Here is a 54,954-nt window from a genome sequence, read left to right as displayed (position 1 = left end):
GCTCGTCCCCCGGTCGTGGTACGACAGGTGGTGTTCCTCGACGAGGGGGCGGGCGGGTTCGTGGGCCATCCGCACCTCTTCGAGGCCACAGCGACGGCAGGCCCGGTCGGACGCGGTCGAGCGGTAGTGGGGGCAGTCGCGCCACTGCGTCTCCCCGTCGGCCGCGACGCAGGCGTAGTCGGCCGCGCGGCGCTCGTCGGCGAACGCGGGATCGTGACCCGCGTGGTCGAGGGCGAAGCGGCACCGACCGTCGCCCGTCAGGTGGTCGCACGGGCTAGCGAACTCGTAGGGGTCGTCGACGCCGACGGACGTTCCCTCGGGCGTGCGCTCCATACTCGGTGGAGGCCGGGAGCGTAGTTGAAACTGTGGGGCTGGCGGGTCGGAACTCGGCCGGGGGAGACCGTTCGGCCGGTCACTGCTCGCTCGGGACGCTGATATCCCGCAGGTCGCCGCCGCAGTCGGCGCACGTCACCGGTTGGTGCTCGGCGTCGACGCGACGGCCGCAGTCGAGGCACTCGAACGTGCGGGTTTTCGGTGGGGAGTACGGGTCGTGGGCCATCACAGGATCGTGTTCGCTCGCTCACCACAAAAACCGTCGGCCGGGTTCCAGCGGCGTGGGAAGCGATCACAGGGGGTGACGGTCCGGACGCGAGGGCTTTTCTCCCCGCGCGTCGAGGCCCGGGGTGTGCGACTCGTACACGAACAGGACGGCGACACGGCCACGCTCGCCTCGGAGGTCGACCTGGCGGAGTCGACGGTGGCACAGGCGCGCGGACTGATGTTCCGCCGGTCGATCCCCGAGGAGTACGGGCTCGTCTTCCCGTTCGACGGCGTGGGCGTTCGGAGCCTCCACATGCTGTTCGTTCCGTTCTCGATCGACGCCGTCTGGCTCCGCGACGACGAGGTGACGAAGACGAAGCGTCTGCGGGCGTGGACGGGACTCGGCTGGGGCCGGGGGGACTGCGTGCTCGAACTCCCCGCGGGCGCGGCCGACGGGGTCAGCGTCGGCGACCGGGTCCGGCTCGTCGGGCCGTGAGTCGGCCATCGAGCCGTCTCACGACCGCCGGAACCGGCCGATTTATATGGAGGGGGACGCATCGTCCGGGTACAATGTCGGAACACCCCCCGACGGAGGATAGAGGAAGTCGCCGCGAGGCGGCTGGCCGCGAAATTCGCCGACGAGACTGACCGACAGGACCCCATTTTGACAGACATCAACCTCTTCGAGGGTAGCGACGGCTCCCTCGTCTCCGACACGACGGTACAGCTACTCGACACCACCCTGCGCGACGGCGAACAGGCACCCGGAATCTCCTTGACGCCCGCGGAGAAGGCCGACATCGCCCGCGCGCTCGACCGCGCACAGGTCCAGTACGTCGAAGCCGGCAGCGCCTGCACCGGCACCGGCGAGCGCGAGACCATCAGTCGAGTCACGTCGCTCGGCCTCGACGCGACGGTGACCTCCTTCTGTCGCGGGATCCAGACGGACATCGACCTGGCGCTCGACTGCGACGTCGACGGGATCAATCTCGTCGTCCCCGCGAGCGACCGCCACATCGAGGACAAGGTTGGCACCACGTACGAGGACAACGTCGCCTCGACGGAGGAACTGGTCGCGTACGCGAAGGACCACGGCCTCTGGGTCGAGGTCATCGGCGAGGACGGCTCGCGTGCGGACCTCGACTACCTCGAGGAACTGCTCGGGAGCGCCCTCGACGCGGGCGCGGACCGCATCTGCTTCGCGGACACGGTCGGGCACGCGGGCCCCGAACGCGCCTACGAGGCGGTCTCTCGGCTCTCGGAGCTGGGCCCGACGAGCACCCACACCCACGACGACCTCGGGCTGGGAATGACGAACGTCTACGCCTCGCTGAAGGCGGGTGCGGACCTCGTCCACTGCACCGTCAACGGCATCGGCGAGCGCGCGGGCAACGTCGCCCTCGAGGAGGTCGCGATCGCCCTGCACCACGTCTACGGCGTCGATACGGTGAAGCTGGACGAACTGTACGACCTCGCGGGGGTCGTCTCTCGGAAGACGGGCGTCGAACTCCCACCGAACAAGGCCGTCGTCGGGCAGAACGCGTTCACCCACGAGAGCGGCATCCACACCGACGGCACCCTGAAGGACGACGCGATGTACGAGCCCTACGCGCCCGAGACTGTCGGGAGGGAACGGCGGCTCGTGCTCGGCAAGCACGCGGGGCGCGCCGGCGTCCGCGCCGCCCTCGACGAACACGGCGTCGACGTCTCCCGCGAAGAACTCAAGAAGGTCGTCCAGCGCGTGAAGGAGCTCGGCGACCGCGGCAAGCGCGTCACCGACGCCGACCTCCTGACCATCGCCGAGGACGTCCAGGGCCGCGAGCGCGACCGCCGGGTCGAACTGGTCGACCTCACGGCGGCGTCCGGGGGACGGACGCCGACCGCGAGCGTCCGGCTGCTCGTCGACGGCGAAGAACGGGTCGCGTCCGGCACCGGCTCCGGCCCGGTCGACGCCGCGGTCGAAGCCGTGCGCGCCGCGCTCACGGCCCGGGCCGACGCCGAACTCGAGTCGTACCACGTCGACGCCATCACCGGCGGGACGGACGCGATGGTGACCGTCGAGGTCGAGATGTCCCGGGGCGACCGCACCGTCACCGTCGCGGCGTCGGACGCCGACATCACCCGCGCGAGCGTCGAAGCGATGGTCGACGCGCTCGACCGACTGCTCGCGACCGACAGCGACCGCGTGCTCGCGGACGACTGATCCTCGGACGGGCTTCGCGCTTCGAAGCGTCGGGGCCGTCGCCGGTCATCACCCGGACGAACCAGCCACCGCCGAAGCGACGTGTAAAAGTCGGCCGCGTCCATAGCCCGAGGCGTGTCGGAGTACCTCGTCGAGGTGAAGCGGTCGGCCCGGCGGTCGAACGCCGCCGTCGGGACCGTCGTCTGCCAGCGCGGCGTCCGCCATCGGTTCGACTCCCGCGACGAGGCGGAGTCGTGGGCCGACGAACTCGCCGCCGACGACGGCCAGGTCTGGATACGCGCCGCGAACCCCGACGACCGGTCCGACGTCGACGGTTACCTCATCGGGTGGCTCCACCGGGTAAAAGCGCCGACGCTCGACACACGACCCGGCGAGCAGGCGTGGATCGCCGACTACGAGGCTCCCACCGACGAGCAGTCGGCCGACCACGAGGCCACGACGCGCCGCGGGGGCGAGCAGATCACGGACTGGCTCGCGTCCGAGTGAGACGCCGGCGACCGGGCACGCGTGGGTCGGTCGTCGGGGTGCCCGGCCAGCAAAATTATCTATATCGATAAATTGGACACAGGGTTTATTACACCTACTCCGAGAACGCCCTGATACCCCTGCCCAACCATCACGATGTCACCCACCCATGCGCTGTGTCAAATGTAGGTCCGAAACGAAGTACAACCGGGCCGTCGTCGGCCTGAGAGACGGGGAGATCCATGGGGGGTTCTGCTCGACGTGTGAACGGGAGGCGTTCGGGCGGTCGCTGATCGATCGCCCGTTCGGTCACCTCGACGGCTGTGTCGAGTGTACGAACGCGGGCGTGTTTGCCTTCCCGGAGCACAAACTCGACGTCTCGATCGAGACGGGCAATGAGTACGCGACCGAGGGGTACGCCGTCGTCGACGAGACGCCCGTCTTCTGTGCGGACCACCTGCCCGTACAGCTCGCTCACCTCACCGGCTCCGGCGAGGCGGGGTCTGTCGCCCTCACCGACCGCTCCTGACTGCGGCCCACCGTCTGGGCTGAGTGGTCGAGACCAGGTGACGAACGATGCTTTCTGGGCGACGATGGACACGAACGTGGAACCACGGCGCTCGACACGCCGGGCCGAGTCGCCTCAGAGCGAGGCGTCACAGCGTGGACAGGCGTCCGGGTACCGTCGGCCGTCGACGACGGCGACCCCGTACTCGGCGTTCGACGGTCGTTCCCGGTAGATTCGGCCCCCACAGGACTCACAGGTCTTCATGTCGATCAGTGTCGACCGCTCCGATGACGGCGCCAGTTATGACCTTTTCGACGAGCCTCTCACGGGTGAGGACGTACGCGCCCCCGGAGAGGCGAACTCGTGTGCGAGCGACGGCTCACATGCTGGTCCCGTCGACAGCCGTCGGGAGAAGCGCCGAGGGTGAGATTTGAACTCACGTGTCCGAATGGACAGTAGATTTCGAATCTACCGCCTTGGCCAGGCTAGGCTACCTCGGCTCAGTTCTTACTCCACCGCGGGGTAAGTAATGGGTTTCGATTTCCCGAGGCGACGGGCCGGCCACGGTGGGGTCAGGATTCGACGACGAGGAACGTGCGCGCACCGCGGCGTTCGAGGGAGAGTTCGACGGCGTCGGTGGCCTGTGCGCGGACGTAGTCGTCGACCGTCTCGGCCGGGAGATCGGTGATGTCGATCCGCCTGCGCGTTCGTGGCTCACGGCTGGCTTTCGGTGCGAGCATAGCTAGAGAACGGGCGCAGAGCGGCTTGTAGGTCAGCCTAGCGCGGTGAAAGTGAAAGTGTACGACCGCGTGGGACCGCGCGCCCCGGCGTCGACCGCGCAGTTCGGGGTCGGAATTGGGTCACAATCGCGTGGCAGTTCGGACACAATCGCGTCCGACTCCGGGAAGAATCGCGTGGCAGTTCGGAGTATCTTCATCCGTGTTTTGTCCCCAGTCACGGTCGACGCCAATGACCTCGAACGAGACCGCGTCCGACCGCGACGACCCGACCACGACCGCACCCGACCGCGCCTCGCGCCGCGCCTTCCTCGGCTCGACGGCCGCGCTGAGCACTATCGCGCTCGCCGGCTGCATGGGCGGGGACGGCTCCGGCAGCGGTGGAACCGACACCGCGACGGCGACCGACACGCCAACCGCGACCCCGGCGGAGACGGCGACCCCGACCGAGGAGCCGACCGAGACGGAGGAGATGGAGTCCGTCACCCCCGACGTTCCCGTGCTCAACTACGCGCTCACGCTGGAGCACCTCGAGAACGCCTTCTACCGCGACGGCCTCGCGGAGTTCTCCGACGAGGAACTGATGAACGCGAGCGTGCTCTCGGGCTTCGGCGAACAGGTCCGGATGGAGGTGCCGGCGTCCCTCGCCACCGTCGGCGAGCACGAGGCGGCCCACGTCGAAGCGATCTCGGCGACCGTCGAACGGCTGGGCGGGACCCCGGCCGAGGAAGCCGAGTACGACTTCGGCTACGAGACCCCCTCGGAGTTTTTGGCCGTGGCCCAGGCGCTCGAAAACACCGGCGTCGCCGCCTACGCCGGTGCCGCCCCGTCGGTCCACAGCAACGACGTGCTCGCGGCCGCCGCCGGCATCCACAGCGTCGAGGCCCGCCACGCCGGCTTCCTGAACCTCGTCAACGGCGACAGTCCCTACCCCAACGCCGTCGACGAGTCGATGTCGATGGCCGAGGTGCTCGAGATCGCCGGCCAGTTCGTCACCTCGGACACGAGTGGGATGGCCGGGACGCCCGAGACCGAGTCGATGCCCGTCGCGCGGAAGGCGGAGAACGACACGAGCGACGTCGACGTGCTCAACTACGCGCTCACGCTGGAGCACCTCGAGAACGCCTTCTACCGCGACGGCCTCGCGGAGTTCTCCGACGAGGAACTGATGACGGCGGACGTCCTGTCGCCGTTCGACGAGGCGGTCCGGATGGAGGTGCCGGCGTCCCTCGCGACCGCCGGAGAACACGAGGCCGCCCACGTGACGGCGCTGACCGACGTCGTCGAACGGCTGGGTGGGACGCCCGTCGAGGAGGCCGAGTACGACTTCGGCTACGAGACCCCCTCGGAGTTTTTGGCCGTGGCCCAGGCGCTCGAAAATACCGGCGTCGCCGCCTACGCCGGCGCGGCACCCACCGTGACGAACGACGACGTCTTCGCCGCGGCGATCGGCATCCACAGCGTCGAGGCCCGCCACGCCGGCTTCCTCAACGAGCTCAACGTCGAGTCGCCGTTCCCCGCTGGCGTCGACGAGGCGATGTCGATGGCGGAGGTGCGCGAGATCGCCGGCCAGTTCATCGTCGGCTGAGATGCACCACGCCCCTGCTCGCGTCGGTTCGCGTCGGAGATCGTCTCCCCCGCAGACGGGACCGGCCACGCCGTCGCCGGTGTCAGGACGTCGCTCCGGTCGCGGGCAGACCGCGCGGCAGGTCCCGTCGCGCCCGCCGTCATGAGCGTCTGGCTCGACGCCGCGCGCGTCGCCGCGGCCGTGAACCTCCTACTGCTCGCGGGGCTGGCGAGCGTCTGGGCGCGCAACTACCTGGCGCTCCGGTCGATGCACGCCGCGGGACTGCTGGTGTTCGCCCTGTTGCTGTTCGCCGAGAACGCGGTCGCGCTGTACGTCTACCAGGCGGATCCGAGACTGTCCGCCTGGTTCACCACGGCGGTGCCCGTCGTCGCGTGGCGCGCGATGCTGGCGCTGCACGTCCTCGAACTGGTCGCGCTCGTCGCGCTCGCTCGGGTGACGTTCGACTGAGCCGGGACCGTCGACCCTACGTCTGGACGACGCCTGTGACGTTCGCTCACTGGTTCAGGCGACGGCTCAGCCCACCGACCACGAGTGCGATCCCGAGAAGCACGAGGATCCCGACTGCGGTCAGCCCCGGCCTGTCGGTGGCGACGGCGACGACGGCCGCGCCGAGCGACTGTCGGCGGCCGTAGTAGACGAGCCCACCGGTCGCCGCGTAGAATCCGGCCGTTCCGACCGCCGTGAAGACGCCGAACCGCGTCGGATCCATCCGTGCGAGGCCGGCCGGGATGGAGATGGCGGACCGGAACACGGGGAGGAACCGGCCCCAGAGCACCGACGGCTCCCCCCATCTCCGGAACCACCGCTGGCCGCGTTCGATCTGCTCCTCGGAGACGGCGATGCGGTCTTCGAGCCAGCCGGTCGCACCGATCCGGGGGTCGGAGAACACGACGAACGGGACGAACGCGCCCGCGGTGCCGCCGACGACGCCCGCCAGGACGAACACGAGAAACGACGGGAAGTCCGTGACGAGCACCGCGGCGGCCGCCGGGACGACGACCTCGCTCGGGAGGAGTGGGAAGAGCATCGACGTCTCGAGGAAGACGAAGAGACACACCGCGAGCGGACCGTACAGTCGCACGAGTCCGAGCGCGACCCTGCTCAGTTCCATCGGCGGGCGTGACGTGGCGACGCCGTCGTACGTCCCGGTCGACGGGGCCAGCGACGAGGCCGACAGGGCCAGCGACGAGGCCGACGACGGCCAGCCGCCGGTGAGCCGACTGCCCGCCCCGAGCCGACCCCGCGTGGCCGCTCACACGGGGGACGCGCTGGCGGTCCGGGACGTTCGAACGGACCCGTGAGCCCGGTGGTGGCGTGCGTGGACCCAGGCATCACTCGTCTTCGCCGGCAGTGTCGTCGTCCGACAGGTGCGACGTGTCCGCGAGGAGATCGACGTCCCAGCCCCACGGGTAGGCGGTGAGTCTGGTGATCCCACACGGTGGGGTGTCGACGTCGGTCCGGCCGGTGAAGCCCGAAACCACGCTCGCCACCGTGAGGCCGTGACCGACGAAGAGGACCGAGTCGGGAGCCGACGCGGCGAGTCGACGGACCGCTCGCACCGTCCGGTCGGCGGCTTCGTCGTCAGACTCGGGGTAGTTCGGGCGGAGCACCGACGCGTGACTCGTGTCGACGGTGTCGAACCGTTCGGCGAGCGTCCGCGGCGCCATGATTGAGGGAGCGACGTCGAACCAGTCGGCGTTGAGGTGTTCGGAGAGGCCGTGGTCGACGAAGAGCGGGCAGTCGAGGCGCTGTGCGACGATGTGTGCGGTCTCCGCCGCCCGGAGGAACGGCGACGAGTAGACGGCTCCGATCTCACGGCCACCGAGACGGTCCGCCACGCGCTCGGCCTGCCAGCGGCCGTGGTCCGTGAGCGGCGGGTCGTGTGGGCGGTCTGCCTGATCGACCCACCCAGGGTCGGCCTCGTCTCGGCGTTCGCCGTGCCGAACGAGCCAGAGGACGCGCGTCATGGCCTACATACGCGTGAGCCGGATATGTATGTGTTCCGTCGACTGCGTCGGCGTCGGAAGCGAGAGGTGGTCAGCTCAGATCCCGCCGACCGTCTCGGGAGCGGTCTCGCCTCTCGCGTCCGGTTCGCGACGGGCCACTCTCCCCGCTCTCGACCGGGGCGTCCGTGACACCGTGACGGTGGCCGACCGTACACTTAACATCGCTGCTCCCAAGGTCGAACCGTTCCCTGACGGGACACGGCAGTCGTCGAGAACTGTCGACGGGGCCGTCGAGACGGCGACTACCGAACGGCGAGCGACGCCGACCGCGACGAGAGGTCGGGTCGGGCCCGCCGACACTGCACGACCATCCCACGGAGCACACGAATCCATGAAGATATACACCCGCCGCGGCGACGAAGGACAGACCGATCTCAAGGACATGTCCCGGGTCTCGAAAGCGAGCCCGCGAATCGAGGCGTACGGGAACGTCGACGAGGTGAACGCCCTGATCGGGCGGGTTCGCCCGACCGGCTACGACGACGTCGACGAGTGGCTCGCGGCGATCCAGAACCACCTCCACATCGTCCAGGCCGATTTCGCGAACCCCGACCCCGACCCCGACGACCCGGTCCTCCGAGAGGAGCACACGGCGCAGGTGGAGACGTGGATCGACACCGCCGACGAACAGCTCGAACCCCTCACGTCGTTCATCCTCCCCGGCGGTGGCGACGCCGGTTCCCGCCTCCACCACGCCCGGGCGGTCTGCCGCCGCGCCGAACGGCGGGCGGTGGTGCTCATGCAGGACGAACCCGTCAACCACGAGGCGGTGGCGTACCTCAACCGGCTCTCCGACCTCCTCTTCGTGCTCGCGCGACTCGTGAACGCGCGCGACGACGTCCCCGAGGAGCACCCGACCTACTGACCGTCGTCCTGCCGCGACGTCCACGCGCCCGACCGCCCGAGACGGAACCGCACGGGTTACAGCGACTCGAACGCCTCGACGGCGGCCGACGCGACCGCGACGTCCTCCTCGACGCTCCCGCCCGAGACGCCGACACCGCCGATGACCTGGCCGTCGGCCTCCAGCGGGATCCCGCCGCCGAACGTGACGATTCGGCCGTCGTTCGTCCCGCCGATGCCGTACAGCGGCTCGCCGGGCTGTGCGAGCTCCCACACGGTCTCGGAGTCCAGCTCCAGCGTCACCGCGGTGTACGCCTTGTTCTGTGCGATGTCGACGCTGGCGAGGAGCGCGCCGTCCATCCGGTGGAAGGCAACGAGGTCCGCCCCGTCGTCCATCACGGCGATACACATCGGGACACCGACCGCGTCGGCTTTCGATTCGGCCGCCGAGACGAGCGCTCTCGCGTCGTCGAGTGTGATCGTGGTCATATCTCTGGGCCAACCCGTACCTCGCTCCCCAGCGAGTTAACTGTGCGTCCGCGAGCGGACGACGCCGGAGTCAATAGCCATCGAGACCGTCGCCGACGGCTCCCCACTAATATATACCGGAATTATAAACGTACTCCCCCCGCTCCCGCCAGAGCGAACGTGACGTGGTCGTGTTCGTCGGCGTCGAGACCGACGCGACGGCACGACGACCGACGTCGCACACATGTCGAAACCAGACCACCGACCCGCGGGCGAGGAGCGCGAATCGATCCACGAACAGTACGTCTTGGGCGTCCGAATCGTCGAGCACTCCCCCGCCGCCGACGAGCCCCGCTACCGGTTCGAGGCTCCGAAACACCAGGGGCTGGAGTTCGAGGACCCCGAGATGGCTGAGCTGTACGCCGACGTCTACTTCTGTGCCAACGGGTTCGAGGAGGCGGGCACCGGCGAGCGCGGCGTCCCACCGGTCATCATCCAGGCGGGCCGGGCCGTGATGGCCGCGTACCTCCTGACACAGCCGCACCACGACCGCCTCTGGGTCGCGTCGTTTTTCGGCAAGAAGCCGGAACGGATCGAACGGTACGTCTCGTGGGTCCGGGGACGCGCCGAAGAGATCCGGGACGGTGCCGAAGCGCGGGGCATGGAGTAGCTTCGTTCGGACGACCGCGACGGGCATCGACCGGGACCCACGGCCGAACGGACGCGTCGACCTCCGCGGACCGAGACAGTGGGCGGACGGGACCCACGTGCGCGGTGGTCCGACTACTGAACGTTTCCCGTGCGGTTTTCGAACACACTCGATCTTTGAAACGAATCGCGACGGGGTTTCCATCTCCCGTCGCGCGCACGCTCGGTTCCGACTGATGGGATCGCTCCCCCATCGTTTCGTACTTCTGAAACGATTGAGAGCTGGCTTCGGTCCGGGCCACGAGCCGGCTGTAACTCCCTCCCGTGGCGAGCGTGAGTCCGATTTCGTCACCTGATAGCGCTCGCGAGACAGCGATAGGGAGCGCGGCACGCCACGGTTTTCGTGACTTTCGACCCAGGCAGTGTTTCGCTTAGAGATACTCGATTTGATAATACATATCACTTGATAGTTCACACAGCACTGGGTACGGCTTCGGGGTTTCTCGGCGGAACAATTGTAATTTAGAGAGATATTATAAAACGCCTTTAACGAAGGCTCGTCCTCTCCACCTGCATGGTCGATCTAAATCGACGGAGTCTGATGGCCACATCGGTGGCAGCCGCCCTCGGAGCCAGCGTGGCGGGCAGCGGGGTAGCAAGCGCCAGTGCGAGCGAGATCGAGGAGGACGACACGCCCGGCGCGCCGAGCGTGAAGGGGAGCCTGAAGCGGTTTTCGAACACCGCGTTCGGTGCGGAGGTCACCGGTCCGTTCGTCTTCGCGGACGGTTCGCTCCTGTACAGCAACCAGCACCCGGAGGAGAACAACCAGGGGGAGTTCAGCAGCCCCGGCGTGGGCTATTTCAGCGGCTTCCAGTTCGAGCTGAACGGGAGCAACGACGACTTCTCGGAGCTGTCGATCCCGAAGACCGAAGAACAGCGTCGGCAGATCCGTTCCAGCGCGGGGACGTACACGTACCTCGGGAAGGGACGCGACTCGATCAACGGTGGCACGGAGCGCCTCGGCGTGACCCAGACGCCCGACGGCACCGACATCACGATGGACAACTTCGCGGGCACCCAGTACGGTGCGGCCGCGACCAACCCCGACTGCAACGAGTTCGTCGCCACCAACGAGGAGGAAACCGAGGGATACCTCTTCACGAACTGGGAGAACAGCCCGGGGAACGTCAGCCGGATCCCGATCAGCCAGACCGAAGACGGCGAGTGGGAGTCCGACCTCGACGAAGCGATGAACGTCGTCAACACCGACGCGTTCCGCGCCGTCGGTGGGACGCGCATCAACTGCTACGGTGACCTCTCTCCGTGGAACACGATGGTCAGCTCCGAGGAGAACTACGCGCACCCGCGCGTGAGCCTGACGAACACCGTCGGTGACATCGTCGAGAACGGCGGCGAGGGGCTCGTCGGGGCGTGTCAGTTCTGGAACCGTCCGAACCCGACCGAAGTGCAGGGTGCAGTCAACGACTACGCCGCCGATGGCGACCTCGGCAGCAGCTGGTACGTCCAGGGCTACTGGGCGCTGTCCGGTGTCGAGTTCCTCGCGTACTACCTCGGCGCGAGCCAGGTCGATCAGTCGGGCGACGACAACACCATCAGCCCGATCGACGACGTCTACCCGAACCCCTACCGGTACGGCTACCATGTGGACATCCGCGACCCCGCGGCCGACGAACCCACGCCCATCAAATATTACGTGATGGGCCGCGCCTCTTGGGAGGCACCGGACTTCCAGAACGACCTCAAGACGGTGTACGGCTGCTCCGACGGCGACTCCAAGGGCATCTACAAGTTCGTCGCCGACGAGGAGATCCCCTCCTACGCCGACCCGATGGACGTCGAGGGGACGCTGTACGCGCCGAAGATCACCAACGACGAGGCCAACGTCGCCGAGTCCGGAACCCGCGCCTCCCCGGCCGAGATCAACCTCGAGATCGAGTGGATCCCGCTGGGCCACGCCTCCAACGCGGAGTGCGAAGAGTGGATCGCGGAGTACGACGGCGTCACCCAACTGGACTACCTCGAAGCCCACACCGCCGACGGCACCGACGTCGTCGGCAACCTCAGCGCGGCACTCAAGGAGGCCGACCTCGAGGTCATCGAGAACGGTAACCAGAACTACATCACCAACGAGGAGGTCCTCGAGTGGGCCGCCCAGTACGAGGAGAACGGTCACGACGGCGTCGACGACGACCTCCGCAAGGTGCCGTTCCTCGAGACCCGCGCCGCGGCCAAGGAGATCGGTGCCTCGATCGAGTTCAACAAGGCCGAGGGCGTCGACAGCCGCGACGACGCCGGTCCCGGCGACTACGTCTACTTCGGCATCTCCGAGTTCAACGACGACCTCGCCGACGAGACGGGCGACGTCCGGATGGACCGCGTCGACGGCGGCGTCATCTACCGCGGCGAACTCGACACGAACTACACCGTCTCCGAACTCGAACCGGTCATCGTCGGTCCGGACTTCACCGACGGCCCCGAGGCCGCCAACGACGCCGTCCGCAACATCGACAACGTCTACGTGATGGACGACGGCCGCGTCCTCTGCTGTGAGGACGGCTTCGACGAGTCCCGGCGGTCGTACCCCAACGACTGCCTGTACGTCTACCAGCCCAACGTCCAGATCGACGTGAGTTCGGTCGCGGTCGGTCAGGGCGACTCCGTCGAGGCACAGATCGTGGCGAAGCACGTCCCCGACGGCCTCGCCGGTGGCGAGTTCTCCGTCACCGTCGCCGACACGAACGTCGTCGAGATCCAGGGCGCGGACTACCCCGACGCCGTCGGCCTCGCCGAGGAGCCGGTCGTCTCCGACGACGCCTCGACCGCAACGTTCCGCTTCGCCGACACCAACGCCGCGATGCAGGCCGAGGGCACCGAGTTCGTCGTCGGGACCGTCACTCTCGCCGGCATGGGTGCGGGCGTGACCGACATCGACACCGCGGCCTCACTCGACGACGACGCCGGCCAGGCGATCGACGTCGAGAACCGCTCGGGGCTGGCGCTCACCGGTCCCTCCAGCGTCGGCAGCAGCCCCAACACGCCGCGGGACCTCGACGGCGACGGCCGCTTCGAGGACGTCAACGGCAACGGCCGCGTCGACTACGACGACGTCGTGTTGCTGTTCAACAACCTCGAGAGCCAGAGCGTCACGTCGAACGCCCGCGCGTTCGACTTCAACGAGAACGACCGCCTCGACTACGCCGACATCGTCGCCCTCTACGAGGACGCCGGCGTCGCCAGCAACCGCGGCAACTGAGCCGAGCGGGCGAACGCGAGCGAGACGCCGCCCACTCCTCCGTTCTTTCGATACACGACACACGAACCCCATACCCGAACACAATGACACCAAACGACACAGACTTCGTTCGACTCGCCGCCGTCGGTGCGGTCGTCCTCGCACTTTGTGCGTCGGCGCTGACCGGCGCGGCGGCCGCCCAGTCCGACAGCCCCACGATCACCGTCTCCAGCACGACCGTCCAGCCCGGCGAGCGCGCCACGGTCGACGTCGTCCTCACGTCGGCACCCGAGGGACTCGCCGGCTACGCGGTCGACCTCTCCGTCGAGGGTGACGGGACGGCCATCGAGGGCGCGAGCTATCCGGACGCGTTCGGACTGACGTCCGAGCCGGCGATCGGCGACGACGGCAAGACGGTCACCCTCGAGGCCGCCGATCTGAGCGAGAACGTCCAGCCCGGGGCCTCTGCGGTCGTCCTCGCCACGGTCGAACTGAGCGGGGAGCGGGTCGGCGAGACGACGCTCAGTCTCACACCCGTCCAGTTCGACACCGACGGCGGGGGCTCGATGAGCCCGGCGAGCGACGCTGGCACCGTCACCGTCGCCGCCGCCGGCACCACCGCCACGAACGACGGCACGACCGTCGCCGCAGACGCGGACGCCGGCGCGGGATCGACCGCGTCGACCGCCGACGCAGAGACGACGTCGACCACGTTCGCCCTCCCGGCTGGCGGGATCGCGCTGACCGCACTCGCGCTCACGCTCGTCGCCGCGTTCGTCGCCCGCCGACGGCGGTAACGTCGGCCGCGGCGAAGCGGAGCCGAAACCGTTTCACCGCCGGCCGTCGAGATGACGGTACCGGATGAAGGAGTTTCTGCCCTGTCCGTCCGCGGCCGAGGCCCCGTCGGCCCTGTTCGAGCGGGGCCACCTCTGGCTCCACGAACTGGTCGACGGCGCACCGGTCCGGTTCCAGGCCCGGGCGGACGGCCGGCTGCAGTTCGGCGACGCGGTCAGGACGTTCGGCGAGGACGTCCCGCCGGCGTACGCCCACGTCGCCCGTCACGTCCGCGAGCGGTTCGACCGCGGAGCGCTCCGCGAGGCGGTCGACGACGTCGAATCGGTCGTTTTCTTCGGCTACGCGATGCACAGACGCGGCGTCGACTACGACTGGGAGACGACCCCCTCGTTCCTCGGGAGCGACGTCTGGTCGGACTCCTCGGAGTATCTCCTGCCCGATCGTGTCGAGAAGATCTACCGCCGGCTCGGGCTCGATCCGCTCCCCACGCTCGCAGCCGAGGTCCGCGCGGCAGACTTCGATCCAGACTCGTACGCCTTCCCGGAGTCGGCTTGGTACGACGGGCCGGTCGCTGGCGTTCTCCTCCGGAACAAGACGGGACTCCGCGCCAGCCTCGACAACCCGGCCGTCGGGGACACCGACTCGGAACGGACAGCGCTCGCCGACTCCGACGGGGAGGCCCCGGCGGCCGAGTCGCCCGCGGAGGCGTTCGCCCGCCGGTACGCCACGCCCGCCCGCTTCGAGGCGGTGGCCGAGCGCGTCCGCGCCGAGGGCCGGCCGGTGACGTTCGACACGCTGTACGAGCGAACCGTCGCGGCGATCACCCGCGCACACCACGACCACCTCTTCGGGGGGCGTGGGGAGGTCGACCTGCGGGCGTTCCGGTCGGCGGTCGCCGAACGGACGCAGTCGTACCTCGCCGATCGGGACTGACCGAGCCCTCAGATCTGGGTGTCGGCGAGCGTGATGTACCCCTGGTCGAGCGCGGCGAGCAGCCGCTCGTCGAGCGGCCGGTCGTCCCAGTCGTCGGGTCGTTCGCCCTCGGGGACGGCGTCGAGGAGCGACACCAGCGACTCGTGGACCAGTCGACCGTGCTCCCCGCAGTCGGGGCAGGTCACCACGATGAACCGCACGCCGTACGAACGCTCCGTGGTCCCGCGGCAGGCCGAACAGACGTACGTGTCGGACACAGACGCTCTCGGGGGCCGAACTACTCAACGGTTGTGCCCGACGTGCTCCCCGCTCGGTCGCCGACCGAGGTTCGACCGACCGTTCTGTGGGCCGGCTTCGTCGTGGTCGCGGGCCGACCGGCGCTCAGGGCGACCCGAGCGGCACGCGCTCCCCGCGCCGGTCGCCGCGGAGCCAGGCGTACTCCGTCGCGTCGAGGTCGAACGTCGCGCGCCCGCCGTCGACCTCGTAGTCGCCGGGGCCGACGACTCTCGTGGTCGCGTCGGCGGGGGCGTCGAAGTCGACGGTCACTGTTCGCGGCTCGGCCGCGAGGTTGTGCGCGGTCAGAAGCGTCGTCCGACCGTGGTCGACGCGGTGGACCCACACCTCCTTCGGCTCGACGTCGGCGATCGAGAAGTCGCCGTTGGAGAGCTCCGTACAGAGCGTGCGGGCGTCGACGAGCCGACGGATCCGGTTCAACAACGAGTCCTGGTCTCTGAGCTGGTCGGCGACGTTGATCGACTGGTAGCCGTACCGACCCTCGTCGATGACTGGGTGGTAGAGCTCGTCCGCGTCGGCGGTCGAGAAGCCGCCGTTGCGGTTGTCGGACCACTGCATCGGGGTCCGAACCGACTCGCGCTCGGGCAGGTCGAGATCCGCACCCATCCCGATCTCGTCGCCCGACAGGACTACCGGCGTCCCGGGTAGCGAGAACATGAGCGAGTGCGCACAGGCGATGCGGTCGTGGTCTCCGACGTACAGATCGGCCAGTCGGAGTCGGTGCCCGCGGCCGAAGATCCACGAGTCGCCCTCGTCGTCGCCGAAGAAGTCGCGAGCGTGTTCGAACGCGTCCCACGGGAGCTTCAGGAGGTTCCACTCGTCGTGGTTCCGGAGGAAGTTGGCCCACTGGCCGACGTCGGAGACGTCGGGGAGCACCTCGAACGTGCGGTACAGCGGCCAGGTGTCCTTGACGCCGACGGCGTAGGTGAGGTGCGCGTTGAGGACGAAGTTGAACATGAGGTCGAAGCCGTCGCCGTCGCCGAAGTACTGGTCGAGGTGCTCCGGCTCCTCGTCGGCTTCGGCGATCAGGATAGCGTCCGACTTGGCCTCCTCGACCCACGAGCGCATCCGCCTGAAGAAGTCGGTTCCCTCTTCGAGTGTCGTCGCGTTGTGCCCCTTCGGCATGGTCATCGGGTGGGCCGCGTCGATTCGGAAGCCGTCGACGCCGCGGTCGAGCCAGAACTCTAAGACGCGTCTGATCTCCGCCTGTACCTGTGGGTTCGCGACGTTCAGGTCGGGCTGGAAGCCGTAGAACTGGTGGAAGTAGTGTTTGCCTGCGGCCTCGTCGTACGACCAGACGCCGTCTTCGTACTCGGGGAAGATGTTCCCTCGCTTGTGGGCCGACTCGAGGTGGCTCGTCCAGAGGTAGTAGTCGTGGTACTTCGAGCCCGGATCGTCGCGTGCGCGCTGGAACCAGCGGTGCTGGTCCGAGGTGTGGTTGAACACCATGTCGCAGAGCACCCGGATGCCGCGGTCGTCGGCGGCCTCGACGAAGTCCGCGAAGTCGCCGAGCGTGCCGACCCGCGAGTCGACGCCGTAGTAGTCGGCGACGTCGTAGCCGTTGTCCGCGAGCGGACTCGGGAAGAACGGACGGAGCCAGAGGCAGTCGACGCCGAGGGTCTCGAGGTAGCCGAGCCGCTCCGTGAGGCCCTGGAAGTCGCCCCACCCGTCGCCGTCGGCGTCGTTGAACGTCTTCACGTCGAGCGAGTAGATCACGGCGTTCCGGTACCACCCCAGATCGCCGTGTCGAGCGCGTGCCATGCCCTCTTCACCGACGGCGTTTGTATAAACCGACGGGGTTCGGCGGGATCGCATCCGCTTCCGGGCCGTCGGGTGGGGGAACCGGCCCGATCGCCCGGGCGGCGGCTACTCCTCGGTCGAGGGCGGTCGCCGGGCGAGGCGATCGAACCGCGTCCGTGCGTCCGCGGCGCGCCGTGCGGTCTCGTCGGTTCGGTACGAGAGCTCGAACCGCTGGTCCTCGACGACGACGTCGAAGACGGCGTCGACCTGACGGCCCGCCGCGGGGATCGTTTCGACCGGGAGGTCGAGCTGTGTCAGCGGGTCGTCGTCGCGTTCGACGACCAGTACCGCGAGTTCGCCGGCGGGTGTCTCCTCGAAGCGATCGAGCGTCGCCGTGTACGCGCCGGGGTCGAGCATCAGTACGAGACCTCCGTCACGACTCCCCCGTCGGCGCGGAGCAAAGTAACGGTGTCGCCGTCGTTGTTCCAGACCGGCCGACCGGCGTCCCAGTAGCGGTCGGTCTCGGTGTCGGTGCCGCTCCCGGTCCGGACCGTGATCGAGTCGCCAGGTGCGAGCACGACGCCGTCCGGGAACCGGTAGCGCGCCCCGCTCTCGTCGGTCAACACCCACCCCGAGAGCTCGACGGGGGAGTCGCCGCGGTTGGTCAACACGACGTACTCGTCGGCGAGGTTCGTCCGGTCGTCGCCGGCCGCGTCGGCGTGTATCTCGGTGAGTTCCACCGCCGTCTCCCCCGTGTCCACTTGCCCGTCCGTGTCCGCTCGCCCGTCATCGGCCGCCGCGTAGGCGTCGCGGACGACGACGGGACCCCGTGTGTCAGGAGCGACGGGTGCGTCTGCACGGAGGTCCAGCGGCCGGGTGCTCGCGGCCGCCTGCGTCGCGACCGTGACCGTCCGGCCGTCGCTCGTCGCGACGATCGTTCCGTGCGTGCCCGTCCAGTACGTCGGGATCGAGCGCGCGGAGAGTCGACCGAGCACCTCCTCGTGGGGGTGACCGTACCGCGAGTCGTACGCCGAGGAGACGACGACAGCGCTCGGCGTGGTCGCGTCGAGGACCTCCGCGCTCGTGCTCGAACTGCTGCCGTGGTGGCCGGCTTTCAACAGCGTGACGTCGAGCGCGCGGCCGTGCGTGTCGACGAGATACGGCTCCTCCACCGCCCCGGCGTCGCCGGGAAGGAGCACGCTCGTCTCGCCGAACGAGAGCCTGAGGACGACGCTGTTGTCGTTGCGGTCCCCGTCGGCCAGCGGCGGCCGCGGCGGGGCGAGCACGGAGACCGTAGCGCCCGCCAGCGGGATCTCGTCGCCGGTCTCCGTGCGGTACAGCGGCACGTCGTACTGCTCGACGGCGTCGAGGTAGCGGTCGTACGTCGCGGTCGAGGCGGTCACGCCGGGATCGTACACGGCCCCGACGCCTTCGCCCTCGGTCTCGAAGCGCTCGATGACGGCCGCGTTCCCGCCGATGTGGTCGGCGTCGGCGTGCGTCGAGACCAGGTAGTCGATCCGGTCGATCCCCCGTGAGTCGAGGTAGTCGACGACGTACTCGCCGTCGTCGCGGAAGTCGCCGGTGTCGACGAGCATCGTCTCGCCCGTCGGCCCGACGACGAGCGTGCTGTCGCCCTGGCCCACGTTGATGAAGTGGACCGTGAGGGTTCCGTTCGTCGCACTCGTCGCGCCTCCGGCGTCGGACGCTCCGTCGGTGGCTGTCCCGGCGCGTCCGTCCTCGCCGACCGCCGTGGGCTCGGACGGCGCGTCGGTGGTGCCGCCGGTCGTGGGCCCCACCCCGGCGGTGCAGCCCGAGAGCACGAGCAGGCCGACGACGAACAGGACGGGCAGCGACCGGGATCGGTGTCTCATCGACGGCACAGACGGACCAGACGCTCTTGAACGCGGTGTCTCCCGTGGCGACGGCACACGGGCGTGTTCGCGGCTGTCCGCGACCGCGCGTCAGCGACGAGGGAACCGTTTAAGTCTGTCACACTCCACCCCCGAGTATGAGCGTCAGGGGACACGTCAGCGAGGGGTCGCGCCCGTGAGCGTCGGACACCGCGTGACGTCCGACCACCAGCTGGCACGGCTCCTCCAGATCGGCATCGTCTTAGAGGAGGTCGTCGAGGCACGGGCCCAGCACCACGCGGGAACGCTCGACGAGACCGACTCGGAGATCGAGCGACTGCTCGCCGACGCCGCCGCGGAGTCCGCCGAACACCGCACCCGGCTCGAGGCCGTCATCGACGAACTCGACGTCGAGAGCGTCCCGTTCGAGGAGGTCGAAGCGCTCGTCGAAGCGCAGTACGGCAAGACCAAGCCCGAGGACTTCGACGGCGTGCTGTACGACCAACTCTGCAACGAAGAGACCGCCTACAAGTTCTACGACGACCTCATCGGTGCCATCCGGGCCAGCGACGTCCGGTTCGGCATCGACCGCGACCGGCTCCTCGACACGCTCGCCGGCATCCGCGAGGAGGAAGCCGAGGGGGTCGAGGCGGTGACGAGAGTGATGGAGCGCCGCGAATGACCCCGTCGTCCCGGCCGGCACGGACCGACGGACCAGTCAGCACAACCACGGGCACGAGCGCACGCGAGCGATCGCGCGTGCGAACCGAGCGACGCGCGCGGGAGGAAATCAGATGAACACCGCAGACCAGTACGTCAAGGCGATCTACCTGCTCCAGCAGATGGAGAACGGACCCGCATCGACCGGCGCGCTCGCTGACATGCTCGACGTGAGCCCCGCGAGCGCCAACGAGATGATCGGCAAGCTCGAAGGCCGCGGCCTCGCCGAGCACGAGAAGTACAAGGGTGTCACCCTCACCGACGAGGGGATCGTCAACGCGCGCGACGCGCTGCAGACGTACTGCATCATCGAGCGCTTCCTCGCCAACGTCCTCGACGTCGAGGAGTTCCGTGCCGAGGCCCGGGAGCTCGAACCCGTCATCGACGAGACGGTCGCCGAACGACTCGACACGATCATCGAGCGCAAACCCGACTGCCCGGACTGTTTCGACCCCGAGACCGACGCCTGTCGCTTCCTCGAACTCGCCTTCGAAGAACCCGCGGACTGATCGGGGCACGGCGACTCGGACCGCTACAAACTTAAGTTTCAGATTGGTAGCTACGTCTGCAGTCCCGTGGTGGTGAGGAGACGCGATGCACCTCCGAAACTCACGGGACGAGCGAAGCGCAGTCCCGTGGTGTAGTGGCCAATCATAATGGCCTTTGGAGCCATTGACGGCGGTTCGAATCCGCCCGGGACTACTTCTTCTGCGGTTCGAACCCAGCTCCCGGTCCGGTCGTCCGCGTTCGTCTGCCTCGGACCTCCTCGTGAGTTCGCCCGACACGACAGCGCGCGGTCCCGAGTGTCAGTCGTCTGCCGGCGTCACCTCGGACGGCTGGCCGGCGGACTTCGGGTCGATCCCGCGGCGTTTGGCGTCGAACTCGGAGAGCCCGTAGACGAGTCCGACCAGGGCGAGCGCGCCGACCGGGAGCAGGACGAACGGCGAGACGCGGGTGTACCCCCACACGACCATCAGCACGGCAACCACGACGATGACGGTGGCCGCGTAGTAGAACTGCGTCCGGACGTGGTCGATCAGGTCGGCCCCGGTGAACGTCGACGACAGCACCGTCGTGTCGGAGATCGGTGAGGCGTGGTCGCCGAAGATGGCACCCGAGAACACCATGCCGACCATGACCGCGACCATGGTGTGGTTGCCGGTGAGGTCCCACGCGACCGGGACGGCGATGGGGGTCACGATGGCCATCGTCCCCCAGGAACTCCCGGTCGAGAAGGCGATAAAGGCCGCCGTGAACAGCACGACGACCGGCAGAATCTCCGGCGAGAGGAACTGTTCGACCAGGGCGGCGATGTACGCCCCCGTTCCGAGGCCACCGTCCTCGACGGGCGCGACGACGTTGCCGATCCCCCACGCGAGGACGAGGATCGTCACCGCCGTGAGCATGATCCCGAAGCCATCGATGGTCGTGTCGACGCTCTCGCCCAGCGACAGGACGTTGTAGACGTACCCGAGCGCGTAGGTCGAGACCACCATCGCGAACGACCCGAAGATCAGCGCCACGGCGTAGTCGGCGCCGGTGACCATGTCGTACACCGACGCGCCCGGTTCGAATCCGGTGTACAGCGCCGACCCGATGGTGACCGCGATCAACACGGCGATCGGAAGGAAGAACGAGATCAGTCGGGGGTCGTCGATGTTGGGCTGACCGAGTTCTGCCTCGACGTCCTGCATCGGCCGGGCGTCGTCTCGGGTCACCTTGCCGGTCTCCGAGGCGCGGTGCTCGGCGGTGAGCATCTCGCCGTAGTCACGCTGGGTGAGCACGATGGTGCCGACCATCACGATGGCCAAGATCGCGTACATGTTGTAGGGAATCGAGGAGAGGAACACCTCGAAGGAGTCCGGGATCTCGCTGTCGGCCAGGTTCGTCGCGCCGTAGCCGGACTCGATCATCGACAGCTGGAACGCGACCCACGAGGAGATCGCCAGCGTCGCTACCGGTGCCGCGGTCGAGTCGACGAGATACGAGAGCTTCTCGCGGGAGATGTGCAGGTGGTCCGAGACGTCTTTCATCGTACTCCCGACGACGGCCGTGTTGGCGTAGTCGTCGAAGAACAACACGACGCCGAGGATCCACGCCGCGACGCCGGCCTTGCGCTTCGTGTCGATCCGTTCGATCGCGAAGTTCCGAACGGCGTGCGAGCCGCCCAGTCGCCAGATCATCGCGACCGACGACCCCAGCAGCAGCGTGAAGATGATGATCTGTGCGTGGAACACGCTCTCGCCGACCGCCGCCGCGATCCAGTCGAACGTCTGGCCCAGGCCGACCCCGCCCGTGAGGATGATGCCGCCGGTCCAGATGCCGACGAACAGCGACAGCACCGCCTTCCGCGTGGCGATCGCGAGGACGATGGCCAACAGTGGCGGAGCAAGTGACAACGCTCCAAACTCTGACATGCGTGCACACACTACAACATAGTACTTAAAATTTCACTCGGAGATACGGGTTGGAATTTAATGCAGTCGCCGTCGAAGCGGCCGGTATGACGAACGTTCTCGTGCCGTTCGATGGCTCGAAGCTCGCGGTCGAGGCGCTCCGATTCGCCTACGAACGGTTTCCGGAGGCGGAGATGACGGCGCTGTTCGTCGTCGACACGAGCGTCACGTACCAACCCGAAAAGTACCTGGGTGTGAAACTCGGCGAGATATACGAGCAGCGCGAGGCCGAAGGGGAGGCGATACTCGAAGAGGCCGAGGCGCTCGCGGCGGAGTACGACGCCCCGCTGACGACGGCGATCGAGCAGGGACGTCCCTGGCAGGAGATCCTCGACTACGTCGACGATCACGACGTCGACCACGTCGTCCTCGGGAGCCACAGTCGGGACCTCCTCGAGCGGTTCTTCGTCGGGAGCGTCGCCGAGCGGGTCGTCGACCGAATTCCGGTCCCGGTAACGCTCATTCGGTGAGCGACCGACCCGTTGCTCCCTGGGCTCTCTCGGTGACCAACTCGGACGCGCGTCCGCTCACCGCCGCCCGTGGCTACTCCTCGTCCTTCGAGTCGCGCGTCGACAGCCGAAGTCGCTTGATCAGTCGTCGCGAGACGATCTCCTCGACCATCTCGACCAGCGAGTCGTCGTCGCCCGAGAGATCGGCGAACAGACCGAGAGAGATGTGACCGCCGGCCATCTGTCGGTGCCCACCCGCGCTCCCCACGTCGGAGAAGGCGTCCTCGAGGACGCGTCCGATGTGGACCCGCGAGTCGGTCGACCGCGCGCTGAGTTCGACCGCGTCGCCGATGAGTCCGAAGACGACGCACGTCTCGACCCCTTCGACGTCGCCGAGGTAGTCCGCCGCCTGTGGGATGGCGTCGCGTTCGGTCGTCCACCCCGTGTGGGAGATGAGCGTCGACCCGCGGACGGTTCGGTTGTCGATGGCGTCGCCGATCGCGTCGACGGTCGACTCGCTGACTGCGGGGTGAGCCAGGTCACGGAGGAGATCGAGGTCGAGTTTGGCGTGGAGCCGCTCGGCGGCGGCGTACTCGGCGCTCGTCACCCCTCTGAGGAACGTCAACGTCTCCTGTCTGATAGCGAACATGAGCGCCGTCGCCAGCGCGTCGGAGGTGTCGATCTCGAGGTCGGCGAGGTACTCGGTCATGATGGTCGCCGTCGCGCCGATCTCCTCGCGGTGGTCGACGTACCCGGCCTCGACGCCCTCGGTCGTGTGGTGGTCGATGACGATGTCGATCGTCACGTCCTCGGGCACCTCGTTGTTCCCCCCGGGGACGGAGTGGTCGACGAACGCGACGAGGTCTGCGGCGTCGAGCGCGTCGACGGAGAACGTCTTCAGGTCGAGGTCGAGGAGGTTCACGAACGCCCGGTTCTGCTGGTGGGAGATGGTGCCGCTGTACAGTACGGTCACGTCGTCGACGTCCGCGTCGAAGGCGATGGTCTCCAGTGCCATCGCGCTGGCCAGCGTGTCGGGATCGGGGTTGTTGTGACACACGACGGCCAGCGAATCCTGCCCGGCGAGGAACTCGGAGAGAGCACTCCCGCTCGTCATACTCGTACGGACGCCGGCCACCCTCAAGGAGCTATGGGATGGGGCTCCCGGCAGTTCGTGCCGGGCGGTTCGGTGGCGATACCGATCGCAGAACGGGTCGTATCGGCCGTGTGAGAGACGGCAGTCTTCGCAGGTGGGCCTCGGCACCACACCGACACCGGCGTCGGCGTTCACGAGTACGCCGACGTGGCGGCTGCGGCCGGACTCTTCGACACCGCACGTCGGCGTGCTCTCGCGCCACGTCCCGCCGTGACGATACCTCGGGGTCGTCGCCTACTCGTCGAGGTGTTCGATGCCCTGCTTGGAGACGTTCGCCTTCGTGATGACTTCGGGCATCCAGTCGGGTGCGTCGTCGGGCGCGGACTCCTTCCAGGCCCAGCCGTGGTAGATGTGGACCTTGTCCGTACCGCGTTCACGCAGTTGGAGCACCGCTTTGTCGTCCACCTCGTCTTCGCTCGGCGCGGGATGAAGCCGCCGAGCGGCCTTCAGCGCCGCCTGTCGTGGCGTTCGACCGCTGAACACGCTGTCTTCGGTACCGTCGTCTTCTCGGAGCACGAAGTTCCGCTTGCCGTCTTCACGAACCATACCGCTTATCACACCGGCAAGGTTAATAAAACCACCAGACGGAACGGACCTCCCCGGCGCAGTCGTGCGGTTCTCTGTTGACTGTGCTCCGACAGAAACCGCACGACGGCGACGTTACGAGAGGACGAACTCGATCCGTTCCTCCTCGCTCCCTTTGGTCTCACGCCCGACGACCTCGACGGCTCCGATCGCGCCGGTCGAGGCGACGTGCGTCCCCGCACACGCTGTCCGGTCGTACGGGTCGCCATCGGGGCCGGCGATCTCGACGATTCGGACGTCGGTGATCGAGTCGGGGAGGAGGTGGAGACGCGTCCGCTGTGGGTCGAGCGTCGCCTCGGCCGTCTCGCGGTCGAGGGCGTACCACTCGACCGTGTGGTCGGCCGCGACGAGATCGTTCAGCCGGCTTTCGATGTCCGCGAGGTCCGCCTCCGAAAAGCGCGGGTACGCACAGTCCAGATGCGCGTGATCGGTGTACAGTTGGTTCCCGGTCGTCTCTGCGTCGAACGCTTCGAGAAGCAGCGCAGAGAGGAGGTGCTGGGAGGTGTGATACCGCATGTGTGCGAACCGACGGTCCCAGTCGACGTCCCCGGTGAGCGACGTCCCCACCGATGGTGGGCGTTCGTCGAGGACGTGATAGATCGTGTCCCGTTTCTCGACTGCCGTGACCGTCCACGTCCGATCGCTCGATTCGGCACGGAGGACGCCCGTGTCGGACGGTTGACCGCCTCCCGTCGGGTAGAAACAGGTTCGGTCGAGCACGACACGGTCGTCGACCGCTCGCTCGACGGTCGCCTCGAACGTTCGGCGACCCGTGTCGTCGAGATAGATCGCGTCCGTCATACCCGCGTCGACGCGGCGGAACGACTTACGCGCGTCGCCCGCACGTCGACACACGGCCGTGGTGTGTGCCGGTGTCGTCGTAACGCCTAAGACCGGAAAAACCGTTTTGCCGTGTAATGAACTATCAGATACGATTCGAACTCGGGAGGTGTTGCCGTGGGCGTTGAAATCAAGGAGTCGCCCGTTCCGGACAGTGCCTTCGAGGAGATGGAGGCGTTCGTCTACGACTACCTCGACGCGAGCGTCGAGAACGAGGACAACGGCGGGCGAATGCGTTGGTATCCGTGGCACAGCGCGGAGTACCGCTACAACCACATTCTCAACGTCGTCGACCTCGCGGCGGAGATCGCCACGCGCGAGAGTGCCGACGTCGACGTGGTCAAAGTCGCGGCGCTGTTCCACGACATCGCGAAACTCGAAGCCGACCAGGAAGTCCACGCGGAGGAAGGCGCACGCGTCGCACGCGAGTACCTCTCGACGCACGGGGAGTTCGCGCAGTCGTTCGTCGAGCAGGTGTGTCAGGTGATCGCGGAGCACTCCTACCAGGGGCCGCTCGCCGACGTCTCGCTCGAAACCCGGTGTCTCATCGAAGCGGATATCATCGACAAGGTCGGTGCCAACGGGACGGCGCTGATGATCCTGCGGATGGGTTACGAGGCACGGACGCACATGGACGCCGCCGAGATGGTTCAGCGGGTCCTCGAGCGCGGACAGGACGCCTCCCGACGGGTCGAGTCGGACACCGCCGAGAGCCTCGTCCACCAACGGCTCACCCGCGTGAAGTGGTTCCAGGAGTGGCTCGAAGACGAGGTGCCGAACATGGACCACGAGGGGTTCGGCGGGTAAGCGTCACATCGTATCCAGCACCCCAAGAACGCGTTCCTCGGCCATCCGGGCAGGGCCGAGGCCGCTCCCGTCGCGGTCGCTCTCGCGGTGGTCGGCCGCCGTCGCGCGCATCGCCGTCGCCAACGGTGTCGACTCCCAGCCCAGCGCCGCGAGCCTCGCCGTCGACATGACGTGTGGGTACGGCCGGTACAGCGGGAAGTCGTTCGATGAGAGGTCGCCGGCCGCCAGCGCCCGTCCGCCGGCGGTGACGACCTCGACCTCCTGCCCCATCGCGTCCGCGACGAGTTCGACGTACTCCGCGAGCGTGGTGAGCCGGCGGTCCCCGACGTTGTAGGCCTCTCCCGCCTCCCCTCGCTCGGCGACGAGCCGCATCGCCCGCGCCACGTCCGGCGCGTAGACGCGGTGCCAGACGTTCGTCCCGTCGCCCGGGACGAGCACGCGGTCGTTCTCGCGCACGCGTGCGAGCCAGTAGTCCGTCCGCTCGGTGTAGTCGTGTGGCCCGTAGACGACACAGGGCCGGACCGACATCGCACGAACGCCCTCCTCGGCCGCCTCGAACACGACACGGTCGCCCGCCGCCTTCCGCGCGCCGTACGTCGTCCGAGAGTCGTCGGTCGCCTGTTTCGGCGTGCACGGCTTCAGCGAGGTCTCTCCCTCCCGCTTCGGGATCTCCTCGGCCCCGTACGCCGCCCCGCTGGAGACGTAGACGTACGCGTCGGCGTCGGCGAACACCTCGACAGCGGTCTCGACATCGCCCGGATGGTACGCGACCACGTCGAAGACCGCCTCGTACGCCGTCGTCATCGCCGCGGCCTGCAGATCCGTCTTCACCGTGCGGTCGCCGGCGACGTGATCGACACGGTCATGATCGGCGAAGGGGTTGCCGTGGTTCCCACGGTTGAACAGCGTGACGTCGTAGCCCTGATCCAGGAGGTGATCGACGAGGTGCCGGCCGACGAAGCGTGTCCCGCCGATGACGAGTGCGGTGTCCATACCGACGGTTCGGACCGTCGACGCTAAAGCGTGCCACCCGTGCGGAGCCGGCCGTGGGTGGCGGACTGGCGGTGCGTCTCTCACGCCGCACACGGAGCGGACGCACCACGCGACCGCTGACACTCCGTGGTCCCGCTCGGGGGCACGACGTGTGGTGGCCTCGCGATCGGATATGAACGTTCGGGGCGAATCGGTCGGGGAGGTGTTCGAGGGCGCGGAGGCGAACGACCGAACGGCTCGACGCCGCAGGTGCTTCGGTGACGTGGCAGCTCGCCGCTTCGACGATCGCGCCCGTTCCGTCGGCTCATCCGCCTACGGAACCGAGTTCGGCAGAATCGTACGTCGTGACCGGACACCACCGATCGGAGAGCACCAGAGGAAAAACTCGCCTCGCGTTCGACCGTCGACCTCCGCCCCTCGAACCTCAGTCGTCGCCGGTCGTCGCGACGCCCTCGACGTCGGAGTCGACGGCAGTGGCGCTGGCCTCGTCGGGGAGGTCGTTGCGCACGTCGTCGCGGGCGCGCTCGGCGATGACCTCGGCGTAGGCGTCGGGCATCACCTTCACGAACTGTTCTCGTACTCGTCCCCAGTCGTCGAGCATCCACGCCGCCCGGTCGGAGTCGGTGTACTTGGCGTGGTTCTCGACGAGGCGGCGGAGCATCGCCTCGTCGGACTCCTCCAGCGTCTCGTCGAGCGTCACCATCCCGGTGTTGGCCAAGCGCTCGAACTCGCCGTCGGGGTCGTAGACGTACGCGACCCCGCCGGACATCCCGGCCGCGAAGTTCTTCCCGGTCTCGCCGAGCACCGCGACGACCCCGCCGGTCATGTACTCACAGCCGTGGTCTCCGACGCCCTCGACGACGGCCTTCACGCCCGAGTTGCGGACGGCGAAGCGCTCGCCGGCGACGCCGTTGATGTATGCCTCACCCTGGGTCGCGCCGTACAGCGCGACGTTACCGATGAGGACGTTCTCGTCGGCGGCGTACGCCGCGTCCTCGGGCGTGCGGACGATGACTTTTCCACCGGACAGGCCCTTGCCGACGTAGTCGTTGCACGCACCCTCGATGCGCATCGTCACGCCGTTGGCGAGGAACGCGCCGAACGACTGCCCGGCGATGCCGTCGAAATCGACGCTGATCGTGTCGTCCGGCAGGCCCGCCCCGCCGTACGCCTTCGAGATGCGGTTCGAGAGCATCGCCCCGACCGCGCGGTCGACGTTCGAGATCTCCGACTGGATGCGGACCCGTCGCCCCTCATCGAGTGCGGGCTGTGCCTCCTCGATGAGGTCGTGATCCAACTGCGTGGCGACGTCCGCGTGGCGCTGTTGTTCGGTCTTGTACCGTGGACCGGGAGCGGGTTCGGCGATGATCGCCGAGAGATCCAGATGCTTTGCCTTCGGGTGGTCGGTCTCGCGCTGTTTCAACAGGGAGGGGCGGCCGACCATCTCGTCGATCGTCCGGAAGCCGAGTTCGGCCATGATCTCCCGGAGCTCCTGGGCCATGAACGTCATGTAGTTGATGACGTGCTGGGGCTTGCCGGGGAACCGTTCCCTGAGCTTCTCGTTCTGCGTCGCGACGCCGACGGGACAGGTGTTCTCGTGACACTGCCGCGCCATCACGCAGCCGCTCGTGACGAGCGACGCCGTCCCGAAGATATACTCCTCGGCGCCCAAGAGGGCGGCGACGGCGATGTCGCGGCCGGTCATCATCCCGCCGTCGGTCGTGACCTTGATGCGCGAGCGGAGGTTCGTCGCTCGGAGCATCTGGTTCGCCTCCGCGAGACCGAGTTCCCACGGGAGGCCGGCGTTCTTGATCGACGTCTTGGGGGAGGCGCCGGTGCCGCCGGAGTCACCCGAGATGTGGACCACGTCCGCGTTGGCCTTGGCGACGCCGGCGGCGATGGTGCCGATGCCCGCCTCGGAGACGAGCTTGACGTTGATATCTGCCTCAGGATTGGCGATCTTGAGGTCGTGGATGAGCTGCTTGAGGTCCTCGATGGAGTAGATGTCGTGCAGCGGCGGCGGCGAGATGAGCCCGACCCCGGGCGTGGAGTAGCGGACGTGAGCGATCATCTCGTTGACCTTCTTGCCGGGGAGGTGGCCACCTTCGCCCGGCTTCGACCCCTGTGCCATCTTGATCTGGATCTCGTCGGCGTGGGTGAGGTAATCGGAGGTGACGCCGAAGCGGCCCGAGGCGACCTGCTTGACGTTACACTCCTTCTCGGTGCCAAATCTCTCAGGGGGTTCGCCGCCCTCACCGGTGTTGGACTTCCCGCCGAGGCGGTTCATCGCGATGGAGTTGTTCTCGTGTGCCTCGGGCGAGAGGCTCCCGAGCGACATCGCCGCCGTCGAAAACCGGGTGACGATCTCCTCGATCTCCTCGACTTCCTCGATCGGGACGGGGTCGCGGTCGGAGTCGAACTCCAAGAGCCCCCGGAGCGTCTGCAGCTCCTTCGTCTGGTCGTTCACCAGCTCGGCGAAGTCACCGTACTTTTCGTAGCTCCCGGAGCGGACGGCCTGCTGGAGCGTCCCGACGGTCTGGGGGTTCCAGCGGTGGTGGAGCCCGTTCGAGCGGTTCTCGTACTCGCCCTGACGTTCGAGGTCGGGGTCGGCACCGTAGCCGACCGCGTGCCGAGTGAGCAGGTCCTCCTCGATCTGTGGGAGACCGATCCCCTCGGTTCGGATCTCGGTCCCCTCGAAGTACTCCGCGATGAACGACGAGTCGAGCCCGACGGCCTCGAAGATCTGTGCACCCTGGTACGACTCCACGGTGGAGATGCCCATCTTGGCCATCGTCTTCAGGAGGCCGTCCTCCAGGGCTTTCTTGTACGCCGCGATGGCTTCGGCCTCGTCGGCTCCGTCGGGGCCGGCGACGACGTCACAGATGGTCTGGTACGCCAGGTAGGGGTTGACCGCGTCGGCTCCGTAGCCGACGAGCGTCGCGAGGTGATGGACCTCGCGGGGGTCGCCCGATTCGAGGACGAGCCCGGCGTGGTTGCGGAGCCCGTTCCGGACGAGCGAGTGGTGGACCGCGCCGGTCGCGAGGAGACTCGGGATCGCGACCCGCTCGGGCCCGATGTCGCGGTCAGACAGCACGACGATGGTCGCCCCGTCGTCGATGACCCGCTTGACGTCCTCGCGGACGCGTTCGACCGCCGATTCGAGCGTCTTCTCCGTCTCGTAGGTGATGTCGACGACGGCCGTCGAGACGTCGCCGTCGAGCGCCTTGATCGCGGCCGCCTGGCTGTCCGTGAGGACCGGCGAGTCGAGGACGAGCTGCTGGGCGTGTTCGGGCGTCTCGTCCAGGAGGTTCCGCTGGAACCCCAGCCTGGATTCGAGCGAGGTGACGAGTTCCTCGCGGATGTAGTCCAGCGGCGGGTTCGTCACCTGCGCGAACAGCTGTTTGAAGTACGTGAACAGCGGGCGGTTGAACTCCGACAGAACGGACAGCGGGGTGTCGTCGCCCATGGAGCCGACGGGGTCCTTCCCCGACTGCGCCATCGGCTTGATGAGGTGGTTGAGCTGGTCGTGGGTGTAGCCGAACGCCGCCTGTTGTGCGCGGAGCTGTTCGGTTCGCTCCCTGGGCAGGAGGTCACCGTCCGAGATCTCCGAGAGGTTCAGCTGGTGGTCGCGGACCCACTCGCCGTACTTCTCGTCCGTGAGCTGGTCGAACACCTCGGCGTCGGGAATGACGCGCCCGTCCTCGGGGTCGGCCATGAACAGCTGTCCGGGTTTCAGGCGGCCGCGTTCCCTGATGTCGGCGGGCTCGGTGTCGAGTGCGCCGACCTCGCTCGCCATGACGAGCGTGTTATCCTCGGTGATGTCGTACCGACACGGTCGCAGGCCGTTTCGGTCCAGGACCGCCGCGACCCGGTCGCCGTCGGTGGCGGCGACGAGCGCTGGCCCGTCCCAGGGCTCGATCAGCGAGGCGTGGAAGTCGTACCAGTCCTTCCGCTCGGGAGCCATCTCCTCGTCGCCCTCGAACGCCTCGGGGATGAGCATCCGGAGGACGTGCGGGAGCTCCCGCCCCGTGTTGAGCAGGAGTTCGATCGCGTTGTCCACGGAGGCGGTGTCGGACTGGTTCGGGTCGTTGATGATCGGCATCAGCGTCTCGAGCTCCGCCCCGAAGTCGGGGTGGGCGAGATCCGTCTCCCGGGCCCGCATCCAGTTGATGTTCCCCTGGATCGTGTTGAACTCGCCGTTGTGGATGATGTTTCGGTACGGGTGGGCGAGGTGCCATGCACCCAGGGTGTTCGTCGAGAAGCGCGCGTGGACGAGCGTCAGCGTCGTCTTCATCCGCTCGTCGGTGAGGTCCGGGTAGTAGGCGGGGAGCTGTTCGCTCTTCAGCAGTCCCTTGTAGACGACGGTCTTGCGGTCAAGCGAGCAGACGTAAAAACGCTCCGCGCCGGGGAGTTCGGTCGACTCGGCCGCCTTCTCGAGGTCGCGCCGGCCGACGTACAGCGCCCGGTCGAACTCCTCGGTCGACATCCCGTTGGCGGGCGCGACGAACAGCTGTCTGACGTCCGGCTCGGATTCGAGCGCGGTCCGTCCGAGATCCGCGTTCTCCGTGGGGACGTCGCGCCAGGTGAGCACGTCGACGCCGTGGTCGGCGAGCGTCGACTCGACGACCGACTCGAGCGCGCGCCGGTCGTCACCGTTCTGTGGCATGAAGATCGACCCGACCGCGTACGTCTCGGGGAGGTCGGTGTCGACGACTGCCGCAAAGAACTCGTCCGGTCGCTGGATGAGGATGCCGGCCCCGTCACCGGTGTTCTCCTCGGCACCGGTGGTCCCGCGGTGTTCGAGGTTCTTCAGCAGGTCGAGCCCGTCCGAGACGACGTCGTGAGAGGAGCCGCCGTCGAGGTCGATTACGGCACCAACGCCGCAGTTCGAGCGCTCGTCGGCCGGATCCGCGAGCCCCGCCGATGCGGCGTGGGTGTCTCTCTGTGGCTTGGTCATACGTCCACCTGGCACTTCCTCCTTATCAGGCTATTCATAAAGGGATAAGGGTGTGTAAGTCACATATAAGGCAATTTAAGGTATCTGTATCCTTCCGTCGAGGGAGTCGACACACGCCGAACGAGACGAACGATCGTGTACGACCGCCCGGGGGAGACGAAGCGACAGCGGTGAGCACACGCTGACGACGGCGTGGGCCGCGACTGCCGACCGCCGCGCCGCCGGAGCCGAGGGGGTCGTGTGGCCGGTCTGTCGGTTCGGTCTCCCGATCGCGTATAAAGTCGGCTCCGTATGGAAATCGTACGTTTATGCTATACTGTCACACACTGTGGAATATGTCAACCGAAGGAAAACGCACGTGGACGGTCGACTCCACCCGAAGCGCACGGAGCATCGACGAACTCGACTTACACGACATCCGTGGGCGGCCGGTGCTCAAGTTCGTCACCGCGTTCGTGATCGGTGCGGTGTTCTTCTTGGTCCCCGTGCCGTACCAGGGGCAGGTCACCGTCCCGTTCGACATCGTCGTGAGCACGATTACCGAGGGCGCACCGAACGCCGTCGGCGTCTACTCCCTCGCGATCATCGTCGCCGGCGGGGTGTTGACGACCGCCGCGAGGCTCGGCTCGCCGACGGTCGCGGGCTACGACCTCTCGTACTTCGAGACGTCGACGGCGTTCTGGCTGCTCCGACTGGCGGGGCTCGTCCTCGCGCCGGTGATGTTCTTCAAACTGGGGCCCGCCTGGCTGCACACCCCCGGAACGGGCGGGCTGATGTGGGGGACGCTCGTGTACAGCGTCGGCGTCATCATCCCGATCGGGGCGATCTTCATCACCATCTTCGTCGAACTGGGTGGGTTGGAGTTCGTCGGGACGCTCGCCCGTCCGGTGATGAAACCGCTGTTCAAGATCCCGGGGCGGGCGGCGCTCGACAGCCTCGCCTCGTGGGTCGGCTCGTACAGCGTCGGGCTCTACGTGACGCGGAACGTCTTCGAGCAGGGAGGGTACCACAAGCGTGACGTCTTCACCATCGCGACGTGTTTCTCGACCGTCAGCATCGGCTTCGTCGGCGTCGTCGCCGCCACGCTCGAGATCCTCGACCTCTTCCCGGTCGTCTTCGCGGCGTACTTCGTCTGTGTCGTCGTTACGGCCGTGATCCTGGTTCGGATCCCGCCGATCTCGACGATCCCCGAGGAGTACATCGCCGAGCCGGATCCCGAAGTGGCCTTCTCGGGCGGGCCGACGGAGTACGTCCGACTCGCCCTCTCGGAGGCCGTCAAGAAAGCCGAGGAGGGGGAGAGCTTCACCGCCGCGGCCACGCGCGGGTTCGTCGACGGACTCAAACTCACGAGCCTGATCCTCGGGACCATCCTTGCGGTCGGTCTCGCGGCGACGCTTTTGTCCGCGAATACGCCCGTCTTCGACATCCTCGGCCGGCCACTCACCCCCGTCATCGCCGCGCTCGGCATCCCCGACGCGGCGACCGTGGCGCCGGCGACGATCGTCGGCATCACCGAGATGTACGTGCCGGTGTTGCTCGTCACCGAAACCGCCCTGAAGGCGAAGTTCTTCGTCGCCGTGTTGGCCGTCTCTCAGCTGATCTTCTTCTCGAGCGTCGGTCCTATGACGATGGACATGTTCAGCGACGTCCCGGTTCGGTTCCGTGACCTCGTGGTGCTGTTCGTCATGCGGACGGTCGTTCTCGTCCCGCTGATCGCCGGGCTCACCCACCTTCTCGCCTTCCTCGGCGTTCTCGGGTAGCCGGCCGTCGTCGCTCCCGGCCGACCGTGGGGATCGCGGCGGCCGAACGCGACACGCCGCCGCGCCCCTCGGCGTCCGGTCTCTCGACGCCCCGGCTCAGTACGACTTCGCGAAGTACGCCGTCTCGACCGCCTCGTCGCCACAGATCGCACACGCCTCGCCCTCGTGGACGAGTTCGCCAGGTTCGTCGTCGGCGTGGAACGGCACCATGACGATCTCGGCGGCGATCTGGTCTTTGATCTCGGTCTCGCAGGCCTCCTTGCCGCACCACGGCGCTTTCACGTAGCCGCCGTGTCGACCCAGCGTGCCCAGGATCTCGTCTCGACTGTCCGCGTGGCGGACGCTTCCCTCGAGCGTCTCCTCCGCGGCGGCGTACAGCTTCGCGTACACCTCGTCGAAGTGGTCTTCGACCGTGGAGACGACGCCCTCCCGGGAGACCTCGTGTTTCTCGCCGTCGGGGCGGTGCGCGAGGGTGAGCACCCCGTCGTCGACCTCGTTCGGGCCGATCTCGATCCGGAGGGGGACGCCCTTCAGCTCCCACTCGTTGAACTTGAACCCCGGATTGCGCTCGTCGCGGTCGTCGAGTTCGACCCTGAGACCGGCGTCGGCGAGTTCGTCGGCGACGCCCGCGGCGTAGTCGAGCACCGCGTCCTTGGTGTCGGCCTGCCAGATGGGGACGACGACGACCTGCTCGGGCGCGATCGCCGGCGGGAGGACGAGTCCCTGGTCGTCCGAGTGCGTCATGATGAGCGCGCCGAGCGCCCGCCAGGAGAGTCCCCAGGAGGTGGTGTGGGCGACCTGCTCCTCTTCGGCCTCGTCGGTGTAGGTGATGTCGAACGCCTCGGCGAAGGAGGTGCCGAGGTGGTGGCTCGTCGCGCCCTGCACCGACTTGCCGTCGGGCATCAGCGCCTCGACCGTCGTCGTCGTGTGTGCGCCGGGGAACTTGTCGTGGTCGGGCTTTTGCCCTCTGAGGACGGGAATCGCGAGCACCTCCTCGTACGTCTCCTGGTACTGGTCCAGCCGGGTAACCGTCTCCTCCCACGCGTCGTCGTGGGTCGCGTGGGCGGTGTGGCCCTCCTGCCAGAGGAACTCCTTCGTCCGGAAGAACGGCTTCGTCTCCGTCGCCTCCCAGCGGACGACGGAGGCCCACTGGTTCACCCTGAGGGGGAGGTCGCGGTGACTCCGGACCCACTGGCTCATGTACGGCGCGATGATCGACTCCGAGGTAGGCCGGACGGCGAGGCGTTCTTCCAGCTCCTCGTGGCCGCCGTGGGTGACCCACGCCACCTCGGGGTCGAACCCCTCGACGACGTCCTTCTCGCGTTCGAGGTACGACTCGGGGATGAAAAGCGGGAAGTAGGCGTTCCGGACGCCCGTGGCCTTGAACTTCGCGTCGAGCGCCCGCTGGAGCCGCTCCCAGAGCGCGTAGCCGCGCGGACGGGTGATGATGAACCCGCTCATCCCCTCGGGGGCGTAGTTCGCCAGCCCCGCCTTCTGTACGACTTCGGCGTACCACTCGCCCGTTCTGTGTGACTTCGACTCGGTGATCCCGAGCTCCTGGTCGTCGGTCATTGCCGTGGCGTTGCGTCAGCGCCGTCTTAAAGACCCCGAACGGTCGGTTTCGATCGCCCACCTGACCCACACGGGACAGCCGCCCCCGCTCCGTCGCCCCCGCGCCGATTCGTCGGCACCTCACGCCGACCGGGTCCGGTCGTGTGTCCCCGACCGGTCGGGGTAGCTACTCGCCACCGATTACCGCCCTCACCCAGCGGGTCCCGCCGGTGCTCCTCGCGGAGTACGAACACGACGTGCTGGTGAACGTCACGCCGTGTCGGAGCCGCGAGCGGTGCGTCGCCGAGCGCCTCGACGCGCTCGAAGTCGAGGCTGGGCGTCCAGCACGCGCCCCGGTGCTCGCGGCTCATCCGGTGAGGCCGGCGCTCAGACGGTCTGTTGGCACTGGCATCCGGTCGTCGCCACCCCCGGGGGCGGCGACAGCCGGCACTGACTGACGACAGCCCCGCTCAGTCCTCACCGCGCGTCGACACCGCAAAGGGGTCGCCGTCGCGCCACGACCAGCCGGGGAGCCGGGTCTGAAAGCCCGCCGCGAGCGCCGCGTCGAGGTCGTCGACGCCGGCGACGCCGTCGCTGTGGGTGAACACGTCCGCGATGTGGAACGTCGCCTGCGCCAGGAGCGCGAGCGGTTGGCCGCCCGCGATCGTCGCCGCCAACTCCCGCCCGAGGACCTCGTCGACGACGAACCCCGGGTAGTCGCCGTCGACGTCGAGGTCGCGGAGGAGCGCGACGTACGCCGCGACGTTGACCCCGCGTTCCCCATTGGCGAACACCGCGTCGACCTCCCTGCGGTAGTCGGCCTCGGTCACGGGGTCGACCGTGACGTCGAACGCCGCCCCCAGTCGCGCCCGGGTGTCGTTGATGACGGTGACGATCCGTGGCGCACGTGCTCGCGTCCACTCGTACTCGGCTTCGACCCGGTCGGGCGTGAGTCGCATGGGTCGCCCGAGGGGGAGCGGACACTTCGCGTTTGCGAAGGCTTTTATAACTCCGCGGTGATAGAACCGACTAAGCGGGTTCTCACTGCCTCTTCCCGCACCGCAGTCACGACACTGCACTACTGACCTAGTCGACAATGCACTCTCGGCTCTCCCCTCACCGGTCCGCTCCCACCCGAGTGACCGCCGTCGCGGGCGAGGCCGACGACCGCGGTGAGGTGGCGGTGGACGAACCCGACCCCGATACGTCCACAGGCTGGGCGGATCGTTCTCAGTTATGAGTTCCGTAGACAAACAGCTCGAAAATCTACAAGCAGAGATCGAGGCCGAACTCCCGACGGACATCTCGGTTTCGGACGTGAAGTACGAGGGACCGGAGCTGGTGGTGTACACCAGACATCCCAAGCAGTTCGCTCGCAACGGCGACCTCATCCGCAAACTGGCCTCCAAGCTCAGGAAACGCATCACGGTTCGGCCCGACCCCGACGTGCTCACTCCGCCGCGGGAGGCCGAGGCGCAGGTGCTCGACGTCATCCCCGAGGAGGCCGGCGTCACCTCGCTGGACTTCCACGAGGACACCGGCGAGATCGTCATCGAGGCCGCAAAGCCCGGGATGGTCATCGGGCGACACGGCTCCACCCTTCGTAAAATAACCCAGGAGGTCGGCTGGACCCCCGAGGTCGTCCGGACGCCGCCGATCGAGTCGGCCACCGTCTCGAACGTCCGCAACTTCCTCAAACAGGAGCGCGAGGAACGCCGGTCGATCCTCGAACGCGTCGGCCGACAGATCCACCGCCAGGAACTGTCGAACGACGAGTGGGTGCGGATCACCACCCTGGGCTGTTGCCGCGAGGTCGGGCGGGCCTCGTTCATCCTGTCGACCCCCGAGACCCGGGTGCTGATCGACTGCGGCGACAAGCCCGGTGCCGAGGGGGAGGTTCCGTACCTCCAGGTGCCGGAGGCGCTCGGGGCGGGGGCGAACACGCTCGACGCGGTCGTCCTCACCCACGCCCACCTCGACCACTCCGCGCTCATTCCCCTCCTATTCAAGTACGGCTACGACGGTCCCATCTACTGTACGGAGCCGACGCGCGACCTGATGGGACTGCTCACGCTGGACTACCTCGACGTCGCCTCGAAGGAAGGCCGGACCCCGCCGTACGAGTCGGAGATGGTCCGCGCGGCGATCAAGCACTGTATTCCGCTCGAATACGGCGACGTGACCGACATCGCGCCGGACGTGAAACTCACGTTCCACAACGCAGGCCACATCCTGGGTTCGGCGGTCACCCACTTCCACATCGGTGACGGCCTCTACAACGTCGCCTTCTCGGGCGACATTCACTACAAGGACACCCGGCTGTTCAACGGCGCGGTCAACGACTTCCCCCGCGTCGAGACGCTCGTCCTCGAGTCGACCTACGGCGGCAGAAACGACTACCAGACCGACCAGGAGGACTCCGAGCGCAAACTGCTCGACATCATCAAGCAGACGCACGACCAGGGCGGGAAGGTCGTCATTCCCGCGTTCGCAGTGGGGCGCTCTCAGGAGATCATGCTCGTCTTGGAGGAAGCCATGCGGAACGACAAGATCCCCTCCATGCCCGTCCACCTCGATGGGATGATCTGGGAGGCGACGGCGATCCACACTACCTACCCCGAGTACCTCCGCGACGACCTCAGGGACAGGATCTTCCACGAGGACGCCAACCCCTTCCTCGCCGAGGAGTTCAACCACATCGACGGCGGCGAGGACGAGCGCCAGGAAGTGAAGGACGGCGGCCCCGCGATCATCCTCTCGACCTCCGGGATGATCACCGGCGGGCCGATCATGTCCTGGCTCCGCCACCTCGGCCCCGACCCGGATTCGAACCTCGTCTTCGTCGGCTACCAGGCGCAGGGGACGCTCGGTCGACGAATCCAGAACGGCTGGGACGAGATCCCGGTGAACGACCGCAACGACAGGGGGCGGTCGTCGACGCTCACGCTGAAGATGGGCGTCGAGACCGTCGACGGCTTCTCCGGCCACGCGGATCGACAGGGCCTGGAGAACTTCGTGAAGACGATGAACCCCCGCCCGGAGAAGGTGCTCTGCGTCCACGGCGACGAACGCTCGGTGCAGGACCTCTCGTCGGCGCTGTACCACAACTACAACATGCGGACGTTCGCGCCGAAGAACCTCGAGACGTTCCGGTTCAAGTAGCCGGCAGGCGGCCCGTTTCCGGACCACGCGCGAGGCGATTCGATATCCTCACCTCACGACCGTCACTGTCGGGAGCGACCGCTCAGTGCCGGCGGACGACCGCCGGGACCGCCTCGGTCGGTTGCATCGTGATCGCCGCCCGCCGCGGCAGGTCGTCGACTGTCACCTCCACGTCCCAGTCGGCGAACAGCGTCGCGAGGATGAGCTTCGACTCGACGATGGCGAGTTGCCGCCCGATACACGCCCGCGGGCCGGCACCGAACGGGAAGTACGCGGGTACCTCCGCGGGCTTCGTCTCGGCCCACCGCCCGGGATCGAACTCGTCGGGAGCGTCCCAGTGTCTGGGACTCCGGTGGATCGCCCACTGCGGGAGCATCAGCGGCGCGCCCGCGGGGAGACGGTAGTCGCCGAGGCGGACGTCGGCGAGCGGTTCGCGGAACAGCGCCCACACCGGGGGAAGGACGCGGAGCGTCTCGTGGATCACCTGCTCCGTGTAGTCGAGCGCCGCGAGGTCCTCCCACCTGGGCGCGCCGTCGACCACCGCGTCGACCTCGTCGTGGAGGGTCGCACGCGCCGCCGGGTTCCACGAGAGGAGAGAGAGCGCGTAGGTGAGCGTGAGCGCGGTGGTCTCGTGCCCCGCTAGGAGCATCGTCATCACCTGGTCGCGGAGTTCGTCCGCGGGGAACGCGTCGGGGTCGTCGGCGATGGCCCGTTCCAGCAGCGAGAGCACGTCGTCGCCGCCGGGTTCGTGCATCGCGACCACCCGCGCGGTCACGTCTTCGAGTTCGCGGATCGCCTGCTGGTACTCGCGCGGCGGGGGCGTCTGGAGCCATGGCGGACGGACGACGCCACCGGGCGAGACGGCCAGTCCCTCGCCGACGTCGAGCATCGCGTCGCCGACCGCGGCGGCGTCCGCGCGCGAGAGGTCGACGCCGAGGAGCAGGCGCGAGATGATCCGGACGGTGAGCACCCCGAGCTCGCGGTAGAGGTCGAACTCGTCGCCGTCGGTCCACCCCGCCGTCGTCGCTCGGGTGAAGTCGACGATGGTGTCGCCGAAGCCGCGGAGCCGCGAGGTGAAGAAGGCGGGCTGGAGCGTCGTTCGCTGGCGTCGCCAGTGGTCGCCCCCGCTGGTCAGCAGTCCCTCGCCGACCAGTGGGTCGACGAGTTCGGGCCGGAACCCCGGCTTTCGGTAGCGACCGTGGTCGTCGACGAGCACCCGCTGGACGAGCCCGGGGTCGAGGACGACGTAGATGCCGGGGCCGACCGCCCCCGAGAGGTGGACGATTCCGTCCGCGTAGGCGTCGCCGATGGCATCGAGGTAGTCGAGCGGGGCGCGGGCGAACCGGAGGGCGTTGCCGACGACGGGGTCGCCCGGCGGCGAGTGCGGCGCGTGCATGTGGGTCGCTCGGGGCCGCGCGAGGTAATCGTTGACGGCCGGTCGCGCTCACACTCGTTCCCGTCCGCGTCCCGTCCGCGTCCGCGCCGGCCGCCGGAGCCGTCACGTTTCTACCGACGCGGTCCGACCATCGTCACGATGAGCGACCGACGGGACGAACCCGCAGAGAACATCAGCGGCGGCGACGCGGGTGGCGGGGCGTTCGCCGCGTTCGAGGGGAGCGACCACGAGGCCGAGACGCGCGCGGAGGCGGTCGTCGACGCGCTCGGCGAGATGTACTGGCAGAAGGCCTACGGCGGCCAGGACGGCTTCGAGTGCCTGGTTCGCACCATCTTGAGTCAGAACACCTCGGACAAGGCGAGCCAGCCGGCCCACGACAGCCTCATGGAGCGGTACGGGCCCGCTGACCGCCTGGCCGAGACGCTCGCCGGCGTCCCGCAGGACGACCTCGCCGAGACGATCGCCTCGGCGGGGCTGTACAACCAGAAGTCCGAGGTCATTATCCGAGCAGCCGAGTGGGCGCTCGACCGGTTCGGTTCTACTCCCGAATTCGACCACTTCGTCCGCGAGCGCGACCCGGGCGAGGTCCGCGAGACGCTCCTCTCGGTGTCCGGCGTCGGTCCCAAAACCGCCGATTGCGTGCTCCTGTTCGCCGGCGGTCGCGGCGGCGTCTTCCCCGTCGACACCCACGTCCACCGCATCGCTCGGCGGATGGGACTCGCGCCCGCCGCCGCCGACCACGAGGCGGTCCGAGCGCACCTGGAAGGGAACGTCCCCGCGGAGAAGTGCGGCTTCGGGCACACAGCGATGATCCAGTTCGGCCGCGAGTACTGCGCTGCCCGCAAACCCGCCTGTCTCGACGGGCCCGAGGCCTGCCCGCTGTACGACCTGTGTGACCGTGTGGGGATCGACGAACTCGACGGGGAGGTCGTCGACCCGAGCGAAGTCGTCGACGGCTGAGAACCGCCCGTCAACCGATCCCGGCGCACGACCGACCGCCGCGTCGCCGACGCAGCCGAGGAGACACGTTTTCTCCGTGCCGGGCGTACATCGCGGCATGTCCGCTTCCCCCACCGAGTTCACCATGCCCGGCACGGCCCGTGTCGGCCGGGTCGCCCTCCGTGTCGGCTCGATCGATCGACTCCTCTCGTTCTACCGCGACGTGGTCGGGCTCGACGTCGCCGTCGACGGGGACGAAGCGGTTCTCTCCGCCGCGGGGGAGCCACTGGTCGTCCTCCACGAGGACCCCGGCGCGCCCGCCCGTCCGGACGACGCCGCGGGCCTGTTCCACCTCGCCGTCCGCGTGCCGAGTCGGGCGGCGCTCGGCGACGCCCTCGCGCGGATCGAGGCCTCGGATGCGTCGCTCACCGGCGCGTCGGACCACCTCGTGAGCGAGGCGCTCTACCTCCGCGACCCCGAGGGAAACGGCGTCGAGATCTACTCCGACCGCCCGCGCGGGGCGTGGACGACCACCGACGACGGGGTCGAGATGGACACCCTTCGACTGGACCTCGACGACGTGGCCGCGGCGGCGACCGGTGGCGACGCCGTGCCCGCCGGTACGGACCTCGGACACGTCCACCTCGAAGTGACCGCGCTCGACCGTGCGCGGTCGTTCTACGTCGACGGCCTCGGGTTGAACGTCCGGACGGAGGCGTACCGGGGGGCGCTGTTCGTCGCCGCCGGGGAGTACCACCACCACGTCGGCCTCAACACGTGGAACCGACGGCAGGAAGCCAGCGGCGCACACTGGGGGATCGAGTGGTTCGAGTTCCGCCTCCCCGACCGGGCGACGCTCGACGATCTCCGCGAGCACCTCGCCGCCAGAGGGATAGATGTCTCCCCCGACGGGCGGGTCGTCGACCCGGACGGGATCGGCGTCCACTTGACCGTCGAGTCCTGACGCGCCCGATTCAGGTCGAACACGCCGCCTCCTCGACCGGCCCCTCGACCGGCGCGTCGGCGGCGCGGTAGTCGGCGTCCGCCGCCGTCCCCTCGAACGCCGGGACCGTGAACCGGTAGTCGAAGGCGAACGCGAACGGCTCGAACGGGTCCGCGACGAAGCGCGTCGCGTTCGCCTCCTCGCCGTCGACGACCGCGGACAACAGCGACAGATGAACCACGAGGCGGAGCTGTGGGCTCTCGGTGCCGATCACGAACCCCGTCCCGTTCGGCGAAAAACACCGGTTCTCCTCCGCTTCGGGCCCCGTGGTCGCGGCGGCCGTCGTGACCGCGGACACCGGCGGTGCGGCCACGACGAGGGCGAGCACGAGCGCCGAGACGACGAGCGACGGTGCGGTGACGGGGCCGGGACGGGACATGGACGTGAGTATAGGGAACTGCAAAAAGATCAAACAAACAGATAGTATCGGGGGCAAACAGTCCGCTCTAGAGGCGAACAGTCGGCTGAATGGATCGAACCGTTTAGCCGGAGACCAACGCCTCGACGATCGCGTCGGCGCTGGACCGGTTCGTCGCGAGCGGGACGTCGTGGACGTCACAGATCCGGAGGAGCGCGGAGACGTCGGGCTCGTGTGGCTGGGCCGTGAGCGGGTCGCGGAAGAAGACGATCCCGTGGCACGTGCCCGCGGCAACCTCGGCACCGATCTGGAGGTCGCCACCCAGCGGTCCCGACTGCTTCCGTTCGACGTCGAGGGCGGTCGCCTCCCGGAGGCGCTTGCCGGTCGTCCCGGTCGCTATGAGATCACACTCGCCGAGCAGGTGCTCGTGTTCCTGCGCGAAATCGATGAGTTCAGGCTTCTTCTCGTCGTGAGCGATGAGCGCGAGACGCATGCGCGAGCGTGGGTGACCGCGTGGCTTGAAAGTATGGCACGGGGAACTGTCGCCCTGTCGCCGTCGGAGGCGCGTCCCCGGCCGTCGGTTACGGATCGATCCAGTCCCGGACCGGAGCCGCCTCACACCTCGACGCTGAGCGTGAAGACGAGCGCCGCGCCCGCCCGGAGCGACTCGACCATCGCGCGGTCGACCCCAACGGCGGCGTGGTCGGCGTCGACCATCACGGTTCGGTCGTCGACGTAGTCGCTCGTGCGCGCGACGGCCGAGCGGTCGCTGTCGAAGGTGAGGTCGGGGTGGCCGCGGCCCGTGATCGTCTGGGTGTGATCATCCACCTCTATCCGGGCGGTGATCCGCGCCGTGCGGTCGCGGCACGCCTCGACGAACGCCGGATCGAACGCAGCGGGCGAGCGGTCGGCCTCGACAGCGATAATGCAGTCGCCGGCGGGCGTGAGCCAGTCGTCGGTCGTCACCTCGAAGGTGCTCGCGTGTTCGGCCCGGACGTTGTCGTGACCGCGGGCGTGGATGACCTCTCTCATACGCCGATCTGACCCCGCGAGCGGCAAGTGGACACCGGTTCGGCCGCGCCCCGGCGGTGTCGCCCGCCGGCGAGGACGGTTCGGTCGTCGGTCGTCGTGCGAAACGAGTAGACGGATCGAAACTGATTCCGACCAAACAAAAACGTTCGGTCGGTTCGAACCGAACGTGGGCGAAACACGACCCATCCCGACGGTCGGAACGCCACGAACGACGACATCTGTTTTATACCGATCCTGAGAAACGCTGAGACCCGAAACGCGGCCGTTCTGGGTGGTATGGTACCGATTTTCACACATGCGGTCATCGAAGTTTTTAAATATCCCAACAGTGTATTGATGAATACCTGAGCGCCACCGGCGTTCCGGCGGCACAGCACGCAGAATGATCGGGAGTTCTCTTACACGGCCGGTCGCACTCAACCGCGCAGCCGCCGCGCTCGGCAGGGTGATGGTACAGAGGTTTGATCACGCATGGTAACAAAACAAGAAGTCCTCGAAGAATTCGACGTCAGTGAGCTCGACACATCCAGCAACGTCGCGCTCTCCGACGAACAGCTCGAAACCGGTTCCAAAGGTCAGCTCATCAAGCTCGCAGGCCAGCTGCGAGACCGACGAAACGAGCTCAACCAGATGGCCTCCGAACGCGCCTCGAAGCGCGACGACCTGAACGCCAAGACGCGCGAGAAGGTCGACGAGGCCCAGACGCACCGCGAGAAGCGCGACGAGCTCAACGAGCAGGTCCAGGAACACAAACAGCAGCGCAACGAGCTCAACGCGAAGGCGAACGAGCTGTTCGACCAGGTCGAGCAGATGAAAAGCGACCTGGAGCTCGACGACGGGACGGACATCGAGGAGCTCCAAGAGGAGATCGAGCAGCTCGAGTTCCGCCAGCAGACTGAGGTCCTCTCGACCGAGGACGAGCGCGAACTCATCGAGAAGATCGAGAACAAGCGCAAGGAACTCAAGCGGCGCAAGGAGAAGGTCGAAGACTCGGGTGAGCTCGAATCGCTCATCGAGGAGGCCGAGTCGGTCCGTTCGGACGCCTCTCAGCATCACCAGAAGGTGACCGAACTCGCCGACGAGGCCCAGGAACATCACAACCAGATGATCGAGTCCTACCGCGCCGCCGACGAGATCCGCGACAAGGCCGACGAGATGCACGACCTCTTCGTCGAGGCCCAGGAGGCCGCGGACCGCCACCACGAGGACTTCGTCCGCGTCCAGAAGCGGCTGCGCGAACTGGACAAGGAAGAGGAAGAAGAGCGCAAGGACGAACGCGCCGAGAAGCGCGAGAAAGCCAAGGAAGAGGCCGAGGAGATCTACCAGCAGTTCAAAGAGGGGGAGACGCTGGATACCGAGGACCTCATGAAGCTGCAGAAGGCCGGCCTGCTCTAAGTTAGTCTGTTCTCACGGCTTTTTTGTTCGACGCGTCCGGACCGACTGGTATGAGTACACGGACACGGACAGTCGTCACTATCGGTGCCGTCGTCGTCGCGATCGTGGTCACCACGCTCTTGGGATGGCTCGTGTTCGTCCGGTTCCCGGGCGACCTCGCCGAACTCCTGGGGGTGCTCATCGTGGTCGGACTCGTCGTCGGCGCGGTCCGGACCGTGGGACGCGCCGTTGGCACCCGCTTTCCCGACTACGACGTCGCCGAGGTGGCCGTCGAGGGACCGATCAGCCGCGACGGCGGCCCCGGCCCGCTCCCGACGAGTCCGGGGGGGACGCCCGCCGACGACGTCGTCGACCAGATCGAACGCGCCGAGGAGGACGACGCCGTCGAGGGCCTCCTCGTCAAACTGAACACGCCCGGCGGCGAGGTGGTGCCGAGCGACGACATCCGCCGTTCCGTCGTCGAGTTCGACGGCCCAACCCTGGCGTACGCGACCGACACCTGCGCCAGCGGCGGCTACTGGATCGCCAGCGGCTGCGACGAACTCTGGGCGCGCGAGGCGTCGATCGTGGGGAGCATCGGCGTCATCGGCTCCCGGGTGAATGTCGCGGGCCTCGCCGACCGGCTCGGCGTCTCGTACGAACGGTTCGCCGCCGGCAAGTACAAGGACGCCGGCATCGCGCTGAAGGAGATGGACGACGACGAGCGCGCCTACTTACAGGGCATCATCGACGACTTCTACGACCACTTCGTCGCGCGGGTCGCGGAGGGCCGCGACGTCGACGAGGCGGCGATCCGCGACACCGAGGCGCGCGTCTTCGTCGGCACCGACGCGCACGATCGCGGCCTCGTCGACGGGCTCGGCGCGCGCGACACGGTCGAAGAGCGGATGGCTGACCTGCTCGACCGCGACGAGGTGAGCGTCGAGGCGTTCCGCCCGCAGAAATCGCTCGCGGCCCGCCTCCGCGGCGGCGCGGCGTCGGTCGCGTACGCGCTCGGAGCGGGCGTCGCCAGTCGCGTCGTCGGCGACGAGACCGACCCGCTCAAGCTCCGGTTCTGATCGCGGCTCGTTACGCCGCGTCGGCCGACCGCGGACCAGTGCCGACACTCAGCCGCGGTCGACAGTCACGACCGATGTACGTGACCGGGACTGTTTTAGTCGCCCCACGCGTCACCCTCCCTGTGACGACGCTCGTCCTCTGTGTCGACCGAACCAACGACATCGGTCGGAAGACGGGACTCACGATGCCGGTGGTCGGCTGGGAGGCCGTCCAGTCACTGGTCACGGAGGTCGGCCTCGCGGACCCCGAGGACTCGAGCGTCAACTGTCTGCTCGAAACCCTGCGCGTCGCCCGTGAACTCCGCGACGACGACGACGAGGCGATCGTCGCGGTCGTCGCGGGCGGCGGGGACTCCATCGTCGGTGCGGACCGCTCCGTCGCCGCCCAACTCGATCGGCTAGTCGAGGAATACGACGCCGACTCGGCGGTGATCGTCATCGACAGCGTGCAGGACGAACGGCTCGTCCCCGTCGTCGAGTCACGGCTCCCCGTCGACGCGGTCGATCGCGTCGTCGTCCGGCAGGCGCACGACCTCGAGTCGACGTACTACCTCCTGAAGCAGTTCCTTGCCGACGAGGAACTGCGGACGACGCTCCTCGTGCCGGTGGGGATCGGGCTGTTGCTCCTCCCCGTGCTCTTGAGTCAGTTCTCGCCCACGATCGCGGTGGCCGGCCTGGCGTCGCTGCTCGGTGCGGTCTTGCTCTACAAGGGCCTCGCCGTCGACGAACTCCTCGCGAATCTCCCCGACCGGGCCCGCGCGGCGATGTACTCCGGGCAGGTGTCGGTCGTGACGTACGTCGTGGCGGCGGGGCTCGCGCTCGTCGGGGTGTTCCTCGGTGCGCTCGCCGTCTCCGACGCCCCGGTGGGGGAGACGGCGCTCTTGCCGACGATGCAGTTCACCTACGCCGCGGTCCCGTGGCTCGCTCTCGCGGCGCTCACCGCCTCGACCGGCCGGCTCCTCGACGAACTCATCAGCGCCGAGGGGATCCGGACGCCGTATCTCAACCTCCCGTTCGGGGTGGTCGCGCTCGGGCTCGTCGTCCGTGGCTTCTCGGGCTACTTCCTCGAACGCGAGGGCGTCCTCCCCAACCTCGTCCTGCTCGATCGGCTCGTCCTCACCGCGACCCAGCGGCTGGCGCTTTTCATCGTCGTCGGCATCGTCGTCTCGCTCGTCGGCGTCCGGGTCGCGGTCAGCGTGACGGACGACCAGTTGGACGACGTGGTCGAGACCGGTGGACAAGAAGACGCGTGAACGCGGTGTCGGGGTCAGTTACCGCGCCGTGCGGTACTCGCCGTGTTTGACGCCGAGTGCGAGACAGATCGCGCCGAAGACGATCATCGACGGGGTCACCATCATGAGGATCGTGCTCGACGTCATGGGAATCGGGGCTCCGACGAGGGCGGCGGTCCCGACGGCGACGAGCGCGGCGAAAACCAGCACGGTCTTGGCGAGGTCGAACTCCATACCCGGACTCGGGACGGACCGAACAAATCCGTTACGGAGTCCGGCACCGGGATCCGAGTACAGCGGCCGGGTCGCCGTGGTTCGCGTCGGCGCTCAGTTCCAGGGTGCCCAGTCGGGGTCGACGCGGCGGTCTTCTCGCTCCAGGGCGTCGATGCGGGCGACGTCGGCGTCGTCGAGGTCGACGGAGAGCGACGCCCAGTTGTCGCGGATGTGCGCGGTCGAGGTCGCCTTCGGGATGGCGGTGACGCCCTTCGCGCGGAGCCACGCGAGCGAGACGCCGGCGGGGCTGGTGTCGTAGTCGTCGGCCAACTCCTGGAGCAGGGGGACGTCGAACACCGCCCCGCGGGCCAGCGGCGAGTACGCCACCACGTCGACGTCGTGTTCGGCGCAGACCGCGCGGAGTTCCTCCTGGGGCAACAGGGGGTGGAGTTCGATCTGGTTGGCGAAGACGGGAGCGTCGAGCACGTCGATGGCCTCCTCGAGCTGGCGTGGCTCGAAGTTCGAGACGCCGACGCGGTCGATCTGCCCCCCGTGCAGTTCGTCGAACGCGGCGAGCGTCTCCTCGGGGTCGTACTCGCCCGTGGGCCAGTGGACGTACAGGAGGTCGAGGTGGTCGACGCCGAGGCGATCGAGCGACTCGTCGGTGGTCGCGAGCACGTCGTCGTACGCGAGGTTCGAGGTCCACAGCTTCGTCGCCAAGAAGACGTCCTCACGAGCGACGTCCGCGGCAGCGATCCCCTCGCCGACCTCGTGTTCGTTGTCGTACGCCTGGGCGGTGTCGACGTGGCGGTAGCCCGTCTCCAGCGCCTCGCGGACCGCGGTCCGGCACTCAACTGGATCGGTGTTCTGCCACGTTCCGAGCCCGAGCATCGGCATGCCGTTTGTGATCGGAGCGGCGGTATCGTTCATCAATGAAGAGGCGGGCGAGCGCGGTGAAATGGGTTGTGAAAGCGGTCGACGGTGCCCGGTCGAGTCTATGACGAGGGAGTTCAGGAACACTGATTAGTGGGAGGCATCTCCCACACGTATGGACGAGCGTTTCGACGTGGTGATCGCCGGAGCCGGCCCGGCGGGGGCACAGTGCGCACGCGATCTCGCCACGAGGGACTACGACGTGCTCGTTCTCGAAACCGAGGCAGAAGACGAGTTCCCACGGGGGAGCAACAAGTCGACTGGTGGGACGTTCCCGTCGATGCTGGCGTCGTTCAACATCCCCAACGATGTCGTCATGCAGTTCACCGACAGCATCGTCTTGGAGTCGCCGAATCACTCGTACACCCGCCGGCAGACGGGCGCGGTCCTGGAGTTCGCCGATTTCAAGCGCTTCCTCGTCGAGGACGGCCAGGCAGAGGGTGCCGAGTACTGGTTCGACGCGCGCGTCTCCGGGCCGATCGTCGACGACGGCGAGGTCGTCGGCGTCAGCTACAACGGCTCCGAAGAGGTGTACGCGGACGTGGTCGTCGACGCGACCGGGCCGAGCGCACCGCTCGCGCGCGAACTTGACGTCGTCGACCTCCAGCGCGAACAGCAGGCGATCGGGATCGAGTACGAACTCGAAGGGATCGAGATGGACCACCCCGACTACGCCGACCTCCACGACGCGATGATGCTCCGACTCGACCACCGCATCGCGCCGGGCGGCTACTCGTGGATCTTCCACACGGGCGAGGACACGGCGAAGGTCGGGCTGTGTTACATCCAGAACGACAGCCACCGGGAGTTCGCCGCCGACGGCTTCACCATCGACGGCTACCTGACGCGGTGGCTCGACGAGGACCCCCGCTTTGCGGACGCGCGGAAGCTCGAAGGCAAACAGCACCGCGGTTCCGCACACATCCAGATGCCGACCGGCCTGAGCACGGACCGCTTCATCGCTATCGGCGACACCGTGCCGACGATCGACCCCCTCTGGGGGGAGGGAATCCACAAGGGAATGAAGTCGGCGCGGGCCGCGGCGATCACCGTCGACAACTGTCTCACGCCGCACGATCAAGACACCTCGGCGGAGCAGATGGCCCTGTACGACCACCTCTGGCACACCGATGTCGCCCCGAAGATGCGCACGCGGCTCATGATGACCGAACTGCTGTATCTCGCCCCCAACGAACGCTACGACACCCTGATGCGGGACCTGAACAGCGCCGACGAGGGGACGCTAAACGACGCCAACAACGGCGATCTCCTGGCGCTGTTGAAACTGTTGCGCCTCGACGACGCCTCGCTCGTCAAGCGACTGGTGAAAGAGCGGTACCTGAACTGACGGGCCGGCTCTCGATCGGCGACAGAGCTATTGCGTCCGGTGATAGCAAGACACATGGTGGACGTACATGGTCGAACTCACCACCGAGAACACGAACGCCGTCGCACACCGCATCGCCGGCGACTCGCTCGTCTACGACTGTCCGAACTGTGAGTTCGGCGAAGTGTTACTCACCGAACTCATCGAACGCGAGGACGCTGGCTGTCTCGACTGCGAGGCCCGGTTCCGTCTCCAGGTCGTGCCCGTCGACTGAGTGGGGCGGTTGTCGGGGGTGCCCGGTGTCTCGTCCGATCGGGGCGGCGAAGAACCGGCACACGGCCCCCTTCTCCCCGGTCCCCCGGACGGGAGCGTCACCGCGTGTCACACGGCAGCAACGGTGATGTTCTCGGACGGCGTACTGAGAGGATCGTGCAGTATCTGCATCTCCTCGTCGTGCTCGCCGTCGTCGTCGCCGGCTGTACGGGCACCCTGGCCGAGGTCCGATCGGCACCGGCGACGATCCCACAGACGGCCTTCACGCCCGTCGGCTACGTCCACGGCAATACCACCGAGGTGCCACTCACGTACCCCGTCGGGGTCGGGCCGGTCACGCGCGACCTGACGGTGTACGTCTGGGTTTCGGGCTACTCGCGCACGGTCGGGACCGACGCGGGCGGGAACGACACGGCCGCACTCCTCGTCGTGAGTTCGCCCAACCGACGGGTCGAAGGCCAGTCGGTCAACCCGTTCGCTCACCTCACGAACCGCGAACTCGTCGCCCGGCTGTTCGACGTCGTCACAGAGGTCGACAACGCCACCGGTGCCACCGGTACGCTGGGTGCGAACGTGACCGACGTCGCACGCCTCCGCGAGACCGGCGTCCAGAACCGAACCGTGCTCGGCCAGTCGGTCGAGGTCGTCACGTACTCCGCATCGGTTCGGGTCGAGCCGGCTGAGACGTCGACGATGGCGGGGACTCCTCCGTCGTCGGCGTCCGCCACCCTGGGCGGGGAACGGACCCTCTCCGTCCACCTGATGGCCGTCGAACACGGCGAGGACGTCGTCGTCGCGCTCGGTGTCCACGGCGACGCGATGGACGAGGGCGAGACGATCGCGGCGCTGATGGAGGCGATCGAACACGAAGCCGTCGTTACGGCCGGGTGAGAGCCGTTCGACCCGGTGGCGCGTCCACGTCGCGTTCACTCCCGCTCCCGTTCCCGCTGGTCGGCCAGCCGCTGTTGGGCGTCGGCGATTGCCTCCACGGCTGCGAGGAACCGCCACAGGACGTACAGAACGCCGAGCAAGAGCGTGGGCAGGACGCCCAGCAGGAGCTGTCCGAGGACGAGAACGGCGTACGCGAGGACGAGCAAGGAGAGCGCCGCTGCCGCGGCGAGCCAACGCCGGGGGATCGACGGCGGGGACCAGTTCGCCATACGTCCCGATGCGACACGCCCAACTTATCCGTTGGGATCGTTACGGGGGAGCCTTCGGTCGTCCGTCGTGAGCCCCGCCGGGCCGCGACAGCGGCGATTCGGGGGAGCGACCGTGTCGTCCGCTCAGTAGAACTCGCGGACGAGATCCATCGCGCCGTCGGGCGCGCCCGACGGAATCTCTGACATGTTCGCGGAGAGTCCGTGTTTCTCGCCGTACGGCACCGAGTTCTCGTCCTGGTAGAGGATCCCCATGTACTCCTTCGAGGCGTCGAGGATCTTCTCCTTGGCCTGGTCTCGATCCTGGGGGTCATGGTCGGTCTCGGCGAGGTCGACCAGGTTGTCGCGGAAGTAGTCGTAGGTGTCGACGTCGTTGAACGTCACGCAGGGTGAGAAGACGTTGACGAAGCCGAAGCCGTCGTGTTCGATCGCCTGCTGGACGAGTGCGGCGTGCCGCTGTGCGTCGGTGGAAAAGGACTGGGCGATGAACGTCCCGCCGGCGGCGAGCGCGAGCGCGAGGGGGTTGACCGGTGGCTGCTGCGGCCCCTCGGGCGTCGTCGACGTCTCGAAGTCCTCCCGGGAGGTCGGCGAGGCCTGCCCCTTCGTCAGCCCGTAGATGCGGTTGTCCATCACGATGTACGACATGTCGACGTTCCGGCGGACGGCGTGGATGAAGTGGCCCGCACCGATCGAGTAGCCGTCGCCGTCGCCGCCGGCGACCATCACTTCGAGGTCGGGGTTGGCGAGTTTGACGCCCGTCCCCACGGGCAGGGCCCGTCCGTGGACGCCGTGGATGGCGTACGAGTGCATGTACGTCCCGATCTTCCCCGAGCAGCCGATGCCCGCGACGATGAACGTGTCGTCGGGGTGGTTGCCCGTCTCCGCGAGCGCTTTCATCATCCCGTTCATCGTCCCGAAGTCGCCGCATCCGGGACACCACGTCGGCTGCTTGTCTGATTTGAAGTCCGTGAATCGAACGTCTGAGCTCATGCTTTGACCTCCGTCGAGAGGGCCGTCTTGATTTCCTCGGCGAGTTCGTCCGCCTTGAACCGAACGCCGTCGTACTTGTTGAGGCGGTCGACGCGTGTCAGCGTGTCGTGTTCGATGAGGTCCGCGAACTGCCCGTTGGCGTTGCACTCGATCACCAGGACGTTCTCCGCGGCCGCGACGTCCTCGGAGAGGTCCGGCCGCGGGAACAGATACGGCACCGAGAGGAACCGCACGTCGATCCCCTCGTCGTCGAGGAGCGCGATGGCCTCCTCCATCGCACCCTCGTTCGATCCCCACGAGATCACGAGGTTCGACGAGTCGGGGTCGCCGAACTCACGGGGGGACCAGTCCTCGGTCTCCCGCGCGGTCTCGACCTTCCGGTTGCGCTTGTCCACCTGCTCGACGCGCATTCCGGTGTCCTCGGTCCGGCGGCCGAGTTCGTCGTGCTCTAAGCCGGTGGACATGTGTGCGCCACCGGTGGTGCCGGGGGCCGCCCGCGGGCTGATGCCGTCGTCGGTGAGCGCGTGGGCGCGGAACTGTCCCTTCTCGTTCTGCCACTCTCCGATCGTGTCCTCGTCGACGAGCTTGCCCCGATCGATCTCGACGGCGTCCATGTCGAACGCCTCGGGCGGGAACGTCTGTTCCGTGACCGCGAGCGCCAGGTCCGAGAGGAGATATACGGGGGTGTTGTACTGTTCGGCGAGGTTGAACGCCTCGACGGTCTTCCAGAAACACTCCGAGACCGACGTCGGGGCGAGGACGAACCGGGGGATCTCGCCGTGGCCGCCGTAGAGCGCCATGTTGAGGTCGCCCTGCTCCTGCTTCGTGGGCATCCCCGTCGACGGCCCCGAGCGCATCACGTCGCAGATGACGAGCGGCGTCTCGCTCGTCGCGACTAAACCGAAAGTCTCGGCCATCAGGTCGATCCCCGGCCCCGAGGTCGCGGTCATCGACCGCGCGCCGGCCCGCGCCGCCCCGAGCGCCATGTTGATCGCGGAGAGTTCGTCCTCCGCCTGGACGACGTGGCCGCCGTACTGTTCGATCCGGCCGGTGAGATACTCCATCACGTCCGTCGCGGGCGTGATGGGGTACCCCGAGTAGAAGCGACAGCCGGCGGCGATCGCCCCCATCCCGATCGCCTCGTCGCCGTTCAGGAGGACGTAGTCGTTGTCGGTGGTCTCGAGGTCGTAGTCGAAGTCGTGGTCGTACTCGTCTTCGACGTACTCCTTGCCCTTCCGCGCGGCCTCCTTGTTGTTGTCGACGATGGCCTGTCCCTTGCCGCCGAAGCGCTTCTGGAGGGCGGAGTCGAGGTTCTCGATGGGGAAGTCGGCGACTGCACACGCCGCGCCCAGCGCCACGACGTTGCGCATGATCGCGCCGCCGGCCTCCTCGGCGAGCCCCTTGAGGGGGACGTCCAGCCCGATCATCCCCTCGGGGATCTCGACGTCCTGCATCGTGGTTCGTTCGCCGTCGTAGACGATCACCGAGCCCTCGTGCAGTTCGTCGAGGTTCTCGTCGATGGTCCGCGGCGTGAGCGCGATGAGTACGTCCAATCTGTCGACCACACTCTGCACCGGATCGACGCCAGTCCTGACCTTGTACGCCGTGTACCCGCCCCGGATACGCGACGCGAAGTCCTTCGAGGTGAAGACGTGTCGTCCAGCCCGTGAGAGTGCCTGGGCGAAGATCTTCCCCGTGGAGTCGATGCCATCGCCAGCCTCGCCGCCGATGGCCCAGTTGAAGTCCGCAGGCATGCTGGATTTTGCTACCCAGCGCCTCATGAAAAGCCTTCTGAAAGGGGGCATGCAGGACCGTGAAGAACCGGTCTCGGTCGGTGATTCGAGCGATCCGTGTCATGAGTGAACGTACTGTGACTGGTGCGTCGTCGATCGAACGAGGCGCTTTTGCCCGGCGCGGCCGGACGCCCTGTATGAACGCGACAGTCGCCGTCGTCTCTGTTCACGACGCGGGGCCGGATACCGTCGCCATCGAGTTCGAGACGCCCGCGGAGTTCCACGCCATGCCCGGCCAGTTCGTGAAACTCTCCGGCGAGATCGACGGCGAGGAGTACGGCCGCTTCTACACGCTCTCGTCGCCCGACGTCGAGGGGAGCTTCGAGATCACCGTCGGCGTCAGCGAGGAGAGCGGTCCCTTCGCCCGTTCGCTCACCGGACTCGAACCCGGCGACGAACTCGACATGCAAGGGCCGTTCGGTTCCGACCACTACGAGGGCGAGTCGCGCGTCGTCGTGCTCGCGGGCGGGCCGGGCGTCGGCCCCGCGGTCGGAATCGGCGAACGCGCGCTCGCCGAGGGCAACGAGGCGGCCGTCGTCTACCTCGACGACGCCCCCGCACACGTCACGCGGCTGGAAGAACTCGCCGCCGTCGGTGCCACCGTCGTCATGGACGACGCCGACGCCGATCTCACGGTACACCTCCGCGACGCGCTCTCGGGTGACGACGACCAGGTGTTCGTCTACGGCTTCGCCGATTTCGTCGACCGCGCTCGCGACGCGCTCGACGCGGTGGGGTACGTGGGTGAGGCGAAGATCGAGAACTTCGGCTAACCCCGCTCGTCCCAGACGGTGAGCACGGCCACGACGAGCGAACCGCCGAACCACCCGACGAGACCGACCAACCCGCCGAGCGCGCTGCCCGCGTCGCGGCCGCTCACCGCCCCCACCACGAGGTCGAGCACGAGGCCGCGGAACGCGCTGGCCGGCGAGAGCGCGATCAAAATCGGCGTGGCGTCGGGCGAGAGGCCGCTTGCGAGTCCCGCGACGACGCCGGCATCGACGCCGACGAGGAACGCCACGGCGAGCGCGACGACGACCGCGAGCGCCTGCCGAACGCTCCGGGCGGCGGCCGAAACCGCGACCGCGACGGCGAGCGTCGTGAGGCCGAAGCCGACCACGAGTACGGAAAACCGAACGAACAGCCACGCGGAGTCGGCGGCCTCGTTCGCCGCGATGACGTCGGTCCGTCCCGGCGCGAGCGTCGCGCCGACGATCCCCGCGACGACGAGCGTCGCCACGAGGACGCTCGCGACGAACAGCGCCCGACCGAGGTACGCGCCGAGGACGTACTCCGCCCGCGCGAGCGGGTACGTCCGGATCGCTTCGAGTTCGCCCGAGGCGCGGTCGTCGAGCACCGTCCGGTAGCCCGCGGCGAAGGCGAACAGGGGGACGAGCACCTCGACGGCGAACAGCAGATCGAGCGCGAGCGGGACGAACCCGCCGGCCCCGCTGCCGGCGACGACGACGCCGACGACGCTGGCGAACACCACGGCCCCGAGGGCGATCACCGACCACGTGCGGGCGACCGACCGGAGTTCGCGCGCCGCGA

At 67.8% G+C, this 54,954-nt stretch carries 57 protein-coding genes and 2 tRNA genes (2 of these 59 running past the window's edge); 29 read left to right on the top strand and 30 right to left on the bottom strand.

Annotated elements, in window-relative coordinates:
* A protein-coding gene (locus tag NKJ07_RS09970; RefSeq protein WP_318566677.1) for a DUF7097 family protein crosses the window boundary here: on the bottom strand, window positions 1-333 show its 5' portion. It extends 201 nt beyond the left edge of the window; the window shows 333 of its 534 coding nt (coding positions 1-333); the start codon lies at window positions 331-333; its stop codon lies beyond the left edge, outside the window.
* A 79-nt stretch (window positions 334-412) separates the two neighbouring features.
* Window positions 413-559 carry a rubrerythrin-like domain-containing protein gene (locus NKJ07_RS09965; protein ID WP_318566676.1) on the bottom strand — a complete coding sequence of 49 codons (147 nt, stop codon included), beginning with the start codon at window positions 557-559 and terminating at the stop codon, window positions 413-415.
* A gap of 126 nt (window positions 560-685) precedes the next feature.
* On the opposite strand from NKJ07_RS09965, the gene NKJ07_RS09960 reads away from it, so the two are divergent.
* The 4 genes from NKJ07_RS09960 (at window position 686) to NKJ07_RS09945 (ending at window position 3,737) form a co-directional block, all read left to right on the top strand.
* Window positions 686-1,036, top strand: coding sequence for a DUF192 domain-containing protein (locus NKJ07_RS09960; protein ID WP_318566675.1), 351 nt, complete (start codon window positions 686-688; stop codon window positions 1,034-1,036).
* A gap of 177 nt (window positions 1,037-1,213) precedes the next feature.
* Window positions 1,214-2,743 (top strand): (R)-citramalate synthase, encoded by a 1,530-nt coding sequence (locus NKJ07_RS09955; RefSeq protein WP_318570436.1) that lies wholly within the window; start codon window positions 1,214-1,216, stop codon window positions 2,741-2,743.
* 114 nt (window positions 2,744-2,857) lie between these two features.
* Entirely contained in the window at window positions 2,858-3,229 is a 372-nt protein-coding gene (locus NKJ07_RS09950) for a DUF8081 domain-containing protein (protein ID WP_318566674.1), read from the top strand.
* A 148-nt stretch (window positions 3,230-3,377) separates the two neighbouring features.
* On the top strand, window positions 3,378-3,737 hold the full coding sequence (locus NKJ07_RS09945; protein ID WP_318566673.1) for a hypothetical protein: 360 nt from the start codon (window positions 3,378-3,380) through the stop codon (window positions 3,735-3,737).
* 114 nt (window positions 3,738-3,851) lie between these two features.
* Here NKJ07_RS09945 and NKJ07_RS09940 read toward each other — a convergent pair whose 3' ends face one another.
* The 3 genes from NKJ07_RS09940 to NKJ07_RS09930 all read right to left on the bottom strand — a co-directional run bounded on the left by NKJ07_RS09940 (window position 3,852) and on the right by NKJ07_RS09930 (window position 4,456).
* Window positions 3,852-3,980, bottom strand: coding sequence for a hypothetical protein (locus NKJ07_RS09940; RefSeq protein WP_318566672.1), 129 nt, complete (start codon window positions 3,978-3,980; stop codon window positions 3,852-3,854).
* 151 nt (window positions 3,981-4,131) lie between these two features.
* A tRNA-Ser gene (locus NKJ07_RS09935) sits at window positions 4,132-4,216 on the bottom strand.
* Window positions 4,217-4,288: 72 nt separating this feature from the next.
* Window positions 4,289-4,456 carry a hypothetical protein gene (locus NKJ07_RS09930; protein WP_318566671.1) on the bottom strand — a complete coding sequence of 56 codons (168 nt, stop codon included), beginning with the start codon at window positions 4,454-4,456 and terminating at the stop codon, window positions 4,289-4,291.
* 229 nt (window positions 4,457-4,685) lie between these two features.
* Here NKJ07_RS09930 and NKJ07_RS09925 point away from each other — a divergent pair, with 229 nt between their 5' ends.
* Complete coding sequence (locus tag NKJ07_RS09925) at window positions 4,686-6,041, top strand: ferritin-like domain-containing protein (RefSeq protein WP_318566670.1); 1,356 nt, start codon at window positions 4,686-4,688, stop codon at window positions 6,039-6,041.
* Window positions 6,042-6,182: 141 nt separating this feature from the next.
* On the top strand, window positions 6,183-6,488 hold the full coding sequence (locus tag NKJ07_RS09920; RefSeq protein WP_318566669.1) for a DUF8036 family membrane protein: 306 nt from the start codon (window positions 6,183-6,185) through the stop codon (window positions 6,486-6,488).
* 46 nt (window positions 6,489-6,534) lie between these two features.
* Here NKJ07_RS09920 and NKJ07_RS09915 read toward each other — a convergent pair whose 3' ends face one another.
* Complete coding sequence (locus tag NKJ07_RS09915; RefSeq protein ID WP_318566668.1) at window positions 6,535-7,152, bottom strand: DedA family protein; 618 nt, start codon at window positions 7,150-7,152, stop codon at window positions 6,535-6,537.
* Between the two features lie 13 nt (window positions 7,153-7,165).
* On the opposite strand from NKJ07_RS09915, the gene NKJ07_RS09910 reads away from it, so the two are divergent.
* Entirely contained in the window at window positions 7,166-7,342 is a 177-nt protein-coding gene (locus tag NKJ07_RS09910) for a hypothetical protein (protein ID WP_318566667.1), read from the top strand.
* Window positions 7,343-7,372: 30 nt separating this feature from the next.
* Here NKJ07_RS09910 and NKJ07_RS09905 read toward each other — a convergent pair whose 3' ends face one another.
* Window positions 7,373-8,008: a histidine phosphatase family protein gene (locus NKJ07_RS09905; RefSeq protein WP_318566666.1), complete on the bottom strand. Its 636-nt coding sequence runs from the start codon at window positions 8,006-8,008 to the stop codon at window positions 7,373-7,375.
* Between the two features lie 370 nt (window positions 8,009-8,378).
* Between NKJ07_RS09905 and NKJ07_RS09900 the strand changes: the two genes are divergently transcribed.
* Window positions 8,379-8,912: a cob(I)yrinic acid a,c-diamide adenosyltransferase gene (locus NKJ07_RS09900; RefSeq protein ID WP_318566665.1), complete on the top strand. Its 534-nt coding sequence runs from the start codon at window positions 8,379-8,381 to the stop codon at window positions 8,910-8,912.
* A 56-nt stretch (window positions 8,913-8,968) separates the two neighbouring features.
* Here the strand turns inward: NKJ07_RS09900 and NKJ07_RS09895 are convergent, their stop codons facing one another.
* Complete coding sequence (locus NKJ07_RS09895; RefSeq protein WP_318566664.1) at window positions 8,969-9,379, bottom strand: GlcG/HbpS family heme-binding protein; 411 nt, start codon at window positions 9,377-9,379, stop codon at window positions 8,969-8,971.
* A gap of 223 nt (window positions 9,380-9,602) precedes the next feature.
* On the opposite strand from NKJ07_RS09895, the gene NKJ07_RS09890 reads away from it, so the two are divergent.
* The 4 genes from NKJ07_RS09890 (at window position 9,603) to NKJ07_RS09875 (ending at window position 14,987) form a co-directional block, all read left to right on the top strand.
* Window positions 9,603-10,028, top strand: coding sequence for a hypothetical protein (locus tag NKJ07_RS09890; RefSeq protein WP_318566663.1), 426 nt, complete (start codon window positions 9,603-9,605; stop codon window positions 10,026-10,028).
* Window positions 10,029-10,580: 552 nt separating this feature from the next.
* Window positions 10,581-13,280, top strand: a complete 2,700-nt coding sequence (locus NKJ07_RS09885) for an alkaline phosphatase PhoX (protein WP_425504635.1) — start codon at window positions 10,581-10,583, stop codon at window positions 13,278-13,280.
* 83 nt (window positions 13,281-13,363) lie between these two features.
* Entirely contained in the window at window positions 13,364-14,056 is a 693-nt protein-coding gene (locus NKJ07_RS09880; protein WP_318566661.1) for a hypothetical protein, read from the top strand.
* A 64-nt stretch (window positions 14,057-14,120) separates the two neighbouring features.
* Window positions 14,121-14,987, top strand: coding sequence for a hypothetical protein (locus tag NKJ07_RS09875; RefSeq protein WP_318566660.1), 867 nt, complete (start codon window positions 14,121-14,123; stop codon window positions 14,985-14,987).
* A gap of 8 nt (window positions 14,988-14,995) precedes the next feature.
* Here NKJ07_RS09875 and NKJ07_RS09870 read toward each other — a convergent pair whose 3' ends face one another.
* From NKJ07_RS09870 to NKJ07_RS09855, 4 genes are all read right to left on the bottom strand, one after another.
* Window positions 14,996-15,244 (bottom strand): hypothetical protein, encoded by a 249-nt coding sequence (locus NKJ07_RS09870; RefSeq protein ID WP_318566659.1) that lies wholly within the window; start codon window positions 15,242-15,244, stop codon window positions 14,996-14,998.
* A 124-nt stretch (window positions 15,245-15,368) separates the two neighbouring features.
* Window positions 15,369-17,042, bottom strand: a complete 1,674-nt coding sequence (locus NKJ07_RS09865) for an alpha-amylase family protein (RefSeq protein ID WP_318566658.1) — start codon at window positions 17,040-17,042, stop codon at window positions 15,369-15,371.
* A gap of 105 nt (window positions 17,043-17,147) precedes the next feature.
* A complete protein-coding gene (locus tag NKJ07_RS09860; RefSeq protein ID WP_318566657.1) occupies window positions 17,148-17,438 on the bottom strand; it encodes a DUF3006 family protein in 291 nt (96 codons plus the stop codon).
* The gene (locus NKJ07_RS09855; protein ID WP_318566656.1) at window positions 17,438-18,892 is read right to left on the bottom strand and encodes a lamin tail domain-containing protein; all 1,455 of its coding nucleotides are present in this window, start codon (window positions 18,890-18,892) and stop codon (window positions 17,438-17,440) included. Before NKJ07_RS09855 ends, NKJ07_RS09860 begins: the two co-directional genes overlap by 1 nt.
* 175 nt (window positions 18,893-19,067) lie before the next feature.
* On the opposite strand from NKJ07_RS09855, the gene NKJ07_RS09850 reads away from it, so the two are divergent.
* The 3 genes from NKJ07_RS09850 (at window position 19,068) to NKJ07_RS09840 (ending at window position 20,293) form a co-directional block, all read left to right on the top strand.
* A complete protein-coding gene (locus tag NKJ07_RS09850; RefSeq protein WP_318570411.1) occupies window positions 19,068-19,553 on the top strand; it encodes a ferritin-like domain-containing protein in 486 nt (161 codons plus the stop codon).
* A 112-nt stretch (window positions 19,554-19,665) separates the two neighbouring features.
* A complete protein-coding gene (locus tag NKJ07_RS09845) occupies window positions 19,666-20,100 on the top strand; it encodes a metal-dependent transcriptional regulator (RefSeq protein WP_318570410.1) in 435 nt (144 codons plus the stop codon).
* Between the two features lie 120 nt (window positions 20,101-20,220).
* Window positions 20,221-20,293: transfer RNA gene (locus NKJ07_RS09840), tRNA-Gln, on the top strand.
* A gap of 104 nt (window positions 20,294-20,397) precedes the next feature.
* Here NKJ07_RS09840 and NKJ07_RS09835 read toward each other — a convergent pair.
* The gene (locus tag NKJ07_RS09835) at window positions 20,398-22,008 is read right to left on the bottom strand and encodes a Na+/H+ antiporter NhaC family protein (protein ID WP_318570409.1); all 1,611 of its coding nucleotides are present in this window, start codon (window positions 22,006-22,008) and stop codon (window positions 20,398-20,400) included.
* An 86-nt stretch (window positions 22,009-22,094) separates the two neighbouring features.
* Here NKJ07_RS09835 and NKJ07_RS09830 point away from each other — a divergent pair, with 86 nt between their 5' ends.
* The gene (locus NKJ07_RS09830; RefSeq protein WP_318570408.1) at window positions 22,095-22,517 is read left to right on the top strand and encodes a universal stress protein; all 423 of its coding nucleotides are present in this window, start codon (window positions 22,095-22,097) and stop codon (window positions 22,515-22,517) included.
* A 73-nt stretch (window positions 22,518-22,590) separates the two neighbouring features.
* On the opposite strand, the gene NKJ07_RS09825 is transcribed toward NKJ07_RS09830, so the two are convergent.
* The 3 genes from NKJ07_RS09825 to NKJ07_RS09815 all read right to left on the bottom strand — a co-directional run bounded on the left by NKJ07_RS09825 (window position 22,591) and on the right by NKJ07_RS09815 (window position 25,035).
* Window positions 22,591-23,610 carry a DHH family phosphoesterase gene (locus NKJ07_RS09825; protein ID WP_318570407.1) on the bottom strand — a complete coding sequence of 340 codons (1,020 nt, stop codon included), beginning with the start codon at window positions 23,608-23,610 and terminating at the stop codon, window positions 22,591-22,593.
* A gap of 273 nt (window positions 23,611-23,883) precedes the next feature.
* Complete coding sequence (locus NKJ07_RS09820; RefSeq protein WP_318570406.1) at window positions 23,884-24,195, bottom strand: non-histone chromosomal MC1 family protein; 312 nt, start codon at window positions 24,193-24,195, stop codon at window positions 23,884-23,886.
* Window positions 24,196-24,309: 114 nt separating this feature from the next.
* Entirely contained in the window at window positions 24,310-25,035 is a 726-nt protein-coding gene (locus NKJ07_RS09815; RefSeq protein ID WP_318570405.1) for an alanyl-tRNA editing protein, read from the bottom strand.
* 156 nt (window positions 25,036-25,191) lie between these two features.
* Here NKJ07_RS09815 and NKJ07_RS09810 point away from each other — a divergent pair, with 156 nt between their 5' ends.
* The gene (locus tag NKJ07_RS09810; protein ID WP_318570404.1) at window positions 25,192-25,881 is read left to right on the top strand and encodes an HD domain-containing protein; all 690 of its coding nucleotides are present in this window, start codon (window positions 25,192-25,194) and stop codon (window positions 25,879-25,881) included.
* Between the two features lie 3 nt (window positions 25,882-25,884).
* Here NKJ07_RS09810 and NKJ07_RS09805 read toward each other — a convergent pair whose 3' ends face one another.
* Together NKJ07_RS09805 and gltB are read right to left on the bottom strand one after the other, a co-directional pair.
* On the bottom strand, window positions 25,885-26,874 hold the full coding sequence (locus NKJ07_RS09805; RefSeq protein WP_318570403.1) for an NAD-dependent epimerase/dehydratase family protein: 990 nt from the start codon (window positions 26,872-26,874) through the stop codon (window positions 25,885-25,887).
* Between the two features lie 424 nt (window positions 26,875-27,298).
* A complete protein-coding gene (gene gltB / locus NKJ07_RS09800; RefSeq protein WP_318570402.1) occupies window positions 27,299-31,831 on the bottom strand; it encodes a glutamate synthase large subunit in 4,533 nt (1,510 codons plus the stop codon).
* A gap of 335 nt (window positions 31,832-32,166) precedes the next feature.
* Between gltB and NKJ07_RS09795 the strand changes: the two genes are divergently transcribed.
* Window positions 32,167-33,591 carry a YjiH family protein gene (locus NKJ07_RS09795; RefSeq protein WP_318570401.1) on the top strand — a complete coding sequence of 475 codons (1,425 nt, stop codon included), beginning with the start codon at window positions 32,167-32,169 and terminating at the stop codon, window positions 33,589-33,591.
* A 96-nt stretch (window positions 33,592-33,687) separates the two neighbouring features.
* Here the strand turns inward: NKJ07_RS09795 and proS are convergent, their stop codons facing one another.
* On the bottom strand, window positions 33,688-35,163 hold the full coding sequence (gene proS / locus NKJ07_RS09790; RefSeq protein WP_318570400.1) for a proline--tRNA ligase: 1,476 nt from the start codon (window positions 35,161-35,163) through the stop codon (window positions 33,688-33,690).
* Window positions 35,164-35,306: 143 nt separating this feature from the next.
* Between proS and NKJ07_RS09785 the strand changes: the two genes are divergently transcribed.
* A complete protein-coding gene (locus tag NKJ07_RS09785; RefSeq protein ID WP_318570399.1) occupies window positions 35,307-35,600 on the top strand; it encodes a hypothetical protein in 294 nt (97 codons plus the stop codon).
* A gap of 12 nt (window positions 35,601-35,612) precedes the next feature.
* Here the strand turns inward: NKJ07_RS09785 and NKJ07_RS09780 are convergent, their stop codons facing one another.
* The gene (locus tag NKJ07_RS09780; RefSeq protein ID WP_318570398.1) at window positions 35,613-36,101 is read right to left on the bottom strand and encodes a DUF7984 family protein; all 489 of its coding nucleotides are present in this window, start codon (window positions 36,099-36,101) and stop codon (window positions 35,613-35,615) included.
* A gap of 277 nt (window positions 36,102-36,378) precedes the next feature.
* On the opposite strand from NKJ07_RS09780, the gene NKJ07_RS09775 reads away from it, so the two are divergent.
* Window positions 36,379-38,304: a beta-CASP ribonuclease aCPSF1 gene (locus tag NKJ07_RS09775; RefSeq protein WP_318570397.1), complete on the top strand. Its 1,926-nt coding sequence runs from the start codon at window positions 36,379-36,381 to the stop codon at window positions 38,302-38,304.
* 82 nt (window positions 38,305-38,386) lie between these two features.
* Here the strand turns inward: NKJ07_RS09775 and NKJ07_RS09770 are convergent, their stop codons facing one another.
* The gene (locus NKJ07_RS09770; RefSeq protein WP_318570396.1) at window positions 38,387-39,700 is read right to left on the bottom strand and encodes a cytochrome P450; all 1,314 of its coding nucleotides are present in this window, start codon (window positions 39,698-39,700) and stop codon (window positions 38,387-38,389) included.
* Window positions 39,701-39,838: 138 nt separating this feature from the next.
* On the opposite strand from NKJ07_RS09770, the gene NKJ07_RS09765 reads away from it, so the two are divergent.
* Together NKJ07_RS09765 and NKJ07_RS09760 are read left to right on the top strand one after the other, a co-directional pair.
* Window positions 39,839-40,660, top strand: a complete 822-nt coding sequence (locus tag NKJ07_RS09765; protein WP_318570395.1) for an endonuclease III domain-containing protein — start codon at window positions 39,839-39,841, stop codon at window positions 40,658-40,660.
* A 97-nt stretch (window positions 40,661-40,757) separates the two neighbouring features.
* The gene (locus tag NKJ07_RS09760) at window positions 40,758-41,603 is read left to right on the top strand and encodes a VOC family protein (protein WP_318570394.1); all 846 of its coding nucleotides are present in this window, start codon (window positions 40,758-40,760) and stop codon (window positions 41,601-41,603) included.
* A 10-nt stretch (window positions 41,604-41,613) separates the two neighbouring features.
* On the opposite strand, the gene NKJ07_RS09755 is transcribed toward NKJ07_RS09760, so the two are convergent.
* The 3 genes from NKJ07_RS09755 to NKJ07_RS09745 all read right to left on the bottom strand — a co-directional run bounded on the left by NKJ07_RS09755 (window position 41,614) and on the right by NKJ07_RS09745 (window position 43,032).
* Entirely contained in the window at window positions 41,614-42,021 is a 408-nt protein-coding gene (locus tag NKJ07_RS09755) for a DUF7332 family protein (protein ID WP_318570393.1), read from the bottom strand.
* Window positions 42,022-42,124: 103 nt separating this feature from the next.
* Window positions 42,125-42,493: a methylglyoxal synthase gene (locus tag NKJ07_RS09750; protein ID WP_318570392.1), complete on the bottom strand. Its 369-nt coding sequence runs from the start codon at window positions 42,491-42,493 to the stop codon at window positions 42,125-42,127.
* A gap of 122 nt (window positions 42,494-42,615) precedes the next feature.
* Window positions 42,616-43,032, bottom strand: coding sequence for a DUF371 domain-containing protein (locus tag NKJ07_RS09745; protein ID WP_318570391.1), 417 nt, complete (start codon window positions 43,030-43,032; stop codon window positions 42,616-42,618).
* Window positions 43,033-43,503: 471 nt separating this feature from the next.
* Here NKJ07_RS09745 and NKJ07_RS09740 point away from each other — a divergent pair, with 471 nt between their 5' ends.
* From NKJ07_RS09740 to NKJ07_RS09730, 3 genes are all read left to right on the top strand, one after another.
* Window positions 43,504-44,427, top strand: coding sequence for a coiled-coil protein (locus NKJ07_RS09740; protein WP_318570390.1), 924 nt, complete (start codon window positions 43,504-43,506; stop codon window positions 44,425-44,427).
* Window positions 44,428-44,477: 50 nt separating this feature from the next.
* The gene (gene sppA, locus NKJ07_RS09735) at window positions 44,478-45,485 is read left to right on the top strand and encodes a signal peptide peptidase SppA (RefSeq protein ID WP_318570389.1); all 1,008 of its coding nucleotides are present in this window, start codon (window positions 44,478-44,480) and stop codon (window positions 45,483-45,485) included.
* A gap of 122 nt (window positions 45,486-45,607) precedes the next feature.
* Window positions 45,608-46,738 (top strand): DUF373 family protein, encoded by a 1,131-nt coding sequence (locus tag NKJ07_RS09730; protein ID WP_318570388.1) that lies wholly within the window; start codon window positions 45,608-45,610, stop codon window positions 46,736-46,738.
* An 18-nt stretch (window positions 46,739-46,756) separates the two neighbouring features.
* Here the strand turns inward: NKJ07_RS09730 and NKJ07_RS09725 are convergent, their stop codons facing one another.
* Window positions 46,757-46,951: a DUF7333 family protein gene (locus NKJ07_RS09725; RefSeq protein WP_318570387.1), complete on the bottom strand. Its 195-nt coding sequence runs from the start codon at window positions 46,949-46,951 to the stop codon at window positions 46,757-46,759.
* A gap of 93 nt (window positions 46,952-47,044) precedes the next feature.
* Window positions 47,045-47,860, bottom strand: a complete 816-nt coding sequence (locus NKJ07_RS09720; RefSeq protein ID WP_425504742.1) for an aldo/keto reductase — start codon at window positions 47,858-47,860, stop codon at window positions 47,045-47,047.
* Window positions 47,861-47,978: 118 nt separating this feature from the next.
* On the opposite strand from NKJ07_RS09720, the gene NKJ07_RS09715 reads away from it, so the two are divergent.
* The 3 genes from NKJ07_RS09715 (at window position 47,979) to NKJ07_RS09705 (ending at window position 50,354) form a co-directional block, all read left to right on the top strand.
* The gene (locus tag NKJ07_RS09715) at window positions 47,979-49,211 is read left to right on the top strand and encodes a digeranylgeranylglycerophospholipid reductase (RefSeq protein ID WP_318570386.1); all 1,233 of its coding nucleotides are present in this window, start codon (window positions 47,979-47,981) and stop codon (window positions 49,209-49,211) included.
* A gap of 67 nt (window positions 49,212-49,278) precedes the next feature.
* Complete coding sequence (locus NKJ07_RS09710) at window positions 49,279-49,464, top strand: hypothetical protein (RefSeq protein WP_318570385.1); 186 nt, start codon at window positions 49,279-49,281, stop codon at window positions 49,462-49,464.
* 155 nt (window positions 49,465-49,619) lie between these two features.
* Window positions 49,620-50,354: a DUF6517 family protein gene (locus NKJ07_RS09705; protein WP_318570384.1), complete on the top strand. Its 735-nt coding sequence runs from the start codon at window positions 49,620-49,622 to the stop codon at window positions 50,352-50,354.
* Between the two features lie 35 nt (window positions 50,355-50,389).
* Here NKJ07_RS09705 and NKJ07_RS09700 read toward each other — a convergent pair whose 3' ends face one another.
* From NKJ07_RS09700 to NKJ07_RS09690, 3 genes are all read right to left on the bottom strand, one after another.
* Window positions 50,390-50,623: a DUF8066 domain-containing protein gene (locus NKJ07_RS09700; RefSeq protein ID WP_318570383.1), complete on the bottom strand. Its 234-nt coding sequence runs from the start codon at window positions 50,621-50,623 to the stop codon at window positions 50,390-50,392.
* Window positions 50,624-50,746: 123 nt separating this feature from the next.
* Entirely contained in the window at window positions 50,747-51,610 is an 864-nt protein-coding gene (locus NKJ07_RS09695; protein ID WP_318570382.1) for a 2-oxoacid:ferredoxin oxidoreductase subunit beta, read from the bottom strand.
* A complete protein-coding gene (locus NKJ07_RS09690; protein WP_318570381.1) occupies window positions 51,607-53,364 on the bottom strand; it encodes a 2-oxoacid:acceptor oxidoreductase subunit alpha in 1,758 nt (585 codons plus the stop codon). The genes NKJ07_RS09695 and NKJ07_RS09690 overlap by 4 nt, the downstream gene beginning before the upstream one ends.
* Before the next feature lie 176 nt (window positions 53,365-53,540).
* Between NKJ07_RS09690 and NKJ07_RS09685 the strand changes: the two genes are divergently transcribed.
* Window positions 53,541-54,176: an FAD-dependent oxidoreductase gene (locus NKJ07_RS09685; protein ID WP_318570380.1), complete on the top strand. Its 636-nt coding sequence runs from the start codon at window positions 53,541-53,543 to the stop codon at window positions 54,174-54,176.
* On the opposite strand, the gene NKJ07_RS09680 is transcribed toward NKJ07_RS09685, so the two are convergent.
* Window positions 54,173-54,954, bottom strand: partial view of an ABC transporter permease gene (locus tag NKJ07_RS09680; RefSeq protein WP_318570379.1) — the 3' portion only. Its footprint extends 43 nt past the window's final position; the window shows 782 of its 825 coding nt (coding positions 44-825); the start codon falls outside the window, past its right edge; it ends in the stop codon at window positions 54,173-54,175. The two genes, NKJ07_RS09685 and NKJ07_RS09680, sit on opposite strands and share 4 nt — an antisense overlap.

It is taken from the genome of Salinigranum marinum (genome assembly GCF_024228675.1).
Classification (GTDB): Archaea; Halobacteriota; Halobacteria; order Halobacteriales; family Haloferacaceae; genus Salinigranum; species Salinigranum marinum.
Note: the sequence above shows the minus strand (reverse complement) of the source record. Positions and strands in the feature narration are given on the sequence as shown.

Bases quoted from the DNA above. Each gene is read 5' to 3' on its own strand.
- NKJ07_RS09740 (WP_318570390.1), top strand. From the start codon at position 43,504: ATGGTAACAAAACAAGAAGTCCTCGAAGAATTCGACGTCAGTGAGCTC.
- NKJ07_RS09820 (WP_318570406.1), bottom strand. From the start codon at position 24,195: ATGGTTCGTGAAGACGGCAAGCGGAACTTCGTGCTCCGAGAAGACGAC.
- proS (WP_318570400.1), bottom strand. From the start codon at position 35,163: ATGACCGACGACCAGGAGCTCGGGATCACCGAGTCGAAGTCACACAGA.
- NKJ07_RS09725 (WP_318570387.1), bottom strand. From the start codon at position 46,951: ATGGAGTTCGACCTCGCCAAGACCGTGCTGGTTTTCGCCGCGCTCGTC.
- NKJ07_RS09895 (WP_318566664.1), bottom strand. From the start codon at position 9,379: ATGACCACGATCACACTCGACGACGCGAGAGCGCTCGTCTCGGCGGCC.
- NKJ07_RS09745 (WP_318570391.1), bottom strand. From the start codon at position 43,032: ATGAGAGAGGTCATCCACGCCCGCGGTCACGACAACGTCCGGGCCGAA.
- NKJ07_RS09830 (WP_318570408.1), top strand. From the start codon at position 22,095: ATGACGAACGTTCTCGTGCCGTTCGATGGCTCGAAGCTCGCGGTCGAG.
- NKJ07_RS09920 (WP_318566669.1), top strand. From the start codon at position 6,183: ATGAGCGTCTGGCTCGACGCCGCGCGCGTCGCCGCGGCCGTGAACCTC.
- sppA (WP_318570389.1), top strand. From the start codon at position 44,478: ATGAGTACACGGACACGGACAGTCGTCACTATCGGTGCCGTCGTCGTC.
- NKJ07_RS09710 (WP_318570385.1), top strand. From the start codon at position 49,279: ATGGTCGAACTCACCACCGAGAACACGAACGCCGTCGCACACCGCATC.
- NKJ07_RS09945 (WP_318566673.1), top strand. From the start codon at position 3,378: ATGCGCTGTGTCAAATGTAGGTCCGAAACGAAGTACAACCGGGCCGTC.
- NKJ07_RS09760 (WP_318570394.1), top strand. From the start codon at position 40,758: ATGTCCGCTTCCCCCACCGAGTTCACCATGCCCGGCACGGCCCGTGTC.
- NKJ07_RS09695 (WP_318570382.1), bottom strand. From the start codon at position 51,610: ATGAGCTCAGACGTTCGATTCACGGACTTCAAATCAGACAAGCAGCCG.
- NKJ07_RS09875 (WP_318566660.1), top strand. From the start codon at position 14,121: ATGAAGGAGTTTCTGCCCTGTCCGTCCGCGGCCGAGGCCCCGTCGGCC.
- NKJ07_RS09690 (WP_318570381.1), bottom strand. From the start codon at position 53,364: ATGCCTGCGGACTTCAACTGGGCCATCGGCGGCGAGGCTGGCGATGGC.
- NKJ07_RS09965 (WP_318566676.1), bottom strand. From the start codon at position 559: ATGGCCCACGACCCGTACTCCCCACCGAAAACCCGCACGTTCGAGTGC.
- NKJ07_RS09890 (WP_318566663.1), top strand. From the start codon at position 9,603: ATGTCGAAACCAGACCACCGACCCGCGGGCGAGGAGCGCGAATCGATC.
- NKJ07_RS09825 (WP_318570407.1), bottom strand. From the start codon at position 23,610: ATGACGAGCGGGAGTGCTCTCTCCGAGTTCCTCGCCGGGCAGGATTCG.
- NKJ07_RS09775 (WP_318570397.1), top strand. From the start codon at position 36,379: ATGAGTTCCGTAGACAAACAGCTCGAAAATCTACAAGCAGAGATCGAG.
- NKJ07_RS09795 (WP_318570401.1), top strand. From the start codon at position 32,167: ATGTCAACCGAAGGAAAACGCACGTGGACGGTCGACTCCACCCGAAGC.
- NKJ07_RS09865 (WP_318566658.1), bottom strand. From the start codon at position 17,042: ATGGCACGCGCTCGACACGGCGATCTGGGGTGGTACCGGAACGCCGTG.
- NKJ07_RS09685 (WP_318570380.1), top strand. From the start codon at position 53,541: ATGAACGCGACAGTCGCCGTCGTCTCTGTTCACGACGCGGGGCCGGAT.
- NKJ07_RS09905 (WP_318566666.1), bottom strand. From the start codon at position 8,008: ATGACGCGCGTCCTCTGGCTCGTTCGGCACGGCGAACGCCGAGACGAG.
- NKJ07_RS09815 (WP_318570405.1), bottom strand. From the start codon at position 25,035: ATGACGGACGCGATCTATCTCGACGACACGGGTCGCCGAACGTTCGAG.
- NKJ07_RS09700 (WP_318570383.1), bottom strand. From the start codon at position 50,623: ATGGCGAACTGGTCCCCGCCGTCGATCCCCCGGCGTTGGCTCGCCGCG.
- NKJ07_RS09860 (WP_318566657.1), bottom strand. From the start codon at position 17,438: ATGCTCGACCCCGGCGCGTACACGGCGACGCTCGATCGCTTCGAGGAG.
- NKJ07_RS09925 (WP_318566670.1), top strand. From the start codon at position 4,686: ATGACCTCGAACGAGACCGCGTCCGACCGCGACGACCCGACCACGACC.
- NKJ07_RS09885 (WP_425504635.1), top strand. From the start codon at position 10,581: ATGGTCGATCTAAATCGACGGAGTCTGATGGCCACATCGGTGGCAGCC.
- NKJ07_RS09915 (WP_318566668.1), bottom strand. From the start codon at position 7,152: ATGGAACTGAGCAGGGTCGCGCTCGGACTCGTGCGACTGTACGGTCCG.
- NKJ07_RS09755 (WP_318570393.1), bottom strand. From the start codon at position 42,021: ATGTCCCGTCCCGGCCCCGTCACCGCACCGTCGCTCGTCGTCTCGGCG.
- NKJ07_RS09835 (WP_318570409.1), bottom strand. From the start codon at position 22,008: ATGTCAGAGTTTGGAGCGTTGTCACTTGCTCCGCCACTGTTGGCCATC.
- NKJ07_RS09880 (WP_318566661.1), top strand. From the start codon at position 13,364: ATGACACCAAACGACACAGACTTCGTTCGACTCGCCGCCGTCGGTGCG.
- NKJ07_RS09765 (WP_318570395.1), top strand. From the start codon at position 39,839: ATGAGCGACCGACGGGACGAACCCGCAGAGAACATCAGCGGCGGCGAC.
- NKJ07_RS09805 (WP_318570403.1), bottom strand. From the start codon at position 26,874: ATGGACACCGCACTCGTCATCGGCGGGACACGCTTCGTCGGCCGGCAC.
- NKJ07_RS09855 (WP_318566656.1), bottom strand. From the start codon at position 18,892: ATGAGACACCGATCCCGGTCGCTGCCCGTCCTGTTCGTCGTCGGCCTG.
- NKJ07_RS09845 (WP_318570410.1), top strand. From the start codon at position 19,666: ATGAACACCGCAGACCAGTACGTCAAGGCGATCTACCTGCTCCAGCAG.
- NKJ07_RS09940 (WP_318566672.1), bottom strand. From the start codon at position 3,980: ATGAAGACCTGTGAGTCCTGTGGGGGCCGAATCTACCGGGAACGACCG.
- NKJ07_RS09780 (WP_318570398.1), bottom strand. From the start codon at position 36,101: ATGCGACTCACGCCCGACCGGGTCGAAGCCGAGTACGAGTGGACGCGA.
- NKJ07_RS09715 (WP_318570386.1), top strand. From the start codon at position 47,979: ATGGACGAGCGTTTCGACGTGGTGATCGCCGGAGCCGGCCCGGCGGGG.
- gltB (WP_318570402.1), bottom strand. From the start codon at position 31,831: ATGACCAAGCCACAGAGAGACACCCACGCCGCATCGGCGGGGCTCGCG.
- NKJ07_RS09930 (WP_318566671.1), bottom strand. From the start codon at position 4,456: ATGCTCGCACCGAAAGCCAGCCGTGAGCCACGAACGCGCAGGCGGATC.
- NKJ07_RS09720 (WP_425504742.1), bottom strand. From the start codon at position 47,860: ATGAACGATACCGCCGCTCCGATCACAAACGGCATGCCGATGCTCGGG.
- NKJ07_RS09900 (WP_318566665.1), top strand. From the start codon at position 8,379: ATGAAGATATACACCCGCCGCGGCGACGAAGGACAGACCGATCTCAAG.
- NKJ07_RS09750 (WP_318570392.1), bottom strand. From the start codon at position 42,493: ATGCGTCTCGCGCTCATCGCTCACGACGAGAAGAAGCCTGAACTCATC.
- NKJ07_RS09770 (WP_318570396.1), bottom strand. From the start codon at position 39,700: ATGCACGCGCCGCACTCGCCGCCGGGCGACCCCGTCGTCGGCAACGCC.